General features: G+C 65.1%; 50 protein-coding genes and 1 riboswitch (1 of these 51 running past the window's edge). Of the genes, 24 read left to right on the forward strand and 26 right to left on the reverse strand.

The genetic code is table 11. The annotated features are described in order from the left end of the window. Positions 1-188: 188 nt before the first annotated feature. Positions 189-1,343, reverse strand: a complete 1,155-nt coding sequence (gene lldD / locus RSO41_RS00005) for an FMN-dependent L-lactate dehydrogenase LldD (RefSeq protein WP_315616518.1) — start codon at positions 1,341-1,343, stop codon at positions 189-191. A gap of 294 nt (positions 1,344-1,637) precedes the next feature. Between lldD and RSO41_RS00010 the strand changes: the two genes are divergently transcribed. The 3 genes from RSO41_RS00010 to RSO41_RS00020 are packed head-to-tail and all read left to right on the forward strand — an operon-like array spanning position 1,638 to position 5,709. Then, positions 1,638-2,411: a GntR family transcriptional regulator gene (locus RSO41_RS00010; RefSeq protein WP_315616520.1), complete on the forward strand. Its 774-nt coding sequence runs from the start codon at positions 1,638-1,640 to the stop codon at positions 2,409-2,411. 3 nt (positions 2,412-2,414) lie between these two features. Then, on the forward strand, positions 2,415-4,334 hold the full coding sequence (locus RSO41_RS00015; RefSeq protein WP_410000302.1) for an ATP-binding protein: 1,920 nt from the start codon (positions 2,415-2,417) through the stop codon (positions 4,332-4,334). Next, the gene (locus RSO41_RS00020) at positions 4,327-5,709 is read left to right on the forward strand and encodes a sigma-54 dependent transcriptional regulator (protein ID WP_315616522.1); all 1,383 of its coding nucleotides are present in this window, start codon (positions 4,327-4,329) and stop codon (positions 5,707-5,709) included. The genes RSO41_RS00015 and RSO41_RS00020 overlap by 8 nt, the downstream gene beginning before the upstream one ends. A 110-nt stretch (positions 5,710-5,819) precedes the next feature. Here RSO41_RS00020 and RSO41_RS00025 read toward each other — a convergent pair whose 3' ends face one another. The 4 genes from RSO41_RS00025 to RSO41_RS00040 form a co-directional block, all read right to left on the reverse strand. Continuing rightward, on the reverse strand, positions 5,820-6,392 hold the full coding sequence (locus RSO41_RS00025) for an exopolysaccharide biosynthesis protein (RefSeq protein ID WP_315616524.1): 573 nt from the start codon (positions 6,390-6,392) through the stop codon (positions 5,820-5,822). A 105-nt stretch (positions 6,393-6,497) separates the two neighbouring features. Then, positions 6,498-7,166, reverse strand: coding sequence for a metal-dependent hydrolase (locus RSO41_RS00030; protein WP_315616527.1), 669 nt, complete (start codon positions 7,164-7,166; stop codon positions 6,498-6,500). Between the two features lie 86 nt (positions 7,167-7,252). After that, positions 7,253-7,804, reverse strand: coding sequence for a gamma carbonic anhydrase family protein (locus RSO41_RS00035; RefSeq protein WP_315616529.1), 552 nt, complete (start codon positions 7,802-7,804; stop codon positions 7,253-7,255). Positions 7,805-7,820: 16 nt separating this feature from the next. Beyond that, positions 7,821-9,161, reverse strand: a complete 1,341-nt coding sequence (locus tag RSO41_RS00040; protein WP_315616531.1) for a sodium-dependent transporter — start codon at positions 9,159-9,161, stop codon at positions 7,821-7,823. A gap of 104 nt (positions 9,162-9,265) precedes the next feature. Here RSO41_RS00040 and prlC point away from each other — a divergent pair, with 104 nt between their 5' ends. From prlC to RSO41_RS00060, 4 genes are all read left to right on the forward strand, one after another. After that, the gene (gene prlC / locus RSO41_RS00045; protein ID WP_315616533.1) at positions 9,266-11,314 is read left to right on the forward strand and encodes an oligopeptidase A; all 2,049 of its coding nucleotides are present in this window, start codon (positions 9,266-9,268) and stop codon (positions 11,312-11,314) included. A gap of 66 nt (positions 11,315-11,380) precedes the next feature. Next, positions 11,381-11,635 carry a YheV family putative zinc ribbon protein gene (locus tag RSO41_RS00050; RefSeq protein WP_315616535.1) on the forward strand — a complete coding sequence of 85 codons (255 nt, stop codon included), beginning with the start codon at positions 11,381-11,383 and terminating at the stop codon, positions 11,633-11,635. Positions 11,636-11,864: 229 nt separating this feature from the next. Then, positions 11,865-12,842: a TAXI family TRAP transporter solute-binding subunit gene (locus RSO41_RS00055; protein WP_315616537.1), complete on the forward strand. Its 978-nt coding sequence runs from the start codon at positions 11,865-11,867 to the stop codon at positions 12,840-12,842. Positions 12,843-12,929: 87 nt separating this feature from the next. After that, positions 12,930-15,113 carry a TRAP transporter permease gene (locus RSO41_RS00060; protein WP_315616539.1) on the forward strand — a complete coding sequence of 728 codons (2,184 nt, stop codon included), beginning with the start codon at positions 12,930-12,932 and terminating at the stop codon, positions 15,111-15,113. Positions 15,114-15,248: 135 nt separating this feature from the next. On the opposite strand, the gene metF is transcribed toward RSO41_RS00060, so the two are convergent. Further along, positions 15,249-16,091 carry a methylenetetrahydrofolate reductase [NAD(P)H] gene (gene metF / locus RSO41_RS00065; protein ID WP_315616541.1) on the reverse strand — a complete coding sequence of 281 codons (843 nt, stop codon included), beginning with the start codon at positions 16,089-16,091 and terminating at the stop codon, positions 15,249-15,251. Positions 16,092-16,307: 216 nt separating this feature from the next. Here metF and RSO41_RS00070 point away from each other — a divergent pair, with 216 nt between their 5' ends. Continuing rightward, positions 16,308-17,240: an AEC family transporter gene (locus RSO41_RS00070; RefSeq protein WP_315616543.1), complete on the forward strand. Its 933-nt coding sequence runs from the start codon at positions 16,308-16,310 to the stop codon at positions 17,238-17,240. Here RSO41_RS00070 and RSO41_RS00075 read toward each other — a convergent pair. Then, positions 17,237-17,896, reverse strand: a complete 660-nt coding sequence (locus RSO41_RS00075) for a glutathione S-transferase family protein (protein ID WP_315616545.1) — start codon at positions 17,894-17,896, stop codon at positions 17,237-17,239. The genes RSO41_RS00070 and RSO41_RS00075 overlap by 4 nt on opposite strands. A gap of 107 nt (positions 17,897-18,003) precedes the next feature. On the opposite strand from RSO41_RS00075, the gene RSO41_RS00080 reads away from it, so the two are divergent. After that, on the forward strand, positions 18,004-18,552 hold the full coding sequence (locus RSO41_RS00080) for a TetR/AcrR family transcriptional regulator (protein WP_315616547.1): 549 nt from the start codon (positions 18,004-18,006) through the stop codon (positions 18,550-18,552). Between the two features lie 13 nt (positions 18,553-18,565). Here RSO41_RS00080 and RSO41_RS00085 read toward each other — a convergent pair whose 3' ends face one another. The 4 genes from RSO41_RS00085 to metK all read right to left on the reverse strand — a co-directional run bounded on the left by RSO41_RS00085 (position 18,566) and on the right by metK (position 24,099). After that, positions 18,566-19,396, reverse strand: coding sequence for a UDP-2,3-diacylglucosamine diphosphatase (locus tag RSO41_RS00085; protein WP_315616549.1), 831 nt, complete (start codon positions 19,394-19,396; stop codon positions 18,566-18,568). Between the two features lie 166 nt (positions 19,397-19,562). Beyond that, positions 19,563-20,972 (reverse strand): adenosylhomocysteinase, encoded by a 1,410-nt coding sequence (gene ahcY, locus RSO41_RS00090; protein WP_315616551.1) that lies wholly within the window; start codon positions 20,970-20,972, stop codon positions 19,563-19,565. Between the two features lie 76 nt (positions 20,973-21,048). After that, positions 21,049-22,734, reverse strand: coding sequence for an NAD-dependent DNA ligase LigB (ligB, locus tag RSO41_RS00095; RefSeq protein WP_315616553.1), 1,686 nt, complete (start codon positions 22,732-22,734; stop codon positions 21,049-21,051). 144 nt (positions 22,735-22,878) lie between these two features. Then, positions 22,879-24,099 carry a methionine adenosyltransferase gene (metK, locus tag RSO41_RS00100; RefSeq protein ID WP_315616555.1) on the reverse strand — a complete coding sequence of 407 codons (1,221 nt, stop codon included), beginning with the start codon at positions 24,097-24,099 and terminating at the stop codon, positions 22,879-22,881. Between the two features lie 341 nt (positions 24,100-24,440). On the opposite strand from metK, the gene tkt (RSO41_RS00105) reads away from it, so the two are divergent. Continuing rightward, positions 24,441-26,459 (forward strand): transketolase, encoded by a 2,019-nt coding sequence (gene tkt / locus RSO41_RS00105; RefSeq protein WP_315616557.1) that lies wholly within the window; start codon positions 24,441-24,443, stop codon positions 26,457-26,459. Between the two features lie 178 nt (positions 26,460-26,637). After that, positions 26,638-26,821, forward strand: a riboswitch (FMN riboswitch). A gap of 109 nt (positions 26,822-26,930) precedes the next feature. Further along, complete coding sequence (locus RSO41_RS00110) at positions 26,931-27,413, forward strand: 6,7-dimethyl-8-ribityllumazine synthase (protein WP_410000303.1); 483 nt, start codon at positions 26,931-26,933, stop codon at positions 27,411-27,413. A 95-nt stretch (positions 27,414-27,508) separates the two neighbouring features. Here RSO41_RS00110 and RSO41_RS00115 read toward each other — a convergent pair whose 3' ends face one another. The 7 genes from RSO41_RS00115 to rpiB all read right to left on the reverse strand — a co-directional run bounded on the left by RSO41_RS00115 (position 27,509) and on the right by rpiB (position 34,865). Continuing rightward, positions 27,509-28,465 (reverse strand): D-ribose ABC transporter substrate-binding protein, encoded by a 957-nt coding sequence (locus tag RSO41_RS00115; protein WP_315616561.1) that lies wholly within the window; start codon positions 28,463-28,465, stop codon positions 27,509-27,511. Positions 28,466-28,483: 18 nt separating this feature from the next. Further along, the gene (locus tag RSO41_RS00120; RefSeq protein ID WP_315616562.1) at positions 28,484-29,623 is read right to left on the reverse strand and encodes an ABC transporter permease; all 1,140 of its coding nucleotides are present in this window, start codon (positions 29,621-29,623) and stop codon (positions 28,484-28,486) included. A 33-nt stretch (positions 29,624-29,656) separates the two neighbouring features. Then, positions 29,657-31,204 (reverse strand): sugar ABC transporter ATP-binding protein, encoded by a 1,548-nt coding sequence (locus tag RSO41_RS00125; RefSeq protein ID WP_315616564.1) that lies wholly within the window; start codon positions 31,202-31,204, stop codon positions 29,657-29,659. Between the two features lie 31 nt (positions 31,205-31,235). Continuing rightward, complete coding sequence (locus RSO41_RS00130; RefSeq protein ID WP_315616566.1) at positions 31,236-31,817, reverse strand: DUF2291 domain-containing protein; 582 nt, start codon at positions 31,815-31,817, stop codon at positions 31,236-31,238. 128 nt (positions 31,818-31,945) lie between these two features. Continuing rightward, positions 31,946-33,058, reverse strand: a complete 1,113-nt coding sequence (locus RSO41_RS00135) for an MDR/zinc-dependent alcohol dehydrogenase-like family protein (RefSeq protein WP_315616568.1) — start codon at positions 33,056-33,058, stop codon at positions 31,946-31,948. 246 nt (positions 33,059-33,304) lie between these two features. Further along, the gene (locus tag RSO41_RS00140) at positions 33,305-34,294 is read right to left on the reverse strand and encodes a sugar-binding transcriptional regulator (RefSeq protein ID WP_315616570.1); all 990 of its coding nucleotides are present in this window, start codon (positions 34,292-34,294) and stop codon (positions 33,305-33,307) included. 73 nt (positions 34,295-34,367) lie between these two features. After that, positions 34,368-34,865, reverse strand: a complete 498-nt coding sequence (gene rpiB / locus RSO41_RS00145; RefSeq protein WP_315616572.1) for a ribose 5-phosphate isomerase B — start codon at positions 34,863-34,865, stop codon at positions 34,368-34,370. Between the two features lie 415 nt (positions 34,866-35,280). Between rpiB and RSO41_RS00150 the strand changes: the two genes are divergently transcribed. From RSO41_RS00150 to tkt (RSO41_RS00165), 4 genes are all read left to right on the forward strand, one after another. Beyond that, the gene (locus RSO41_RS00150) at positions 35,281-36,270 is read left to right on the forward strand and encodes a dihydroxyacetone kinase subunit DhaK (protein WP_315616574.1); all 990 of its coding nucleotides are present in this window, start codon (positions 35,281-35,283) and stop codon (positions 36,268-36,270) included. Positions 36,271-36,295: 25 nt separating this feature from the next. After that, a complete protein-coding gene (gene dhaL / locus RSO41_RS00155; protein WP_315616576.1) occupies positions 36,296-36,949 on the forward strand; it encodes a dihydroxyacetone kinase subunit DhaL in 654 nt (217 codons plus the stop codon). A gap of 89 nt (positions 36,950-37,038) precedes the next feature. Continuing rightward, positions 37,039-37,986 (forward strand): transaldolase, encoded by a 948-nt coding sequence (gene tal / locus RSO41_RS00160; RefSeq protein ID WP_315616578.1) that lies wholly within the window; start codon positions 37,039-37,041, stop codon positions 37,984-37,986. A gap of 15 nt (positions 37,987-38,001) precedes the next feature. Next, entirely contained in the window at positions 38,002-40,020 is a 2,019-nt protein-coding gene (gene tkt, locus RSO41_RS00165) for a transketolase (protein WP_315616580.1), read from the forward strand. 270 nt (positions 40,021-40,290) lie between these two features. Here tkt (RSO41_RS00165) and RSO41_RS00170 read toward each other — a convergent pair whose 3' ends face one another. Further along, the gene (locus RSO41_RS00170) at positions 40,291-41,343 is read right to left on the reverse strand and encodes a class I fructose-bisphosphate aldolase (RefSeq protein ID WP_275289358.1); all 1,053 of its coding nucleotides are present in this window, start codon (positions 41,341-41,343) and stop codon (positions 40,291-40,293) included. 209 nt (positions 41,344-41,552) lie between these two features. On the opposite strand from RSO41_RS00170, the gene RSO41_RS00175 reads away from it, so the two are divergent. The 3 genes from RSO41_RS00175 (at position 41,553) to fba (ending at position 44,970) form a co-directional block, all read left to right on the forward strand. Next, positions 41,553-42,587, forward strand: coding sequence for a type I glyceraldehyde-3-phosphate dehydrogenase (locus tag RSO41_RS00175; RefSeq protein WP_315616584.1), 1,035 nt, complete (start codon positions 41,553-41,555; stop codon positions 42,585-42,587). Between the two features lie 37 nt (positions 42,588-42,624). Then, positions 42,625-43,794 carry a phosphoglycerate kinase gene (locus tag RSO41_RS00180; RefSeq protein ID WP_315616586.1) on the forward strand — a complete coding sequence of 390 codons (1,170 nt, stop codon included), beginning with the start codon at positions 42,625-42,627 and terminating at the stop codon, positions 43,792-43,794. A 111-nt stretch (positions 43,795-43,905) separates the two neighbouring features. Then, positions 43,906-44,970, forward strand: coding sequence for a class II fructose-bisphosphate aldolase (gene fba / locus RSO41_RS00185; RefSeq protein ID WP_315616588.1), 1,065 nt, complete (start codon positions 43,906-43,908; stop codon positions 44,968-44,970). A gap of 64 nt (positions 44,971-45,034) precedes the next feature. Here the strand turns inward: fba and RSO41_RS00190 are convergent, their stop codons facing one another. Together RSO41_RS00190 and RSO41_RS00195 are read right to left on the reverse strand one after the other, a co-directional pair. Continuing rightward, positions 45,035-45,484, reverse strand: a complete 450-nt coding sequence (locus RSO41_RS00190) for a GNAT family N-acetyltransferase (protein ID WP_315616590.1) — start codon at positions 45,482-45,484, stop codon at positions 45,035-45,037. A gap of 71 nt (positions 45,485-45,555) precedes the next feature. Further along, on the reverse strand, positions 45,556-46,752 hold the full coding sequence (locus tag RSO41_RS00195) for an MFS transporter (RefSeq protein ID WP_315616592.1): 1,197 nt from the start codon (positions 46,750-46,752) through the stop codon (positions 45,556-45,558). Between the two features lie 111 nt (positions 46,753-46,863). Here RSO41_RS00195 and RSO41_RS00200 point away from each other — a divergent pair, with 111 nt between their 5' ends. The 6 genes from RSO41_RS00200 (at position 46,864) to RSO41_RS00225 (ending at position 52,569) form a co-directional block, all read left to right on the forward strand. Continuing rightward, positions 46,864-47,724 carry a helix-turn-helix transcriptional regulator gene (locus RSO41_RS00200; protein WP_315616594.1) on the forward strand — a complete coding sequence of 287 codons (861 nt, stop codon included), beginning with the start codon at positions 46,864-46,866 and terminating at the stop codon, positions 47,722-47,724. A 157-nt stretch (positions 47,725-47,881) separates the two neighbouring features. Further along, complete coding sequence (locus RSO41_RS00205) at positions 47,882-48,556, forward strand: HAD-IA family hydrolase (RefSeq protein ID WP_315617577.1); 675 nt, start codon at positions 47,882-47,884, stop codon at positions 48,554-48,556. A 185-nt stretch (positions 48,557-48,741) separates the two neighbouring features. Beyond that, on the forward strand, positions 48,742-49,803 hold the full coding sequence (locus RSO41_RS00210; protein ID WP_315616596.1) for a LacI family DNA-binding transcriptional regulator: 1,062 nt from the start codon (positions 48,742-48,744) through the stop codon (positions 49,801-49,803). Continuing rightward, positions 49,800-50,795: a sugar kinase gene (locus tag RSO41_RS00215; protein ID WP_315616598.1), complete on the forward strand. Its 996-nt coding sequence runs from the start codon at positions 49,800-49,802 to the stop codon at positions 50,793-50,795. The genes RSO41_RS00210 and RSO41_RS00215 overlap by 4 nt, the downstream gene beginning before the upstream one ends. After that, positions 50,792-51,754: a D-glycerate dehydrogenase gene (locus RSO41_RS00220; protein WP_315616600.1), complete on the forward strand. Its 963-nt coding sequence runs from the start codon at positions 50,792-50,794 to the stop codon at positions 51,752-51,754. Before RSO41_RS00215 ends, RSO41_RS00220 begins: the two co-directional genes overlap by 4 nt. A gap of 107 nt (positions 51,755-51,861) precedes the next feature. Continuing rightward, on the forward strand, positions 51,862-52,569 hold the full coding sequence (locus RSO41_RS00225) for an HAD-IA family hydrolase (protein ID WP_315616602.1): 708 nt from the start codon (positions 51,862-51,864) through the stop codon (positions 52,567-52,569). Positions 52,570-52,656: 87 nt separating this feature from the next. Here the strand turns inward: RSO41_RS00225 and uxuA are convergent, their stop codons facing one another. The 5 genes from uxuA to RSO41_RS00250 form a co-directional block, all read right to left on the reverse strand. Then, positions 52,657-53,835, reverse strand: coding sequence for a mannonate dehydratase (gene uxuA, locus RSO41_RS00230; protein WP_315616604.1), 1,179 nt, complete (start codon positions 53,833-53,835; stop codon positions 52,657-52,659). Positions 53,836-53,851: 16 nt separating this feature from the next. After that, positions 53,852-55,342, reverse strand: a complete 1,491-nt coding sequence (locus tag RSO41_RS00235; RefSeq protein ID WP_315616606.1) for a mannitol dehydrogenase family protein — start codon at positions 55,340-55,342, stop codon at positions 53,852-53,854. Between the two features lie 31 nt (positions 55,343-55,373). Beyond that, positions 55,374-56,654, reverse strand: a complete 1,281-nt coding sequence (locus tag RSO41_RS00240) for a TRAP transporter large permease (RefSeq protein WP_315616608.1) — start codon at positions 56,652-56,654, stop codon at positions 55,374-55,376. Then, entirely contained in the window at positions 56,654-57,238 is a 585-nt protein-coding gene (locus RSO41_RS00245; RefSeq protein ID WP_315616610.1) for a TRAP transporter small permease, read from the reverse strand. Before RSO41_RS00245 ends, RSO41_RS00240 begins: the two co-directional genes overlap by 1 nt. A 76-nt stretch (positions 57,239-57,314) precedes the next feature. Then, positions 57,315-57,671 carry the end of a TRAP transporter substrate-binding protein gene (locus RSO41_RS00250; RefSeq protein WP_315616612.1) on the reverse strand. The gene runs 612 nt beyond the window's last position, so 357 of the gene's 969 nt are visible here — the last part of the coding sequence; the start codon falls outside the window, past its right edge; it ends in the stop codon at positions 57,315-57,317.

The raw sequence follows: 57,671 nt of genomic DNA on the forward strand, positions 1-57,671 counted from the left end.
AGGTGCTTTTGCCACCTTTCACCGCCTGCAACGTTGCCCGTCGCCGGCAGCGGATGCGTACTTTACGGATCACGAGCGGATAGCGCAAGGACTTTTTGCAGGATCATCTTGTCGTTCACCGAAACCGGCTCGACCCCCTCAACCCTCGAGACAATGCCCAAGGTGGCGCTGCAGCACGACACATAGGCTCAACGCCCATCGCGACTCGCGCCCGGCACCAGCGAGTCCGGCCCGAGGTCGGAGATCGTACGCGCCCCGGTGAGCGTCATCGCGACGCGCATTTCCTTTTCGAACAGCTCGAGAAGGTGGGCTACGCCCGCTTCCCCGGCAGCGGCAAGGGCATAGATGAAGGCACGCCCCAGCAATACGGTATCGGCGCCCATGGCGACCATTCGCACGACATCAAGACCACTTCGCACACCGGAATCAGCCAGTATGGCGAGGTCACCCTTGACCGCGTCAACGATGGCGGGCAAGGCCTGCGCGGTGGAGGGAACGCCATCAAGCTGGCGGCCACCATGGTTGGAGACGACGATGCCATCCGCCCCGAAGCGCACGGCATCACGCGCATCCTCGGGATCGAGGATGCCCTTGATGATCATCGGGCCATCCCAGAACTCGCGAATCCACTCCAGGTCCTTCCATGAGATAGAAGGGTCGAAGTTATCGCCCAGCCAGGCGATATAGTCCTCGAGCTCCGTCGGCTGACCGCGATAATCCGACACATTGCCCAGATCATGGGGGCGCCCATGAATCCCCACGTCCCAGGCCCAGGACGGGTGCGTCGCGGCCTGCAGCATTCGCCGGACCGACGCGTGCCTGCCGCTCATGCCTGAATGGGCATCACGATAGCGCGCGCCCGGCACGGGCATGTCGACCGTGAAGACGAGCGTCCTGACGCCCGCCGCCTTGGCCTGCTCCAGAACATGCTTCATGAACCCCCGGTCCTTCAGCACATAGAGCTGGAACCAGAGGGGGCGATCCACCGCCGAGGCGACCTCGCCGATGGGGCATACCGATACCGTGGACAACGTGAACGGCACCCCTTTGCTGGCAGCAGCCCTGGCCGCCTGGACTTCGCCTCGCCGAGCATACATGCCAGCCAATCCCACCGGAGCCAGGGCGACGGGCATCGACAGGGGCTCGTCAAACAGCTTCGTCTCCAGCGACAGACTGGACATATCCTTGAGCACACGCTGACGCAAGGCGATGTCGGCAAGGTCCTCGACATTGCTTCGCAGCGTGTGCTCTGCGTAGGCACCCCCATCGGCGTAATGAAAGAGAAAGGGAGGCACGCGTCGCCTGGCGGCTTGGCGGTAGTCCGTGGCAGCTGAAATGATCATGGCAAGTCCGGTTTTGACGCTGATGACAAAGGCAATATAAATTGGTTTTACCAATTTATATTGCACCATTATCGCACGTTATGGTGCGGCGAAATGCCTGTCAAACCCCATTTTGCTGCCAGTCATTGGCTATAGCCGGCCACCCCGTCCACGGCACGCTAGCGATGATGTCCGACCCACCTCTCCCGCAGTAAATTGGTATGACCAAAAAAGACGACGAGACAGCTATTGGTAATACCAATTCCACGTCAGTATCATGCCCACAGAGATCCGCTCCGCAGCGAAGGCCACGCCATGTCTTACCAGCCCGTCCGTCAACCCCGCCTCGCCGATGTCATTACCGAGCAGCTCGAAGGCCTCATCCTGGAGGGTAGCCTGAAGCCCGGCCAGCGACTGCCGGCAGAACGTGAACTCGCCGAACGTTTTGGCGTGTCACGCCCCTCCGTGCGCGAGGCGATACAGAAGCTCGCTGCTCGTGGCCTGCTGACCAGCCGCCAGGGTGGCGGCACCTTCATTACCGAGGAGCTTCACAACGGCTACGCAGACCCCCTGCTCGACATGCTCTCCCGCCATGGTGAGTTCCACCTGGACTTGCTGGAATTCCGCGATGCCATGGAAAGCCTGTCGGCCTACTATGCCGCCTTGCGCTCCACGCCCACGGACAGGGCCGTGCTACTCGAGCGTTTCGAGGAACTCGAGGCATGCTTCGCCAGTCGCGACCCGGCAAGCGAGGCCAGAGCCGATGCGGCTTTCCACCTGGCCATTGCCGAGGCCGCTCACAACGTCATGCTGCTGCACACCATCCGCGGCATCTTCCACCAGCTCGAACGCAGCATCGTCGACAATCTGGGCCATCTTCTCGACAAGCCTGACGCCCGACAGCAGTTGATGGCGCAGCACCGTGCCTTGCTGGATGCCATCCTCGAGGGGCGCGCCGAGGATGCCCGCGACCGCTCCCATGAGCACTTGGTCTACGTCGAAGAAGGCTTGCTGGAAGTGGCACGCGCCGAGACCCGAGCCCAGCGCTCACTGCGCCGGGCCCAGGCCATGCCGACGGCGTCGTCCTGATTCATGGTTGGGGGCCACCGCCTGACACGTCGGCAGCGTTCCTTGCGCGGCCTGCTCGCGGGTCTCGGGCTGGCCGGCCTTGCCCTGTGCATGTGGCAGACCGCTCAGGTTGCCCGAGAACAAGCGCTGCTGGACCTTCGCCATGACGCCGACAACGAACTACGGCTATCGGCGGCCAGCCTGGTGGGACATCTGTCACGCCATGATTACCTGCCGGAACTGCTGGCCTCTCGAGAAATGGTCACGCGCTTCCTATCCTCGCCGGATGCCCAGAACCCCATGCCACTCAACCTGATGCTGGATCGTTTCCGTGCCACCGCGGGGGTCTCCGACATCTATCTGCTCGACCATCACGCCGACACCCTGGCCGCCAGTAACTGGCACCGGCCCGACACCTTCATCGGCGAGAACTATGACTACCGACGTTATTACCAGGAAGCCATCCAGGGTCGCAATGGCCGCTTCTATGGTCTGGGCACACAGTCTGGGGATCGCGGCTACTATTTCTCGGCACCGGTCTGGCTGGAGGAATCGACGCCCTCCCCCGGCCCGGCAGGCGTCATGGTGCTCAAGATCAAGCTCGATGCCGTGGAACAGAGCTGGAGCGAGCAGGATGCCGAGCTGCTGATCACCGACCGCGACGGCATCATCTTCATGGCCAGCCAGCCAGCATTGCGGCTGACTGCCATGACCCCTCTCAGCGACGCCGAGCGCGAGGCTCTTCATGACTCGCGTCGATATGCGGACGAACCTCTGCCGCACGCCGGCATTCAGGAAATCGAGACTCTCGACCCCCGCACCCGCCTGGTCGACTTTGCCTCCGGCCCTCTCCAGGACCAGCGCTACCTCAGCCTCACCCGGGCCATGCCCGACTTCGAATGGGACATGCACATCCTCAAACCGCTGACGCCCGTCGTGAATGCGCAGTGGGTTTCCTCCCTGCTCGCCGGCGGCCTCTACGGCCTGATCGCGCTGGGCGGAGGCATCGGCTGGCAACGTCTGCGCCTGCGCCGAGAACGTGAACGTTTCGCGGAACGCGAACGACAGACACTGGCTCGGGTCAGGGACGAGCTCGAGCGCAACGTGGCCAAACGGACCCACGACCTGGTGACGACCAACCAGCGGCTGTCAGATGAAATCGAAGAGCGCCGTCGCGCCGAAGACAGTCTGCGCGAGACTCGCGACGAATTGGTCCAGGCCGCCAAGCTCGCCGTTCTCGGCCAACTGGCTGCCGGCATCAACCATGAACTCAACCAGCCCCTGTCGGCGATCCGCGCCTATGCCGAGAACGCCCGCGCCTTCATCGAGCGCGGTCGTACCGAGACGGCCGATGCCAACCTCGACCAGATCATCGAGCTCACCGACCGTATGTCCGAGATCAGCGCCCAGCTTCGGCAGTTCTCGCGCAAGAGCGGCGACACTCTCACCGCCGTTTCGGTCCCATCCTGCTTCGACTACGCCTTGCGGCTTTTCCAGGCACGCCTCAACGAACTCGGTGTCACGGTGGAACGACGCTGGCAAACAGAAGACATCTGGGTCCGTGCCGACCCGGTACGCCTTGAGCAGGTCCTGGTCAACCTCATCGGCAACGCGCTCCAGGCCATGGCGGACACCACGATGCCGCACCTGGCACTGACCATCGAGTCGACGCCGGATCTGGTATACATTAGCGTGGCCGATAGCGGCCCCGGCATTGCCAAATCGCAATTGGCACGGGTCTTCGAGCCCTTCTTCACCACCAAGTCCACGGGCAGTGGCCTCGGACTGGGCCTCTCCATCTCGGGCCGCATCATCGATGACCTGGGCGGCCGGATCGAGGCCGACAACATCCCTGGCGGCGGCGCCCTGTTCACCATTACCCTGCCACGCGATCCTGGGCCGGCGGACCATCGAACGAGCGAGGAGCCATCGACTCATGCATGACAACGTGGATGTCCCGGTGATGATCATCGACGACGAGGCTCATTTGCGTATTACCGCCGGCCAGACACTCGAGCTGGCCGGCTATACGCCCCGCCCGTTCGAGAGCGCCGAGGCAGCCCTGGCGGAGCTCGAGACCGACTTCGCCGGTGTCGTGGTCAGCGATATTCGCATGCCGGGCATGGATGGCATGACGCTACTCCGCGAAGTACGTCGCCGTGACCCGGACCTTCCGGTGATCCTGATTACCGGCCACGGCGACATTTCCACCGCAGTGGAGGCCATGCGCGAGGGAGCCTGGGATTTCCTGGAAAAACCCTTCGCCGGGGAGCGCTTGGTCGAAGTGGTGCGACGCGGCAGCGAAAAGCGCCGCCTGAGCCTGGAAAACCGCGCCCTCAAGGCCGAGCTCGAAGCGCAACAGTCGGCACCCGGCCCTCGGCTCGTCGGCCGCACGCCAGTGATCCAGCGTCTGGCCGCCATGGTACAGCGCATCAGCCGCGTCGAGGCCGATGTCCTGCTGTTCGGCGAGACCGGTACGGGCAAGGACCTCGTGGCCCGCGCCATTCACGAGCGCAGCCCCCGTGGCGGACGTCCCTTCGTCGCCATCAACTGTGGTGCGGTCCCCGAAAGCACCATCGAGTCGGAACTGTTCGGTCACGAGAAAGGCGCCTTTACCGGTGCACTGGAACGCCGCATCGGCAAGTTCGAACACGCCGCCGGCGGCACCGTCTTTCTCGACGAAATCGAATCCATGCCTCTGGCCCTGCAGGTCAAGCTGCTCCGTGTCCTGCAGGAGCGCACCGTCGAGCGCCTGGGCTCCAACCAGCCAGTATCGCTGGACATACGGATCATCGCCGCCACCAAGATCGACCTCAAGGCCGCCGCCGAAGCCGGCGAGTTTCGTGAGGACCTCTACTACCGGCTCAATGTGGTGACCCTGCCGATTCCACCGCTACGCGAACGCCGCGAAGATATCCCGCTGCTGTTCCAGCACTTCGCCGCCGTGGCCGCCAGCCGTAGCAGCATGGAGGCGCCCCCTCTCGATGCGACCGGCATCTCGGCACTGCTTGCCCATGACTGGCCCGGCAATGCCCGAGAGCTGCGCAACCTCGCCGAGCGTTACGTGCTGCTCGGCGTGACCTGCGACTACCGTCTCGACATGCTGATGGAAGGCGTAGGCAATGATGGTGCCGAGTTGTCGCTGCCCGAGCAGGTCGAGCTCTTCGAGAAGCAACTGATCAGCCAGGCCCTGGCTCGTCACCATGGACATGTCATCGAAGTCTGCGAACACCTGGGGCTACCCCGCAAGACCCTCTACGACAAGCTGAGACGTCACAACCTCAAGGCCGAGCACTATCGCCACGGCACCGAGCCCTGACCCGCATGACAACCACGAGACCCACGACACGCGGCAAGGCAAAATGCAAAAAGGGGAAGCAAGGCGAGCCGACGGCAACGTCGACAGCCACCGCTGTCAGCCGCCGGCCATCACAGCAGGATCAGCAAGCTCGTGCCGCCCGCGATGGCCAGGCCAGCCAATATCACCATGGCACCATCCCGCATGCTCATGCCAATGGCTACCAGTGTCACGGCCAAGGCCGGAATCCCGCTGGCGAAAGGCACCAGCTCCAGCGGAATCATCGCCAGGCCTGACACCGCACAGACCAGGGCTACCACCTGACTGAACGGCGCCCGGACCAACCCCTCAAGCCGCGGCCGAAACCAGCGATCCAGGCGGCACGTCACCGGCTTGGCGCGCTCGGCCATTGACGTCAGCGCCTCTTGTCTCACCATCAGACGGCGCAGACGTTGCGGTACCCAGGGCGACCGCTGGCCGAAGCTCCCTTGAATGGCAATGAGGAAAATCAGCACCCCACAGACACTCGGCACCCCCGGAATGCCGCCGGTCGGCAGCAGCGCAATCAGCGCCGGCGCCAGCAACAAGGGGCCAAAGCCGCGTGAGTTCAGTGCGTCGACCAACGCGCCAACCGTCACATTGCCCGCCTCGGCTTCTTCCTGCAGGCGCTGCAGCACATCACTCACACTCATGGCGTCGCTCATGGGGCACCGGCTCCTGGCTGAAAAACGAAAGCAGGCTGCCATCATGCCACACGTCTCTGCTGACAGCGTCATGACCCTGGCGTGACACGCGGCCGGCCGACGGGGTTACCAGACCGCCAGCCATTGATGCCACACGCCCAGCAGACTCGTCCAGCTCGGCAACCATGGCAGCATGACCAGCATCAGCAACAGCAAGGCGACAGCGCGCAGAGGTCTGGCATAATCGAAGAGCTTGAGGGCCGTGCCGAACGACCGCTTCAGACGAGCACCCTCCAGATCGACGCTGTAAAGCTCATCCAGCATCAAATGCACGAGGCAGCCCGCCAGCAATGCCAGCCCCTGGGCCCAGGCCAGCTCAGGCGGTTGGCCGAGCACGCCATGACTCAGCGCACTGCCCGCGCAGCCAAAGAACATCGCCGCCAACAGCGAGTGCCAGATGCCACGATGCACGGAGAAACGCTTGAAGGCCGGCGCGAGCAAATAGCGCACCCCGATGTAGATACCCGCGCAGGCCAACAGCCAGTGGCCGAAGGCCAGTCGGGACTGCAGGACCCAAGCCCCGGCCGCGGCGGCCATGAAGGCCAGCAGGCCAAATACCAGGCGCACCGAATGCGAGTGATCCGAGTCGATATCCGGCAGAATACCGCCAAGCGTCGTCAGCAGCATCAGCGGCCAGGCTTGCCATGGCGTCCAGAGACCGACGTGCCAGCCCCCCAGCGCCAGCAGGCAGCCACTGCCTGCTGCCACGCTGACATGGGTGCCAAAGTTTGCCATGCCCGGAGCCCCCGACAACTGGATAAACATCCATTATCGCGCAGAACCGGCATGCAGAACAATCGGTTACCGACGCCCCGGTGCCATTATTCGTCGGCAGCGGCCAGGTACTCATCCTTGAGCTTGACGTAATTGCCGGCGGTGTACGGGAAGAAGGCACGCTCCTTGTCCTTGAGCGGCCGCAGCGCCTTGGCAGGATTGCCGGCATAGACATGACCACCGGCCAGGTGCTTGCCCGGCGGCACCACGGCCCCGGCAGCGATGATCACCTCATCCTCGACCACGGCGCCATCCATGACGATGGCTCCCATGCCCACCAGAATACGATCGCCCAGGGTGCAACCATGCAGGATCGCCTTGTGGCCGATGGTTACCTCATTGCCGATGGTCAGTGGAAAACCATCGGGATTGAAGTCACTGGCGTGGGTGATATGCAGCACACTGCCATCCTGCACGCTGGTCCGTGATCCGATACGGATGCGGTGCATATCACCACGAATCACCGTCATGGGCCATACCGAGCAGTCATCACCCAGTTCGACATCCCCCAGCACCATGCACTGGGGGTCGATGTAGACCCGCTCACCCAGTGTCGGCGTTACACCGTGCCAGGGCCGAAGCGTCGTCGCCTTGCTCATCATTCACCTCCCGTCATCACAATAACCCTGACGCCAATACTACCAGTGTCAGTGGAATCGACACCCAGCGCACGAGCAAGCGCCAGACACGGAACCCGAGCGGACCGGCGCCCAGGGCACGCAAGGCAACCGACTCGGGCATTATCCAGGCGGCAAAGATCGCGATCAGCAGCCCGCCCACCGGCAGGAAGATTTCCGGCGGAATGGTGCTGACCAGGGCGAAGACATTCATTCCGAACAGGATCTCGAAGTCGGCCAGCGTCGAGAAGGAGAGGACCGACAGCAGACCCAGCGACCAGACCGACAGCCCGACCACCGCCGTCGCCTTGCCACGACCGAGCCCCCAGCCCTGGAGGGTCGAGACCATGGGCTCGGCGAGGTTGATCGACGAGGTCCAGGTCGCCAGCAGCAGCAACAGGAAGAACAGTGACAGCCAGAAGGCACCAAAGGGCAACTCGGCGAAGGCCACCGGCAGAGTCACGAACATCAACCCGGGCCCCTCTCCGGGGTCCATGCCCTGGGAGAACACCACCGAGAAAATGGCGATACCCGCCAGCAACGCCACCGTCACATCCAATACTGCCACCGAGGCCGCCGCGCGGGACAGGCTCTGACGATCCGGCATATAGGCGCCATAGGCCATCAGCGCACAGGCTCCCACTGCCAGCGTAAAGAAGGCATGCCCCATGGCATGTACCATGACCATCGGCGTTACCGCCGACATGTCCGGCGTGAACAGCCAGGCCAGCGCCGTCCCGAAACCACTGGTAGTCGCCGCGTGCCCCGCCAGCACCAGCAACAGAAGATAGAGCAACGGCATCAGGACATTGTTGAGTTTCTCCAACCCCTTGGACACCCCGGCCGCGACCACCAGCATGGTCATCACGAGAAACAGGGTGTGATTGAACGCCATCCTCGCCGGGTCGGCGAGGAAGGCATCGAAACCGGCGCCGACGTCGGCGGCACTGCGCCCGACGAAATCGCCATTGACCGCGTCGACGAGAAACTCGATGGACCAGCCTGACACCACCGAATAGAACGACAGGATGCAGAATACCGTGAAGGCGCCGAACAAGCCCAGCCAGCGCCAATGCCCGCTGGCTCCCGCCTCGGCGGCGAGGTGGCCAAGCGATTGCATCGGGCTGCGGCGCCCGGCGCGACCGACCAGTATTTCGGCCATCATCACCGGAACGCCCAGCAGCACCACGAAAGCCACATAAAGCAGCAGGAAAGCGGCCCCACCGTTCTCGCCGGTGATATAGGGAAACCGCCAGATATTCCCCAGCCCGACAGCGGCTCCGGTCACCGCCAGAATGAAAGCGCGGCGGCTGCTCCAGCGCTCCAGGGTCTCGTTCATCGTCTGTCTCCGGCCGGGGGTGAAAAGCCGCCAAGCCTAGCACATTGAAACCGGCCCCGGTCGCCCGCATCTAACGAGCATTCCCATCACCAACCGAGGTGCGCATGTCCACGAATCCACTGCTCGACGCCCACTCGCTGCCCCCTTTCGCCGAGATCAAGCCCGAGCACGTGGTGCCGGCCATCGAGACCCTGCTCGCGGAGAACCGCGAGGCCATCGACACCCTGGTCGCTCAGGCCGAACACGCCCCCCCCACCTGGGAGACCCTGGCCGCCCCCCTGGAGGCGCTGAACGACCGCCTTTCTCGCGCCTGGTCTCCGGTGTCACACCTCAACGGCACCATGAACAACGAGGCGCTGCGTGACGCCTATGAACAGAGCCTGACCATGCTCTCCGACTACACCACCTGGCTGGGCCAGCACGAAGGCCTGTTTCGCGCCTGGCAGGCGCTCAAGGATGGGCCGGCCTGGGCATCACTCGACGAGGGGCAGCGTCGCACCGTGGCCAATGCCCTGCGCGATTTCCGCCTGGCCGGCGTCGATCTCCCGGCCGACAAGAAGCAACGCTATGGCGAGATCCAGTCCCGGCTGTCGAGCCTGGCCAACACCTTCTCCAACCAGCTGCTCGATGCCACCCAGGCCTGGCACCTGGTGCTGGACGACGACAGCCGTCTGGCCGGCCTGCCGGAGAGTGCGCTGGCGACCCTGGCGGCCAACGCCGAGGCCAAGGGGCGAAAGGGCTATCGCATCACCCTGGACTTTCCCAGCTTCTTTCCGGTCATGACCCACGCCGACGACCGCGAGCTGCGCCGCGAGGTCTATACCGCCTTCGTCACCCGCGCCTCCGAGACCGGCCCCAACGCTGGCGAGTTCGACAACGCGCCGATCATGGAAGAAACCCTGGCATTGCGCCGCGAGCTGGCCGAGCTGCTGGGCTTCGCGACCTATGCCGACTATTCGCTGGCCACCAAGATGGCCGAATCCCCGCAGGGCGTGATCGGATTCCTGAATGACCTCGCCGAGCGCGCCGTACCCCAGGCACGGGAAGAGTATGCCGAACTGGCGACCTTCGCCCGAGAACACCTGGGCCTGCCCGACCTGGCGCCCTGGGACGTGGGCTATGTCGGGGAAAAACTGCGCGAAGCGCGTTACGCCATCTCCGACGAACAACTGCGCCCCTACTTCCCTGCACCTCAGGTGGTCAACGGGCTCTTCAAGGTCGTCGAAAAGCTTTACGGCGTGACCTTCGAGGAAGACAGCGAAGCACCGCGTTACCATCCCGACGTGCGTTTCTTCCACATCATGGAAAAAGGCACGCCGATCGCGGGCTTCTACCTGGATCTCTATGCCCGCGAAGGCAAGCGTGGCGGCGCCTGGATGGACGAATGCCGCGTACGCAGAGAAGAAGATGGCACGCTGCAACTGCCGGTGGCCTACCTGACCTGCAACTTCACGCGTCCCGTGGGCGAAGCACCGGCCCTGCTGACCCATGACGAGGTCACCACCTTGTTTCATGAATTCGGCCATGGCCTGCACCACATGCTGACCCGCCAGACCATCGCTGACATCTCCGGCATCAACGGCGTGGCCTGGGACGCGGTGGAACTGCCCAGCCAGTTCATGGAGAACTACTGCTGGGAGCGCGAAGGCCTGGACCTGATCGCCGGCCACGTGGAGACCGGTGAGCCGCTGCCCGACGAGCTGTTCAACAAGCTGTTGGCGGCCAAGAACTTCCAGTCCGCCATGGGCATGGTGCGCCAGCTGGAATTCTCCCTGTTCGACTTCCGCCTGCACCTCGAGGCCAGCGCGCCCAGCGCCGCCGACATCCAGGCACTGCTCGACGAGGTGCGGGACGGCGTCTCGGTGGTGCCGCGCGTCGAATTCAACCGTTTCCAGAACGGTTTCGGCCACATCTTCGCCGGCGGCTATGCGGCGGGCTACTACAGTTACAAGTGGGCCGAAGTCCTGTCCGCCGACGCCTGGAGCGCCTTCGAGGAGGCCGGCATCTTCGACCCGGAAACCGGGCGGCGTTTTCGCACCGAGATCCTCGAGCGCGGCGGCTCCCGCGATGCTGCCGAGCTGTTCCGCGCCTTCCGGGGCCGCGAACCGAGCGTCGAACCGCTATTGCGCCACAGCGGCATTCGCGCCGCCTGACACATCGCTTCATCGTTTCATCACGCGCCGGGGCACCTCCCCGGCGTCGCACCATCAGGAGGCCTCATGGCCACTCAGAAACGCTTCATCGCCGGCGCCATCTGCCCCCGCTGCGCCGAGATGGATCGAATCCGCAGCTGGGAACAGAACGGCGTGCGCTACCGGGATTGTGTCAGCTGCGATTTTTTCGAGCAGCTGCCCATCGAGGAAGAGACACCGCCCGAGCTCGAGACCCGACTCAGCCAGCCCCGTGAAGCGCAGACATCGCAGCCCGATGACCTGCAGACCGTGCGGATCCTCGACCCCTATCAATCCAGGTGATGTGTCTCTGTGCGGAATTCCACACAGAGAGACAGCCCTATTGTGTGAAACTCCGGCCCCATCGCCCCTTAAGCTCTTAGACCTTGGTCGCAAAGAAAAACCATAACTTATTGATAAAGAAGTTTTCCCACATTTCTGGAACGTTCCCTGCTATAGGTTAGGAGCGTAAACCCAAGCCGGCCCAGCACCGGACCGGTACCCACAACCAGAATGTAGCGGGAGACACGCCATGACCCTCAAGACTCGCCTGATCACCGGCACCCTGACCAGCGCCATGCTGATCGCCGGCACCGCCCAGGCCGATCGCGCCGACTGGCCGGACAACTTCACCGTGGGCACCGCCAGCCAGGGTGGCACCTACTTCGTCTACGGCTCCGGCTGGGCCAATCTGATCGCCGACCAACTCGGCCTTTCCGGCGGCGGCGAAGTCACCGGCGGCCCCAACCAGAACCTTGCCCTGGTACATAGTGGCGATGTGGCCCTGGGGCTGACCACCATGGGCCCGGCCGCTGATGCCGTCGCCGGTGAAAGCTCGCTGGCCCCGGGCGTGCCGATGGACAACGTCTGCGCACTCTTCCCGATGTACGAGACGCCCTTCTCGATCACCACCCTCGCCGACAGCGGTATCGAGTCAATTTCCGACATTCCGGACGGCGCCAGCATCGGCTTCGGACCGGCAGCTTCCACCTCCGACACCTACTTCCCGGCCATGCTCGAGACCCTGGGCGTCGAGTTCGACCGCCGTAATGGCGGCTGGAACGACCTGGGCGGCCAACTGCAGGATGGCCTCATCGACGTCATCGCCTTCGCCGCGGGCATCCCGATTCCCGCCGTCAGCCAGCTCGAGGTCCAGACCGACGTGAACATCATCGAGTTCACCGAGGAAGAGCAGGCCAAGGTGATGGAAGAGTTCCCGGTCTCCGCCTTCGAGATTCCGGCCAGTACCTACGAAACGCTCGACGAGGATGCCCGTGCCGTCTCCATGTGGAACTTCACCATCGCCGGCTGTGACTTGCCCGAAGACCTGGTCTACGAGATCACCAAGCTGAGCATGGAAAACAACGACAAGATGCTCGATATCCACCGCAGCGCTAAATTCAGCGTGCCCGAGAACCTCAAGTACAACACCGTGCTGCCCTTCCATCCCGGTGCCGTACGCTGGTACGAAGAAAATGGCTACGAAATTCCCGATGACCTGACGTTGTAACCCCGCTCCTGCCCTGCTGCCTCGCGCCGGCCTCACCGGTGCGGGGCCATCTGCCTGCTCCTCGGTTCCACACCCAAGGGTGTTCTCATGTCACATACTCCTGAGTCGCGTGACGAAACCGTCACCGATGCCGTACAACCAATCAATGCCGAAGGCGTTGATGATGTGGCCGTAGAAGCCAATCGCCGCCTCTACAGTGGTTGGCAATGGCTTCTGTTCGGCGGCCTTGCCATTGCCTACACGCTCTTCCACCTGGTTTCGCTCAACGTCTACCCGCTCGAGACCTGGTCATTCCGTATTCTGCACATCGCCGGTGCCCTGATTCTCGGCTATGGTCTGTATGCCGGTACCCAGTTTGCCGACGATGACCATCAGCGCTCCGCCAACTGGATGCGCTGGTTGAGTTATCTCCTGCTGATACCTGCGACCTATGCCCTGATCCGGGTCATATTGATGCAGCAGGAAATGAGTGCCGGTGCCATGCGCATCGCCCCCGAGATCGAAGCCTGGCACTTCGGCTACCCACTGATTCTGGCCAGCGTCGCGGGCATCCTGCTGTCCTGGGGGTATCGGCAAGTCCGCGACCGTCTTTCGCCCGCCGACCTGGTACTGATGGTCTGCGCCATGGCCGTGGCAGGCTACCTGCTGGTGATGTTCAACAGCCAACTGCGTGCCTCGACCGGCACCTCCTTCGCGCCCATGGGCATGTCCTATGCGGCCATTGCCGGCTCATTGTTGATTCTCGAGCTGACCCGCCGCGTCGCCGGCCTGGCTCTGGTCGCCATCTCGGCCATTTTCCTCGGCTATGTCTTCGTCGGCCCCTATCTGCCGGGCTTCCTCGGTTACCCGGGGCTCTCGGTAGGCCGCTTCTTCAGCCAGGTCTACACCGACGCCGGCATCCTCGGGCCGACCACCGCGGTCTCGTCCACCTACATCATCCTGTTCATCATCTTCGCCGCCTTCCTGCAGGCCTCGAAGGTCGGCGACTACTTCGTCAACTTTGCCTTTGCCGCCGCCGGCCGTGCGCGTGGCGGCCCGGCCAAGGTATCGATCTTTGCATCCGGCCTGATGGGCATGATCAACGGCACGTCGGCCGGTAACGTGGTATCCACCGGCTCGCTGACCATCCCGCTGATGAAGAAGGTCGGTTACCCGGCGCGCAGCGCCGGAGCCATCGAGGCCGCCGCCTCCACCGGTGGACAGATCATGCCGCCGATCATGGGTGCCGGGGCCTTCATCATGGCCGAGGTGACCGGTATCCCCTATACCGAAATCGCCGTAGCGGCGGTGATTCCGGCCATCCTCTACTTTCTCTCGATCTACTGCATGGTGGATTTCGAAGCGGCGCGCAAGGGCATGCGCGGCATGCGCAAGGAAGAGATCCCGCAGTTCCGCCGCCTGGTCAAACAGGTCTACCTGTTCGCACCGATCATCATTCTGATCGTAGCGCTCTTCATGGGCTACTCGGTGATCCGTGCCGGCACCCTGGCGACCGCCTCGGCGGCGGTGGTGAGCTGGCTGTCACCGCACAAGATGGGCCCGCGCGATATCCTCAAGGCATTGCAGCTGGCCGGTAACATGTCGATTCAGATCATCGCGGTATGCGCCTGCGCCGGCCTGATCGTCGGCGTGATCGCCCTGACCGGCGTCGGTGCACGCTTCTCTTCGCTGCTGCTGGGCCTGGCCGGGTTCAGCCAACTACTGGCACTGTTCTTCGCCATGTGTATCTCGATTCTGCTGGGCATGGGCATGCCCACCACGGCCGCCTATGCGGTAGCGGCCTCGGTGGTCGCCCCGGGCCTGATCGAGATCGGCATCCAGCCGCTGGTAGCGCACTTCTTCGTGTTCTACTTCGCGGTGGTCTCGGCGATCACCCCGCCGGTGGCACTCGCCTCCTATGCGGCGGCCGGTATCTCCGGCGACAGGGCCATGAGCACCTCGGTGGCGTCGTTCAAGATCGGCCTGGCGGCCTTCATCGTACCCTTCATGTTCTTCTACAGCCCGGCGATGCTGATGGAGGGTTCCTGGCTGCAGATCCTGCGAGTCGGGCTGACGGCCACGCTGGGTATCGTGTTGCTCTCGGCTACCGTGCAGGCCTGGTTCTTCGGCCCGGTGAAGACCTGGCAACGTATCGTCATGCTGGTCGGGGCGCTGTGCATGATCTACGGCGGCCTCGTCACCGACGTGGCCGGCCTGGCCATCGGCATCGCGCTCTTCCTGATACAGCGCGGTCGTGGCGATGGCGGCACGCGGGCCGCTGCCACGGGCTGAGACAATCAACCACTGTGATGGACAAGGGCCCCGCCGAGTGATTCGGCGGGGCCCTTCTATGCCAGCCCGTTCGGCGGCATGCGCCTCACCCCTGGCTTCAACCCGGGTTGTGCATGCTCTCTCGTCCAGCGCGGCTCAATACCGCAGATTATCCAGCACCTTCAGGGTCGGCTGGGCCTGGTTCAGTGTATAGAAGTGCAATCCCGGGGCGCCGCCGTCGAGCAGTTGCTGGCACAATCGCGAGATCACTTCCTCACCGAAGCCCGCGATGGCCTCGCTGTCATCGCCGTAGGTCTCGAGCTGCTTGCGGATCCAGCGCGGGATCTCGGCGCCGCAGGCATCGGAGAAGCGCGCCAGCTTGGTGTAGTTGGTGATTGGCATGATACCCGGCACGATAGGCGCTTCGACGCCCAGGGCCCTGACCCTCTCGACGAAATGGAAGTAGGCCTCGGCAGTGAAGAAGTACTGGGTAATGGCGATATCGGCCCCGGCCCGCATCTTGCGGGCGAAGTTTTCCACATCGTGATCGAAACTGGGGGCCTGTGGATGGGACTCCGGATAGGCGGCCACGGCGATCTCGAAATGGTCGCCGGTCTCCTCACGAATGAACTCGACCAGCTCGTTGGCATAGCGAAGCTCGCCCACCCCACCCATGCCGGACGGTAGATCGCCCCGCAGGGCCACCAGTCGCTTGATGCCATCCTCACGGAAGCGTGTAAGCAGATCGCGCAACTGGGCCTTCTCGCTACCGACGCACGACAGATGCGGTGCCGTATCGATGCCGCACTCGCGCACCGCCTTGACGGCATCCAGAGTACGATGCTGAGTGGAACCACCGGCACCATAGGTGACGGAAAAGAAGCGCGGATCCCGTGTCGCCAGAGCATCCCTGGCACGCATCAGCTTGTCGCGCCCGGCATCGGTATTGGGCGGAAAGAACTCGAAGCTGATATCCAGCGGGGTCTGTCGCGCGCTCATCGGTGATTCCTCGTCTGTATCGGTGACGCGGCCATTGTGACGACTCCTGAACATCGGGACCAATGAAAGTTTCGCCGGACACCATCAATGTATTTCATATAAAAGAAGCCTCAACTATAACCTTTCGCTCTAAACGAGTCGATAACCTCCCCCCACTGACAGCCCCATGCCGTCCAGGCATGATATGCATCCGCTTCGACTCAAGGAGGAGGCATCATGACCCTGGACCCCGGCACGCTGATGGGCCCGCTATGGACACTTCTGGCCTTCGTCGGGCTCGGGTGGCTGGCCGCACGCCGACTCTCCGTCGACCCACGTCCCATCGCGACCCTGCTGATCTATCTGATCGCGCCCCTGACCTTCTTTCGTGGTCTGGTACTTGGCGGCCCGACTCCCGCCTATCTACTGGTGACCGGTGCACTCTTTCTATGCGCCAGCCTGGTCGCCCTGGTGATCAACCGCCTGGCACGCCATGCACTGCCCGGCGAAGAGAGCGCCGTGCTGGCCTTCTCGGCCGGGACCGGCAATACCGGCTACTTCGGCCTGCCGGTGGCACTGGTGCTGTTGCCGCCGACGGGGGTGACGCTTTACCTGTTCGGCGTGCTGGGGGTGACGCTCTACGAGTTCACTCTGGGATTCTACCTGAGCGCCCGTGGTCGCTTCTCGGCCCGCCAGAGCCTGCTCAAGATCCTGCGCCTGCCGCTGGTCTACGCGTTCCTGGCCGCCCTGCTGGTCGAAGCGCTGGGCATCGGCGTGCCCGATGCCATCATGGAGGGACTCGAGGTCTTTCCGCCCACCTATACCCTGCTCGGCATGATGATTATCGGCATGACGCTTGGCCGTGTGACGCTGCGGCAATTCGACTGGCGCTTCCTCGGGGCCTGCGTGGCAGTCCGCTATCTGCTGTGGCCACTCCTGGCACTGGGCGTCGTGCTCGGCCTGCAGGCCATGGTCGGGATCCCGGCGGAATTCGCCATGGCACTGCTGTTGATCGGCGTGGTCCCCATGGCCGCCAATGTGGTGGTGGTGGCCATGGAGCTGGGCATTGCCCCGGAGAAGGGCGCACTGGCCGTGCTGATCACCACCCTGGCCGCGCCGTTGCTGATTCCGCTGTACCTGGGATGGATGGCGCCACTGGTCGGCGGCTAGCCCCGTCCCAGGTCTGGCGCCACCAGTACCCGACTCGCCGCAGGCCGACCCCGCACCCGCTCGATATAGGCCATCAGGCGCGGGGTCCCGGCGAACAAGTCCTCAGCGCCGGGCAAACCAGCAAGGTAATCAAGCATGGGAGCAGCGATCGCGTCGGCGATGGTGAAGTCACCTCCCACCAGATACTTTCCTTCGGCCAACTGCTCTTCCAGCAACGTCAGTACCTTGACGACCCCTGGCCGGGCGTCGTCCACCGCGTCCTCACGCACGGTTCCACCTTCGCCCTTGGGGAACACGAACTCCAGCAAATAGCGCCGCACCAGAGCCTGATCCACATAACCGGCCAGAATGCCGGTCCACTGATCGGTCTGTGCCCGAGCCCAGGTTTCCGCCGGCTGCAGGGCCGGCCCATCGAAGGCGGCATCCAGATAGCGGCAAATGCTGGGGGTCTCGATCAGGCGCCGTTCGCCATGCAACAGGATCGGCACCTTGCCGAAGGGATGCAGCGCATAGTGCTCCGGCGAATGTATCGCCAGGGGCCGCCCTCCGACCTCGGTGCCCAGCGTGTAAGGGATCGACTTCTCCTCGCAGCACAGCTGAACGCTGCGCACGAAGTTGCTGAACTGGGGGCCGACGATATGCACGGGTTGGGTCATGTCAGGACTCCTGTCGCGGGAAACTGCTAACAGGCTAGACCGACGCACTATATGTTCAAGAACATATAGTCATCATGACATACTCGCCACGATGCCAAGGAGGTCCCATGCCCTGGAGAGACGATCACAAGCCCCGCACCCGCCACCAGATTCTGGACGCCGCTGCGACCCTGTTCACACGCCACGGATTCAAGGACACGACCATCGATGACGTCATGCGTCAGGCCGGCCTGACTCGTGGAGCCTTCTACGCCCACTTCGCCTCCAAGGGCGAACTCTATGCCGCAGCACTGCGACACGCCGCCCGAAACAACGCGACACGCCTGCAGAACGCTGACCCACAGGAACGCGTGCTTGGTTATCTGAGCGAGGCCCACCGGCGCGGAGAGGACGTGAACTGTCCGCTAGCCTGCCTGGTCAGCGACGTCGCCCAGCAGGACGACCAGGTGCGCGAAGCCTATACGCGCCTGTTCAGCGGATTCGTGGCCCACTGCCAAACCGCCGGAGAGCAAGCGCTGGAGAATCGTCGGCGCGCCTTGCAGCAGGCCGTCACGATGATCGGCGGGATGGCGATCGCCCGCACCCTCAATGACGACGCCCTGGCCGAGGAAGTTCTCGACGCTTGCCGCGCACTGGCGAACGTCGAGAACGAATAAGGCTCACCATGTCTCAGGCACCACGGGTCGCCGCCCCGACCGCATCCGGCAAGGCCTCACCGGACTTGAGCCCGTTGACCATGACGGGCTCTCGGGCGATCACCTCACCACGCCAGTCGATCAGTTGTAGACGACCGCACGGCGCTTCCATCAGCGCCGTGCAATGCTCCACCCAGTCGCCATCGTTGCAATACAGCACGCCGTCCCGGGCGCGGAATCCGGCCTTGTGGATATGGCCACCGACGTAGCCATCGAGCCCCTCCCGAGCGGCCTGGTACAAGGCAGCCTGCTCGAACTGGTCGACATAACGCCGAGCGGCACCACTTCGCTGCTTGAGCGCGGCGGCAAGCGACCAGTACGGCATCCCCAGCAGTCGGCGTCCCCGATTGCACCAGCGATTGAGCGCCAGCACGAACTGGTGCATGCCATCGCCCAAGGCCAGCATCCAGGGCGCGATGCGTACATGGGTGTCGAACTCGTCGCCATGGCTGACCAGGAGCCGTCGACCGTCGGCGGTGACATGGATGGCCTGCCGCTCGATGCGCACCCGATGAACACGCAGACCACATAAGCGGCGCATGGCAGCATCGTGATTGCCGGGAATGTAGATGATCTCGCAACCGGCACGAGCCAGGCGCAATAGCCGCGCCGCCAGGCGCTGCTGATCAGGCGGCAGCACCGCCCGCTTCTGCATGGCGATCAGGTCGACGATATCACCGACAAGATACAGGCGCTCGGGCCGCACACGACGCAACAGGCTGACCAGCAGTTTCGCCTGGCAGTCCCGGGTTCCCAGGTGGATATCGGAAACGAACAGGGTTCGCACGGACATGGGATTCGGCATGGGGCATTCTCCTGACGATGCCCCGCCAGGCTGCCCCCTGGCCATGAACGTGCCATGGCGGCCGGATGACGATCTCGTGTCCGTAAGCCGCGAGCAGCGAGTCACGAGTTACGAGCAGCTCCTAGGCACCGCGCTGCTCGTATCTCGTAGTCCGTGGCTCGAGCCTTCAATATCGATAACTGTCGGGCTTGTAGGGCCCTTCGGCCGGCACGCCGGTATAGTCGGCCTGGGCTTGGGTCATGCGCGTGATCACGCCGCCGAAGCCTTCGACCATGTACCGTGCGACTTCCTCGTCCAGGTGACGCGGCAGCACGCGGACCCCCAGCACTTCACGCCTGTCGGTTTCAGGCAGCCCAGCATAGCCTGCCTCGAAAAGGTGCATCTGGGCCAGCACCTGGTTGGCGAAGGAACCGTCCATCACTCGGGAAGGATGCCCCGTGGCATTGCCGAGATTCACCAGGCGTCCCTCGGAGAGCAGGATCAGGTAATCGCGGCTTTCCGGATCGTACTCGCCGGGGTCGCTGTCGCGGTACACCTTGTGCACCTGTGGCTTGACCTCCTCCCAGTGCCACTGCCGGCGCATGTAGGCGGTATCGATCTCGCTGTCGAAATGCCCGATGTTGCAGACCACGGCCCCGGGCTTGAGCGAGCGCAGCACCGGCGCATCACAGGCACCGATATTGCCGGTGGCGGTTACCACCAGGTCGATGCGTGACAGCAACGACCGGTCGACGCTCTCCATGCCCAGGTTGTGACCGTCGCGATAAGGCGATACCACTTCGAAACCGTCCATGCAGGCCTGCATGGCACACAAGGGGTCGATCTCGGCGACCTTGACGATCATGCCTTCCTGGCGCAACGACGCCGCCGATCCCTTGCCGACATCGCCATACCCCATGACCAGCGCCTGCTTGCCGGCCAGCAGGTGGTCCACACCACGCTTGATCGCGTCGTTGAGCGAATGACGACAACCATACTTGTTGTCGTTCTTGGACTTGGTCACGGCATCATTGACGTTGATCGCCGGGACCTTGAGCGATCCCTCTTGCCACATCTCGAGCAGGCGATGCACCCCAGTGGTGGTCTCTTCGCTGATGCCATGGATGGCGTCGAGCAGTTCGGGACGCTTGTCGTGCAGCAGGGCGGTCAGGTCCCCTCCATCGTCCAGTACCAGATTCGGCGTCCAGTCGTCGGGCCCCGCTACCGTCTGTTCGATGCACCACCAGAAGGCCTCCTCGGTTTCGCCTTTCCAGGCGAAGACCGGAATACCGGCGGCGGCGATGGCAGCGGCGGCATGATCCTGGGTCGAGAAGATATTGCATGACGACCAGCGTACCGAAGCGCCGAGGTCGATCAGCGTCTCGATCAGTACCGCCGTCTGGATCGTCATGTGGATACAACCGGCGATGCGTGCGCCGGCCAGCGGCTGACTGTCACGATAACGCGCGCGAATCGCCATCAAGGCAGGCATTTCGGTCTCGGCGATGCGGATCTCGCGGCGTCCCCAGTCGGCCAGGGCGATGTCGGCGACCTTGTAGTCCAGATGCGTGGCGGCGGATACGGCAGGCTGGTTCATGCGTCACCTCTTTCCCAGGGAAAAACGTGACCTTCACTATAGGCAGCCGCATGAAAAGCGGACAAGCCGAAATGCGCTATCGGGATGCCTGGAACCCGGCAATACCCGCCTCTCCCAGACGCTCGGCCAGTCCTCGAACCTCGGGGGCGGCAAAGAAGTCTCGCAGGGCTTCGGCCCGCGTCTCGCCCACTCCGGGCAAGGCACGCCACTGGCTCAGGTCCCGCGATACCAGTCCCTTCCAGTCATCCGCATCACCGGCCAACGCGCCGGGAGGCGCACTCAATGCCTCCACCCAGACATCGAAGGGACGCTGGCGAGCGGTGCCGAACGTCTTCGCCAGTTGCCGGCTCCGCACCTCGCCGATGCCCGACGCCGCCTCCAGCGCCTCGGCGGAGAGCGACATCCAGTCGAGCAAGCCCGTCACCAGGCCCGCCTCGACCAGGGAGCGCCAGGTACCGTCTCCCACGCCGGTCAGATCCAGCGCCTCCGGGCTTCCCAACCATGCCAGGCGTTCGAGGAACTGGCCCTCGCAACCCGGCGAAGGCTGCCAACAGCTCAGGGCGTGGTAATCGGATGTCGACGGCGGCGTTACCTCAGGACGCGAGACGGCCCGCCAGGCCACACTGTCCAGACGCGGGATGGTCTGGCCAGCCAGACTGATGGTCACGGCATCCCCGGGCCGAATGTCCAGAGTCCGCCAGCGACCGAGCGAACCAACGGTCACGCGTCGAATAGTCCGACCCGCCAGGCTGACCGGCACCAGGTGCAGCAGCGGTGTAATACGGCCGGTGCGGCCGACACGAAACTCGACGCCACGCACTCTGGCCAGGACCGAGCGGGGTGGATATTTCCAGGCCACCGCCCAGTCCGGCGGCGCCTCGGTTCGCGCTTTTCCTGCGGGACGCCGCCCCTGCTTGAGTACCACACCGTCAGTGGCGAACGGCAACGGTGCGTTGTACCACGTATCCCGCTGGGTCAGCACCGTCTGTAGCGACTCGACCGGCAGAGTCCAGTCGGTCGTATCGGGAAACCCCAGTTCGGATAGCCGTTCGAGGCGCTCCGGCAACGCCTCCGGTCCATCGGGCCAATCCCAGACAAACAGCCCGATACGGCTTGCCTCGTCGCGGCCGAGTGCCTCACGTGCCAACCAGCCGGCGACTTCACTACGGGCACCGGCAGAGCCTCGTTCGGCTTGAACATGTCCGTCGAGTCGGCGATAGAGCTCACCACGCAAGACAATCCGCCGCTTTGTCGACAGATGCTCCGGCACATCGGGAATAAAACGTACCTTGGCCGTCCAATCCTGACCCGAGCGCCCATCCCCACGGCTGATGGCCTGGTGAAGTTGGCCCTGCTCGTACACCAGGGTAATCGCCACGCCATCCACCTTGGGTTGCACCCAGACATGCTCGCGCCTCGCCAACCAAGCGCCCGCCTCGACGGCATCGTCGAGTTTGGCGAGACCGGACTGGGGAACGGGATGAACCCGTTCGCCGGACGTGATGCCAGCGGTCGGCGCAGGGCCAGGAGCAACGTCGGGAAAGCAGGTACGCCAGGCATCGAGGCGCGCCCGTGCCTGATCGTAGATGTCATCATCGACCGGAGAGCTTCCATCTCGGCGATAGGCCCGGTCCCAGACGGACAGCCGGCCGTGAAGTGCCTCGAATTCCCGTTCTGCGCGGTCCGAAGACCAGTCCGGGCAGGCGGCGAGAAGCGTCGTCGGCCAGAACAAGCACAACGCCAGGACGACGAGTCGAAGCATGGCATGCACCTCCCAGGCGCTGCGATCCTGCTTCGACCCTAGCAAGGAGACACGAAGGCCGCCACTGGAAACGCGACGGCACAATGTACGAGATCAGCGACAAACCCTGTGAGCAACAGCATTCATCGCTCACTTCCCGTCGGATTACAGACCGGCGGCGGCCCGCAGGGTATCGGCCCGATCGAGTTTCTCCCAGGGAAAGGCCGTGAAGGTCTCGACATGCTCCTCGCCCTGGGTATCGGTCCAGGTGTAGCGGTGTTCGAACGGTTCGCGACCGAAATGGCCATAGGCCGCCGTCAACTGATACATCGGATGCTGCAGATCGAGCATGCGGGTGATGGCATTGGGCCGCAGGTCGAAATGCTCGCGTACCAGCTCGACGATGCGCTCATCGCTGACTCGTCCGGTGCCGAAGGTATTGACCGACACCGACGTTGGCTCGGCTACCCCGATGGCGTAGGACACCTGTATTTCGCAGCGCTCGGCCAGGCCGGCAGCGACCAGATTCTTGGCCACGTAACGACCGGCATAGGCGGCACTGCGATCGACCTTGGAAGGATCCTTGCCGGAGAAGGCGCCGCCCCCGTGGCGCGCCATGCCGCCATAGGTATCGACGATGATCTTGCGGCCCGTCAGCCCGCAATCGCCCACCGGGCCACCGATGACGAATTTGCCGGTCGGGTTGATATGGTACTGAGTGGTCTCGGTCAGCCATTCGGCCGGAATCACCTGCTCGATGATCTCGCGACGGACCATCCTGCGCAGCTGCTCCTGGTCGATGTCCGGATCATGCTGGGTCGACAGCACCACGGCATCCACGGCGCAGGGCTTGCCACGCTCGTCGTAGCGGAACGTCAGCTGGCTCTTGGCATCCGGGCGCAGCCAGGGCAGCAGGCCCTGCCGGCGAAGCTCCGACTGACGCTCCACCAGGCGATGCGAATAGTGAATCGGCGCTGGCATATAGGAGTCGGTCTCGTCGGTGGCATAGCCGAACATCAGGCCCTGGTCACCGGCGCCCTGATCCTCGGGCTTGGCCCGGTCGACGCCCTGAGCGATATCCACGCTCTGCTTGCCGATCAGGTTGAGCACCCCGCAGGTCTCGCCGTCGAAGCCCACATCCGAAGAGGTATAGCCGATATCCAGGATCACCCGGCGGACCAGGTCTTCCAGGTCGACCCAGGCGGACGTGGTGATTTCGCCGGCCACGATGGCCACGCCGGTCTTGACCATGGTCTCGCACGCCACCCGCGCGTTCTTGTCGCGGGCAATGATGGCGTCGAGCACCGCATCGGAAATCTGGTCGGCGATCTTGTCCGGATGCCCTTCGGACACGGATTCGGAGGTGAACAGGGAGTATTCGCTCATGGCGTCCTCGACCCTCTGCTTGATGGGATGACGGCGGCAGGGGCAAGCCGCCGGGACAGGCGGTGACGCAGGCCTCAGGCGGCGATGCTCGCCATGGCCCAGGCAGACCGATAGGCTGCGAATTCTACACGCTCACCGCCGACCTTCCTAGCGACACCGCCGCGGCCGCCGAGAAGCGTATCGTCCCGCATTTGAAGGCAGTCCGCATCTCGGCGACAATAAGCGACCGAATTCGGCCGCGCCGCCCGCGTCTCGCGGCGCATCCAGCCAGATACATGCCCGGCCCAGTCCCCGGCCGGAAGGTGTTCTCAGACTACCGCCGCAGGCGAGGAGCAACCCCAATGCCATCCCGTTTCGAACTGGCCAACGCCATTCGCGCCCTCTCCATGGATGCCGTTCAGAAGGCCAACTCCGGCCACCCCGGCGCCCCCATGGGCATGGCCGATATCGCCGAGGTGCTGTGGAACGATTTCCTCCAGCACAACCCGGCCGATCCGCACTGGCCCGACCGTGACCGCTTCGTGCTCTCCAACGGCCACGGCTCCATGCTCCTCTATTCCCTGCTGCACCTCTCCGGCTACGAGCTCGGCCTCGAGCAGCTGCAGAACTTCCGCCAGCTGCACGCCAAGACCGCCGGCCACCCCGAGTACGGCTACGCCCCGGGCATCGAGACCACCACCGGCCCGCTCGGCCAGGGCCTGGCCAACGCCGTCGGCATGGCCATCGCCGAGCGCACCCAAGCCGCCCAGTTCAACCGCCCCGGCCACACCATCGTCGACCATCACACCTACTGCTTCGTCGGCGACGGCTGCCTGATGGAAGGCATCTCCCACGAGGTCGCCTCATTCGCCGGTACCCAGCAGCTCGGCAAGCTGGTCGCCTTCTACGACGACAACGGCATCTCCATCGACGGCGAGGTCGAGGGCTGGTTCACCGACGACACCGCCAAGCGCTTCGAGGCCTACGGCTGGCACGTGGTACCCAACATCGATGGCCACAAGCCCGAGGAGGTCAAGGCTGCCATCGAGCTGGCCCGCCAGCACGACGACAAGCCCAGCCTGATCATCTGCAAGACGGTGATCGGCTTCGGCGCCCCCAACAAGCAGGGCAAGGAGTCCTGTCACGGCGCGGCGCTCGGCGAGGACGAAGTCGCCGCCGCCCGCGAGCAGCTCGACTGGCCCCACGCGCCCTTCCATGTGCCGGAGACCATCTACCAGGGCTGGGATGCCACCGAGGCCGGCCAGCAGCGCCAGGCCGACTGGCAGACTCGCTTCGAGCGCTATGCCGAGGCCCATCCCGAGCTGGCCCGCGAGTTCCTGCGCCGCCAGAAGGGCGAACTGCCCGCCGAACTGACCAGCGAGGCGCTGGTCGAGCAGGCCCAGGCAAAGGCCGAGACCACTGCCTCGCGCAAGGCCTCGCTGGCCTGCCTCAATGAGCTCGGCCCGCAGTTGCCCGAGCTGCTCGGCGGCAGCGCCGACCTGGCGCCTTCCAACCTGACGGTCTGGAACGGCGCCAAGGTGATCGGCCCCGAGGGCTCGACGGAAGGCGCCCCCGACGGCAACTACCTGCATTATGGCGTGCGCGAATTCGGCATGGCCGCCATCGCCAACGGCATCGCCCTGCATGGCGGCTTCGTGCCCTATGCCGCGACCTTCCTGATCTTCATGGACTACATGCGCAACGCCGTGCGCATGTCGGCCCTGATGGGCGTGCGCAGCGTCTACGTGTTCACCCACGACTCCATCGGCCTGGGCGAGGACGGCCCCACCCACCAGCCGATCGAGCAGCTGACCAGCCTGCGCACCACGCCCAACATGTCGACCTGGCGCCCCTGCGACGCCGTGGAGACCGCCGCCGCCTGGAACGCCGCCCTCAAGCGCCAGGCCGGGCCCACCGCCCTGGTGCTGTCGCGTCAGAACCTGCCCCATCAGGAACGCGACAAGCAGCAGCTCGCCGATATCCAGCGAGGTGGCTACATTCTCAAGGACAGCGCCGGCACGCCCGAGCTGATCCTCATCGCCACCGGCTCCGAGGTCGGCCTGGCCATGGACGCCGCCACCGCCCTCGCCGACAAGGGCCGCGCGGTGCGCGTGGTCTCCATGCCGTCCACCGACGTCTTCGACGCCCAGGACGCCGCCTACCGTCAGGCCGTGCTGCCCGCCGAGGTCGGCAACCGCCTGGTCATCGAGGCCGCTCACCCGGACCTGTGGCACAAGTACGTCGGCCTCGAGGGCCGCGTCATCGGCATGACCACCTTCGGCGAGTCCGCCCCGGCCGGCGACCTGTTCAAGCACTTCGGCTTCACCGTCGACAACGTCGTCGAGGAAGCCGAACAGCTGCTGGACGACGCCGAGGACTGAAGCAACAGAGGGGCGCCGGCGACAGGTCGAAGAGGGGGTCCGATGCCATGAATGGCATCGGTAGCGCCCAGGGAAGGGTTCACAGCGCCCCCTCGGAGACCTGTCGACGGATCAGCCCCGGGTGACATCTGGCGCCCGCTCGCTGGCATACGTAGAATAGAGCACGGCCACATATGGCCACTGTTCTCAGGGCGGGGTGAAAGTCCCCACCGGCGGTGATGGCGCCCTTCCCTTCAGTGACAGAGAAGGCGCGCACAAGCCCGCGAGCGCCCGATATCGCTGCAGCGCAACGAACATCGGGGTCAGCAGATTCGGTGAAACGCCGAAGCCGACGGTGACAGTCCGGATGAAAGAGAACGGCACCTTGGACGAGGCGACCCGTACTTGCGATGCTTTCGTGTCGCCAGTCACCACCGTCAGCCCGGCGAGGGTTCCGCATGCCCTGATTCTGGTAACGTAATGAGGCAGACCATGAATCAGTCGAATACCGATCACTCCCCCCGCATCGCCTTTATCCAGGCCAGCTGGCACAGCGACATCGTGGGCCAGGCTCGAGAGGCCTTCATCGCCACCCTCGCCGAGCAGCATGGAATCGAGCACGAGCACGTCGAGACCTTCAGCGTCGCGGGCGCCTACGAAATCCCGTTGCAAGCCAAGCTGCTGGCCAGAAGCGGTCGCTTCGACGCCATCGTCGGCGCCGGCTTCGTGGTCGACGGCGGCATCTATCGCCACGACTTCGTCGCCCAGGCGGTCGTCGACGGCATGATGAGAGTCCAGCTCGACACCGAGGTACCGGTGCTGTCGGTGGTGCTCACCCCGCACCACTTCCACGAGCACGCCACTCACACGGCGTTCTTCCATGAGCACTTCGTGACCAAGGGCCGCGAGGCCGCCGAAGCCTGTGCCCAGACGCTGGAAAACCTGCGTCAGACACGCAAGCTGATCGACGCCTGACAAGGCGTATCGTCAAAAAACGCCGCCAGAAACCCTGGCGGCGCCTGAGGCTCGACATGCCAGAAGCGGATACTCCGTCCTGGCAATCGTCCGAGTTATTGCTCGAGCACGAAGGGGTCGGTGTACTGATCCACGTTCTCTTTGGTGATCAGCATGCAATCGAAAAGTTTTTTCTCGCTCTCGAGACCGGTCTCACCGGTACGAATGAACTTGTCGGCCATGCGCACTGACGCCTCGGCGAAGATGGCGACCGGCTGCAGCACCGTATAGGCCATCTCTCCGGCCCTGACCGCCTCCACGGCGTCCGGCGAGCCGTCGAAACCACCGACCACCACGCCTTCGAGCTTGCCGGCCTCCTTCAGTGCCGCGATGGCACCCAGGGCCATTTCGTCGTTGCCGCTGATCACGCCATCGATATCGGGATTGGCCTGCAGCATGCTCTGCGTCTTGCTATAGCCTTGGGTACGGTCCCAGTTGGCCACGTCCGAGGCAGCCAGCTCCAGGCTCGGATACTGGCTGAGCACGGTGTCATAGCCATTCGAGCGGGTGGCGGCATTGTTGTCGGAAGGTGCCCCCTTCAGTTCCACATACGCCGCCTCGTCGCCGACGCTCTGTACCCATTGCTGGGCCCCCAGGGCCGCCCCCTGGGCATTGTTGGAAACCAGCTGCGCCTTGGCCAGACCCTGCTGGTTGATCTCGGCATTGACGATGAACACCGGTATGCCGGCATCGACTGCCTTGCGCACCGCACCGATCGAGCCATCCGCATTGGCGGGGTCGAGGATGATGGCCTTGGCCTGGTTGGTGATCGCAGTATCGACCTGGTTGCTTTCGGTATTGGTATCGCCGGTGTGGGAACTCACGTTGGCCTCGTAACCGAGCTCCTCGGCGGTGGCCTCGGCGATCTTGCCTTCGGTGAACCAGTAGGGGTTCGAGGTATCGTTGACGATGATCGAAATGAGCCCTTTGTCCTGGGCCGCGGCGACACCGGCCACCAATGGCGCGGTCACGGCGAGGGCGGCGATCAGCAGGCGTTTTCCTTTCATGAGCATAGTGGTCACCCTTGGGTCTTATGATTGTGATGCCGGGTTCACGGCAGTGCTTTCCGCGGCGGGTTCCGCCCCGCGGGACTTGGCCTCTCGTTGCGGAGAGGAGGCTGTGCCGTCGGAAGACGTCGAGCGCTTCTTCCGACCGCTGTACTGGATGCTGTTGAGCAGCACGGCGAGGACAATGACGGCGCCGGTGAACACGGTTTGCCAGTAGGATGAGACGCCGATGATCACCAGGCCATCCGAAAGGAAGCCGATCACGAAGGCCCCGAGCAGGGTGCCCCGCACGTTGCCACGTCCGCCGGTCAATGCCGCCCCGCCGATGACCACCCCGGCGATGGCGGTCAATTCGTAGGTGGTCCCTGCCGTCGGTCCGGCAGAGGTCAGCTGTGACGACAGCACCAGCCCGGCGATGGCGGCGCAGATGCCCGACAGCACATAGACGGACACCTGTACGCGCTTGACCGGCACCCCCGACAGCTCCGCCGCCCGGGCATTGCCGCCGGTCGAGTAGACCCAACGCCCGAACGGCGTCCGGGTCAACGCCAGCAGAGCGACGATCGCCACGGCTGCCAGAACCAGTACGCCGACGGGAATGCCGAACAAGCGGTTGAAACCGAGCCAATCGAAGCCGGTATTGCCGAGCTCGGGACTACCGCCGAGGTTGTTGTAGGTGAGGCCATCGGTCATCAGCAGGGCGACGCCGCGGGCCACATAGAGCATGCCCAGGGTCGCGACGAACGCCGGCACCTTGAAGTAGGCGATGAGCACGCCGTTGATCGCACCGACGAAGGCCCCCATGGCGCAGGTCAGGATGACCACCGCCCATACCGGCGGATAGACCACCACCCCGAAGATCTCGAACGACACTCCCTGCATCAGAAAGCCGGCGAAGACGCCCGCGAACCCCAGCGTCGAGCCCACGGACAGATCGATGCCCCCCGTGAGGATGACCAGCAGCATGCCGATCGACAGCAGGCCGAAGATGGCCACGTGAGACGACATGGTCAGGAAGTTGTCCACCGAGAAGTAGACCGGCGACAGGATCGAGAAAATGACGATGATCGCGATCAGGGCGAAGAAGGCGCGGCCCTCGAGCAGCAGGCGCCCCAGGTCGAGGCCCTCTCTGCGGGAGCCGGCAGTTTGGCTGGTATCCGTCATTATCATGCACTCCGCTATTACTATTTATAAGGTTTACGCGGCCACGGATTCGCCCGAGGCGGCCATGATCTCAGCCTTGGTGACACCGGCCCCGAACTCCGCCACGATCCGCCCTCGGCTCATGACCACGACCCGGTGGGCAATGCTCAGACATTCGCCGACCTCGGACGTCGAGAAGACGACGGCGAGACCCTGGCGGGCGCCTTCACTGAGCAGCCCGAAGACCTCGGCCTTGGCGCCGATATCGATGCCTCGGCTCGGCTCGTCGAGCAGCACGACCCGGGGGTTGGTGGCCAGCATCTTGCCGATGACGACCTTCTGCTGATTCCCGCCCGACAGAGAGCCGATGCCGGCCTCCCCGCCGTCGGTCTTGATATGTACATTGCGGATGGATGACGCGACGACGTCGCTCTCCCGCCGCCGCGACGTGAACAGCCCACGGGTGAAGGCTCCGATACTGGCCAGCGACAGGTTCTCGCCGACCGACATCGTCTGCACCAGTCCGTCGCGCTGCCGGTCCTCGGGCACCAGCACCAGGCCCTGATCGATCCGCTCGGCGATGCTCAGGCGCGAGACGTCATGGCCGTCGAGCATGACCTCACCTTCCGTCAGCGGGATGCGCCCGGCGACACTCTCGAGCAGCTCGGTGCGCCCCGCCCCCATCAAGCCATAGATACAGACGATCTCGCCCGCACGGACATCGAGGGACAGGTGATCGACCGCCGAACGTCCCGGTACCGTGGCATCCGGCACCGACACCTCGCGCAGCGACAGTGCGACGTCGCCCATCTCGTAGCCGGTGGGCGGCGAACCGAGATCGAAGCCCTCACCGACCATGTTGCGCACGATCCATTCCAGATCGATGTCCCGACGCGGGGCATAGGCCGTCATGATGCCATCGCGCAGCACCACCGCGTGGTCGGTGATCGTGAGCGCTTCCTCGAGATGGTGAGAGATGTAGACGATCGAGACCCCGCGCTGCTTGAGGTCGCGGATGACCCGGAACAACACTTCCACCTCCGTGGCGGAGAGTGCCGAGGTCGGCTCGTCCATGATCAGGATGCGCGAATTCGCCGACAGCGCCCGGGCAATCTCGACGATCTGCTGCTGCCCCAGGCGCAGCTCCTCCACGGGGGTCAGCGGATCGATGGGCTCGTCGAGCTCCTCCATCAGCAGGCGCGTCTGGCGTTCTTCCTCGGTGTAATCGACACCGGTCGACCCGCCCAACTCGCGCCCCATGAAGATGTTGTCGCGAACGCTGAGATTCGGCGCCAGGCTCAGTTCCTGGTGAATGATCGAGATGCCGAGCCGCTGCGCTTCGCTCGTCGAGGCGAAGCTCACCGCCCGGCCCTCGAGCAGAATCTCGCCGGACGTGGGTCGAATCACCCCCGACAGGATCTTCATCAGCGTCGACTTGCCGGCGCCATTCTCGCCGAACAGGGTCGTGACCTGACCGCGGTGCACATCGAAGTTCACCGCTTTCAGGGCGTGGACATTACCGAAGGACTTGGCGACATGGCGCGCCGATAGAATGGCCTCGCCGGCGACGTCCTCCCGGGGCGTATCATCGTTGTGGCTCATGGCAGATTCGTCCGTCATGGATAGGGCTCGCTCACTGCACGCTCAAGCTGACAGGCGTCACGAGCCAGTTATTCGGATTGATCAACTTGAAGACCCCGGTGACCGAAACCGTCTCGCCGACCAGGGCATCGGTATCGAGCGCCGAGAGCACCTGTGCCTTCATCGCGTCGTTGATCGCCGCGCCGGCATTCTGATATTCGATCTGGTTGGTGAACTGGCCGAACTCGATGTCGCCGGTGGCATCCCGCAGGTCGGAGCCATTGATGGCCGGGCCGGTCTGCACGCGGATCGTCAGGTCATCGGGAACGCCTTCGACGTCGACCGAATAGACCCCGGCCTTGCCCTCACCGACCACCCCGGTGAAGGTCACGGGCACCACCGGCCCGATGCCCGCCGGTACACCATAGCGCTCCCCGGCCGCGGCCTTGTCCTCGGCAACGGCGGCCGACAGCTCAGCGGCTTCCACGGCCCGTTCTTCGACGCTTTCACGTATGACAGGAAATTGCTTGGTGCCGTAACGCTCGGCGGAAAACCCGTCTTCCTGCTGCGAGCCAATCGGTACCACCGTCGTGTCCAGTACCATGGCCGCCAGCACGACGACCGCAACGGCCATGACAGCGACACGTCCTCGTCTCTTTCCGGCGCGAGGCACCGACCCGGCATCGACTGGTGAACTCATGATGAAGCGACCTCTTGTTGTTCACTGGCTATCCCGGCTCCATCGGCGCCGGGCAACGTGCCTCACTCGCCCGGGATCAGGACGACCTTGAGAGCCTGCTTGTCGTGTCTCATCAACTCGATGCCATCGTGGAAACGCGCCAGCGGCAGTGTGTGGGTCACCACGTCCTCGGTCGGGCAATCGCCATTCTCGAGCCCCTCGATCACCAGCGGATAACAATAAGGCCCCAGGTGGGCTCCCAGCACATCGAGCTCCTTGCGGTCACTGATGATGCTCCAGTCCACCGTCACCGGATCCTTGAAGACGCTGAACTCCACGAACCGTCCGAGCTTGCGCAGCATCGACAGCCCCTGCTCCACCGACTTGGGCGCGCCGGTAGCCTCGATATAGATGTCGCAACCGTAGCCGCCGGTCATCTCCTTGATGATCGACACCACATCGTCCTCGGCGGGATTGAGCACCACATCGGCTCCGAACCGTTTTGCCAGTTCCAATCGTTCGGGGTTCAGGTCCAGCACTACCAGCCGAGAGGGGCCGGACTTCTTGATCGGGCCGATCATGCCGAGCCCTAGGGTGCCGGAACCGGACAGCACGACGACGTCGCCCAGCTCGATCTGGGCACGCTTCACGGCGTGCATGGAACAAGCATACGGCTCGGCGAGCACGGCCTTCTCCATGGGCAGGTCGTCCGGCAGCCTGTGATTGATCGCCTCGGCGGGGAACTTCATGTACTCGGCCATGCCGCCATTGACGTTGTGCTGGAAGCCATAGACATCATGTCGCTCGCACATCCAGTACTGGCCACGATGGCAAAAACGGCAGTCCCAGCACGGTACGATCTGTTCGGAGATGATGCGGTCACCGACCTCGAAGCCCTGAGCCCCGGGCCCCATCTTGACCACATGCCCGATGAACTCGTGCCCGGGAATCATCGGCGCCTTGATATAGGCCGGCTGCTCCTCGTCACCCCAGAAGCTGGGCGCGCCTTCGAAGGCCTTGAGGTCGCCGGCGCAGATCCCACAGGCCTCCACCTTGATCAGGATTTCCTTCTCGCCGACTTCCGGCACCGCCACTTGTTCCAGCCGGTAGTCACCCGGGGCATAGGCCACGATGGCGCTCATGGTGTCGGGGATGGTGGCATCCGCGGTCGTGGTTTGGGGGAGAGTGTCGTTCATGAGGGCCTCCACTGAGCTCGCGCTGGCTTATCATTTGATCTTGTGTTGCTCAAATGAATTAACGCTTTTCAGTATAGCCGGGTCAACGAACTCACTGGATTTTTTGCCTAATACTTTAGGGGTACTTTTTAATATATTGTTTTTATTGGTTTTAATGGAGAGGGAGAAACAACGATCAAGAGTGGAGCACGAATGGCAGCCAAAAAATAGGTGTTCACTGGATCATCAATGTGAACATATGATCATTCAAGATTCGCCGGTTGCTGCGGCAGGCGTCGCCTCATCGAGGCGCAGGATGGTATGCGCATTGGTGACACTGGTGGCCAGGGTATCGATCACACCGGTCCGCAGCGCCCCCAGGATGCCGGCGGCCTTGGTGTTTTCACTGGCAATGGCGACGACATCGGGAATCCGTGCCAGATCCCCGATGGTCAGGCCGATCACCCGTCCCTGCATCGGCGTGCGCGCAGGCTGGCCGTGCAAGTCGATGAAGTCATACCCCATCATGTCGCCCACTGTGCCCGACAGCCGAGCCTCGGCGATTTCCTGCGGCGAAAACCACCCCATGCGCACCATGTTACTGTCCTCACTGAGATCCCCCACCCCGATCAGCGCCGTGTCGGCGCGCCGCGCACGATCCAGCGTCTGTCGCACGGTGGAGTTCTCGTACATGGCATCACGCAGCTCGGGATTCTGCACCAGGGCCGGCGCATAGAGCGTCTCGCTGTCGCCGCCAAACTTCATCGCCAGGCGTCGACAGATATGATCAGGGTTCATGTACTCGCCGGCCCGCAACGAACCTCCGATCGCGCAGACGAACGAGCATTTGCGCTCACCCTGGTCGAAGACATTGTCCGCCACGGCACCGACATTGCGCCCCATACCCACGGCGACGATGGAACCATCGTGCAACGTCCGCGACAGATGATCGGCGACCAGGCTGGCCACCCCCGAGCGCTGCACATCCGGGTCCGCATGATCCAGCGCCACCAGGGCACGCTTGACGCCGAAGCGGCGTATCAATTCCTGCTCGATTTCGGCGCTCACCGAGGGGTGCTGGCGTACCCGCACATCGACGATGCCCTCGGCGTGCGCCCGCTTGAGCAGGCGACCCGCCTTGACCCGCGAGATGCCCAGGCGATTGGCAATGACTTCCTGCGTCTCGCCCTCCACGTAATAGAGAGTGGCGATCTCGGTCATCAACGCGATGTCGGCGTTTTCGACGCGCTCGTTCATAGCGGTGGCCTCATGCGATCCGTGGCTGGCGACCGGCACAAGATACCACAGCGATCAGTCGAACCCTCAGTGATCAAGCGCTCGGCGAACCGCGCGAGAACTCCCGCTCGTAGTCGGCGATACGCGCCACCTTCTCACTGGAGGCGCCCCCGCCGAAATCGGCGCCGAGAAAAGCGGTGACGATGCTCTTGGCCAGCTCCACCCCGACGACCCGAGACCCCAGGGCCACGATCTGGGCATCATTGCTCGAGCGCGCCTTGATCGCCGAATAGGTGTCATGCGCCTGAGCCGCACGAATGCCCGGCACCTTGTTGGCCGAGATCGCGACCCCGATACCGGTACCGCACACCAGCACCCCTCGGTCGACCTCTCCCACCGCGACGGCCCGCGCCACACGCACCGCGATATCGGGGTAGAGCACCGGCTCGGCATTATAGGTACCGAAATCCACTGCCTCGAACCCCAAGGAGCGAACGTGCTCGACCAACGCCGCCTTGAGCTCGAATGCCGCCTCGTCTCCCCCCAGGGCGATGCGCACTGCCGCCCGCGCGGCCATGGTTGAATCAGACATGGATAGCACTCCTGGTAGCCGGCCATCGACCCAGCGCCGACGGCCTTTCGCGTTCAAAGTATCAGCTACCGATCATTTGTAAACCCCAAAAATCATCTGAACACAAGGGCGGCAACCGCATGACAAACACCGGGAGATATCAAAGACCTTTAAAAAATCAAACAATATCAAACATATAAACGATCAATCGGGCGTCGGACAAAAGTGGTGACGACCAAAGTCGCACCCGCCCACACTCCCTTGGCCTTGACACATCTCGATGACAAGCCTAAACATTTGATCATCGATCGAACATTTATGGGTTTAACTCGTCATCGCCCTGCCGCTGGCCGGGCCGACGCAACGACAGCATGATGTTCACCCGGGGATCCAGGCATGCCCCGATGACAACAATCCACAACCTGAGGAATACGCCATGCAGCGCATCATCAACGACCCCGACAACGTGGTGGATGACGCGGTCCGCGGCTATCTGAGAGCGTCCCCCTCGCTCTATGCCGCCACCGATCATCCCCGGGTGCTCAAGTACGCCGGCGAGACACCCGAGAAGGTCGGCGTGGTCACCGGCGGCGGTTCCGGGCACGAGCCCGCCTTCCTGGGCTACGTCGGCGAAGGGCTGTGCGATGCCGTGGCGATCGGCGAAATTTTCTCCTCACCCACCGCGGATGCCTTTCTCGATGCCTTTCGAGCCGCCGACCGGGGGCGCGGCGTCGCCTGCCTGTATGGCAACTACGCCGGCGACAACATGAACGTGAAGATGGCGCGCCAGATGGCGGAAATGGAAGGCATCGACGTCAAGACGGTCGTCGCCAGGGACGATGTCGCCTCAGCCCCCGCCGATCAGCGCGACAAGCGGCGAGGGGTGGCCGGCGAGATCATGATGTGGAAAGTGGGAGGTGCCGCCGCCGCTCGCGGCGACGATCTGGCCGAAGTGATTCGCCTGGCCCAGAAGGCCGTCGACGCCTGCTCGAGCATCGGCATCGGCTTGAGTAGCTGCACCATCCCTGCCAACGGCAAGCCCAACTTCTCGATCGAACCCGGCCACATGGAGCTCGGCATCGGTCACCATGGCGAGCCGGGGATCGAAGTGGCTCCGCTCACCGATGCCACCTCGATGGCCAGATCGATGTGCGACCCGGTACTCGCCGACCAGGACTTCGCCGGCGGCGACGTGGCTGTCCTGGTCTCGGGGCTCGGCGCCACGCCGAACATGGAACTCAACCTGCTCTACGCCCACATTGCCGACCGCCTCGAGGCCGAGAACATTACCGTGCACCGCGCCGATATCGGCAATTATTTCACCTCGCTGGAGATGATGGGCGCCACCCTGACGGTGATGAAGCTCGACGACGAGCTCAAGCCCCTCGTCGACGCGCCGGCCCGTTCGCTGGCGATCACGCGCTGAGCGCCTCTACACCCGGGAGCCTCCCATGCAATATCTGGACACATCTCACGGCACCGACATCCTCGAGGCGCTCGTCGATGTCATTGTCGAAAACCGCAATTACCTGAGCGAGGTCGATGGCGCCATCGGCGACGGCGACCACGGCATCAACATGGCCAAGGGCTTTCGCCTGTGCGGCGAATCGATCCAGGGCCAGTCGCTGGGCTTCTCGAAGGCACTGGGCACCCTCGCCACCACTCTGATGGGATCGATCGGCGGCTCCATGGGCCCGCTCTACGGCAGCCTCTTTCTCGGCATGAGCAACGCCATCAAGGAGCGCGATGCCCTCGATGCCAGGGCCTTCGGCGATATGCTGACCGGCGGCCTGACCGCCCTCCAGGGCATCAGCGACGCCCAGGTGGGCGACAAGTGCCTGCTCGACACCCTGGTCCCCGCAGTCGACGACTACCGTCGCGCCGCCGAAAGCGGCGAGGACTTTCCGGCCGCCCTGGAGGGTCTGCGTCAGGGGGCCGAGCGCGGCTGCGAGTCCACCCGAGAACTGGAGGCCCGCATCGGCCGCGCCGCCCGGCTCGGGGAACGCTCCAGGGGTCACCTCGACGCCGGTGCCGTATCCTGCCGACTGCTGCTGGTCCGGCTCGCCGACAGCGCCGAGCGACATCTCGAAAAAGCCGCCGCCTGACGTCTCGCGGCCCCGTTCCCAGACCCTCCGCCCGGACGGTGCCCGCCACCGTCCGGGCGTCCCTCGCCCATTGATCCGGTGGAGAACCCATGGCTTCACGACTCGATGCCCTCAAGCAACACTCCCTGGTCGTCGCCGACACCGGCGACCTGGATGCCATCCGGCGCTACCAGCCCCAGGATGCCACCACCAATCCGTCCCTGATCCTCAAGGCCTTCGACATGCCCGGCTACCAGCCGCTGATCGAGCAGGAACTGGCCGAGCTGCCTGCGCAGGGTGACAAGCCGGCGCTGGCCGCCCGGGCCGTCGATCGACTGGCCGTGGCCATGGGCGGCGAGATCGCCAAGGTCGTGCCGGGCCGGGTGTCCACCGAGGTCGCCGCCCGGCTGTCCTTCGACACCCGAGCCAGTATCGACAAGGCGCACGAATTGATCGCGCTCTACGAACAGCGCGGCATTGGCCGCGAGCGGGTGCTGATCAAGCTGGCCGCGACCTGGGAAGGCATCCGTGCCGCCGAGGTGCTGGAGAAGGAAGGCATCAACTGCAACCTGACGCTACTGTTCAGCGACGCCCAGGCCCAGGCCTGCTTCGATGCCGGTGTCTTTCTCGTTTCGCCCTTCGTCGGCCGGGTCACCGACTGGTACAAGCAGGCCACCGGGCGCGACTACACACCGGACGAGGATCCCGGCGTGCGTTTCGTCCGCAACGTCTGTCAGCGCGCCGGACGAGGCGGCTATGACACCGTGGTGATGGGTGCCAGCTTCCGCACCGTCGGCCAGGTGCTGGCGCTGGCCGGCTGCCCACGGCTGACCATCTCGCCGGCACTGCTCGAGGAGCTGGCCGCCAGCGACGACGAGGTGACACCTGGCGTCACGATGGAAAGAGCCGGCGGCCAACGGCCGACGCCACTCGATGAAACGGCGTTCCGCTGGGGCCATAACCAGGATGCCATGGCCAACGACAAGCTCGCCGAGGGTATTCGCCGCTTCGCCGACGACCAGGCAAGCCTCGAACAGCGCATCGCCGACCGCCTTTGATCCAGGAGCCACCTAATGCCATCCCGTTTCGAACTGGCCAACGCCATTCGCGCCCTCTCCATGGATGCCGTCCAGAAGGCCAACTCCGGGCACCCCGGTGCCCCCATGGGCATGGCCGACATCGCCGAGGTGTTGTGGAACGATTTCCTTCAGCACAACCCGGCCGATCCGCACTGGCCCGACCGTGACCGCTTCGTGCTGTCCAACGGCCACGGCTCCATGCTGCTCTATTCGCTGCTGCACCTCACCGGCTACGAGCTCGGCCTCGAGCAGCTGCAGAACTTCCGTCAACTGCATTCGAAGACCGCCGGTCATCCCGAGTACGGCTATGCGCCGGGCATCGAGACCACCACCGGTCCCCTCGGCCAGGGCCTGGCCAATGCCGTCGGCCTGGCCATCGCCGAGCGTACCCTGGCCGCCCAGTGCAACCGCCCCGGCCACACCATCGTCGACCATCACACCTACTGCTTCGTCGGCGACGGCTGCCTGATGGAAGGCATCTCCCATGAGGTCGCCTCATTGGCCGGCACTCAGCAGCTCGGCAAGCTGGTCGCCTTCTATGACGACAACGGCATCTCCATCGACGGCGAGGTCAAGGGCTGGTTCACCGATGACACCGCCAAGCGCTTCGAGGCCTACGGCTGGCACGTGGTGCCCAACGTCGACGGCCACAAGCCCGAGGAGGTCAAGGCCGCCATCGAGCTCGCCCGCAGCCATGACGACAAGCCCAGCCTGATCATCTGCAAGACGGTGATCGGCTTCGGCGCGCCCAACAAGCAGGGCAAGGAGTCCTGCCACGGCGCGGCACTCGGCGAGGACGAGGTCGCCGCGGCTCGCGAGCAGTTGGATTGGCCGCATGCGCCCTTCCATGTGCCGGAGGCGCTCTACCAGGGTTGGGATGCCACCGAGGTCGGCCAGCAACGCCAGGCCGACTGGCAGGCCCGCTTCGAGCGCTATGCCGAGGAACACCCGGAGCTGGCCCGCGAGTTCCTGCGCCGCCAGCAGGGCGAGCTGCCCGCCGAGCTGAGCAGCGAAGCGCTGATCGAGCAGGCCCAGGACAAGGCCGAGACCACCGCCTCGCGCAAGGCCTCGCTGGCCTGCCTCAACGAGCTCGGCCCGCAGCTGCCCGAGCTGCTCGGCGGCAGCGCCGACCTGGCGCCCTCCAACCTGACCGTGTGGAACGGTGCCAAGGTGATCGGCCCCGAGGGCTCGCAGGAAGGCGCCCCCGACGGCAACTACCTGCACTATGGCGTGCGCGAGTTCGGCATGGCCGCCATCGCCAACGGCATCGCCCTGCATGGCGGCTTCGTGCCCTATGCCGCGACCTTCCTGATCTTCATGGACTACATGCGCAACGCCGTGCGCATGTCGGCCCTGATGGGCGTGCGCAGCGTCTACGTGTTCACCCACGACTCCATCGGCCTGGGCGAGGACGGCCCCACCCACCAGCCGATCGAGCAGCTGACCAGCCTGCGCACCACGCCCAACATGTCGACCTGGCGCCCCTGCGACGCCGTGGAGACCGCCGCCGCCTGGAACGCCGCCCTCAAGCGCCAGGCCGGGCCCACCGCCCTGGTGCTGTCGCGTCAGAACCTGCCCCATCAGGAACGCGACAAGCAGCAGCTCGCCGATATCCAGCGAGGTGGCTACATTCTCAAGGACAGCGCTGGCACGCCCGAGCTGATCCTCATCGCCACCGGCTCCGAGGTCGGCCTGGCCATGGACGCCGCCACCGCCCTCGCCGGCAAAGGCCGCCAGGTGCGCGTGGTCTCCATGCCGTCCACCGATGTCTTCGACGCCCAGGACGCCGCCTACCGTCAGGCCGTGCTGCCCGCCGAGGTCGGCAACCGCCTGGTCATCGAGGCCGCTCACCCGGACCTGTGGCACAAGTACGTCGGCCTCGAGGGCCGCGTCATCGGCATGACCACCTTCGGCGAGTCCGCCCCCGCCGGCGACCTGTTCAAGCACTTCGGCTTCACCGCCGACAACGTCGTCGAGGAAGCCGAACAGCTGCTGGACGACGCCGAGGACTGAAGCAACAGAGGGGCGCCGTCGACAGGTCGAAGAGGGGGTCCGATGCCATGAATGGCATCGGTAGCGCCCAGGGAAGGGTTCACAGCGCCCCCTCGGAGACCTGTCGACGGATCAGCCCCGGGCGACATCTCTGATCTGCGGGGCTTCAGAAGAAGCTATAAGGCCATCGACCCGGCAACCTTCATGAACTCATCAAAACAAAGGGCGCGGCCAACTGGCCGCGCCCTTTCGCGTCACCGAGACTTACACCTCAGAAGCTCTGATCTTCTATCAGGCGATCGTGATGCCGTCGTCCAGATACACATCCTGAATGGCATTGAGCAACTCGACGCCTTCGGCCATGGGCTTCTGGAACGCCTTGCGACCGGAGATCAACCCCATGCCACCGGCACGCTTGTTGATCACCGCGGTGCGCACCGCCTCGCCCAGGTCGGAATGCCCCTTGGAACCACCGCCCGAGTTGATCAGGCCGATACGCCCCATGTAGCAGTTGGCCACCTGATAGCGCGCCAGATCGATGGGATTGTCGGAGGTCAGTTCGTCGTAGACCTTGTCATGGGTATGGCCGAACCCGACCGCCCGGTAGCCGCCGTTGTTTTCGGCCAGCTTCTGCTTGACGATGTCGGCCTTGATCGTCGCCGCCATGTGGATAGCCTGACCGGTAAGATCGGACGCGACATGATAGTCGCTGCCATCCTTCTTGAACGCCGGGTTGCGCAGATAGGCCCACAGCACCGTGACCATGCCCAGCTGGTGGGCCCGCTCGAAGGCCTCGCTGATCTCGGTGATCTGGCGGCGACTCTCGGGCGAGCCGAAATAGATGGTCGCACCCACCGCCACGCAGCCCATGGCATGCGCCTGCTCGACCTGACCGAACAGGGTCTGGTCGTAGACCGCCGGGTAGGTCAGCGTCTCGTTGTGGTTGAGCTTCACCATCATCGGGATCTTGTGGGCGTAGCGGCGCGCCACCGAGGCCAGGCCACCGAGCGTCGAGGCCACGCAGTTGCAGCCGCCCTCGATGGCCAGCTCGACGATGTTGGCAGGATCGAAGTAGAGCGGATTGGGCGCGAACGAGGCACTGGCCGAGTGCTCGATACCCTGGTCGACCGGCAGGATGCTGACGTAGCCGGTGCCACCCAGGCGGCCATGATCATAGATGGCCTGCAGATTGCGCAGCACCTGGGGGCTGCGATCGCTATCGGCCATCACGCGGTCGATGAAGTCCGGCCCCGGCTGGTGGATCGACCCGGCCGGGACACCCCGACACTCATGGTTCAACAGGCTGTCCGCCTCATCGCCGAGCAGCCGTGTGATATCGGTCATTGTGCGTTTCCTCTCCTTGGTGGTTCGACGGATAACGGGGATGCACCATCTAGCCTAGTGTCCTAGCTCTGGCCCGGCCATCGAATGCGGGTCGCCCGCCACAGACTGCCGAAGCCGGAAGATCGCGTCCAGCCCCGGGACGCGAGGATGGATTTGCGCTAGAATCGCGAGCTCGAGTTTCCCGGCGTCAGCTTGTTTCGAGGCACCTCATGGCTCACCGCATCGCCATCAACGGTTACGGCCGCATCGGCCAGTGCGTACTGCGCGCGCTCATCGAGCGTCGCGAGCCCGATCTCGAAGTGGTGGCCATCAATGAGCTGTCAGGGCTGGACACCATCGCCTATCTGACGCGTTACGATACCACCCATGGCCGCTTTCCCGGCCACGTCGAGGCCGACGGCGATCATCTGGTGATCGACGGCCGTCCGATCCGGGTGCTTTCCGAGCCTGACCCGAGCCGGTTGCCCTGGGACGAACTCGGCATCGATCTGGTGCTGGAATGCTCCGGCAGCTTCAAGGATCGCGCCACCGCCGAACGCCACCTGGCCGCCGGCGCCGGGCGCCTGCTGTTTTCCCAGCCCGCCGAGAGCGATGTCGACGCCACCATCGTCACTGGCATCAACGATGCCGACCTGACCCCGGGCTGCCGGGTGATCTCCGCGGCCTCCTGCACCACCAACTGCCTGGTACCGGTGCTGACGGTGCTCGACGAGGCCCTGGGCCTGGAGCACGGCGTGACCACCACCATCCACTCGGCGATGAACGACCAGCCGGTGATCGACGCCTACCACCAGACCGACCTGCGCCTGACCCGCTCGGCGATGCACTCCATCGTGCCCGTGGATACCGGCCTGGCCCGGGGCATCAATCGCCTGATGCCGCACTTGGCCGAGCGTTTCGAGTGCCTGCACATGCGCGTGCCGACCATCAACGTCTCGGCCATGGACCTGTCGCTGTGCGTGCGCACCGACACCGACGCCGAGACCGTCAACGCCCTGCTGCGCGAGGCCAGCGCCAGCCGGCTTTCCGGGCTGCTCGGCTACACCGAGGAGCCCATGGCCTCGGTCGACTTCAACCACGATCCGCGCTCCGGTATCGTGGACGCCACCCAGACCCGGGTGGCCGGCGGCCGCCTGATCAAAATGCTGTGCTGGTTCGACAACGAGTGGGGCTTCGCCAACCGCATGCTCGACGTCACCGGCCGCATCGCCCGACTGGGGCCGGTGCCGCCCTCCGACGCTTGATTTCCCTTCGGCTTTCCCAGACGAGGAACCTGCTTCCATGAACGTGCGCAAGATGACCGACCTCGACCTCCGCGGCAAGCGCGTGCTGATCCGCGAGGACCTGAACGTGCCCGTCAAGCACGGCAAGGTGACCAGCGATGCCCGCCTGCGGGCGGCCCTGCCGACCATCCAGGCGGCGCTCGAGGCAGGCGCCCGGGTGATGCTGATGAGCCACCTGGGCCGCCCCACCGAAGGCGAACCCGCCGAGGAATTCTCCCTGGCCCCGGTGGCCGACCACCTCGGTGAACTGCTCGAGCGCCGGGTGGGCCTGGTCAAGGACTACCTCGACGGCCAGATCGAACTCGTCGAGGGCGAGGTCGCGCTGCTCGAAAACGTGCGCTTCAACCGCGGCGAGAAGAAGGACGACGAGGCGCTGGCCAGGCAGTACGCCGCGCTGTGTGACGTCTACGTGATGGACGCCTTCGGCACGGCTCACCGCGCCCAGGCCTCCACCCATGGCGTGGCCCGCTTCGCCCCCGAGGCCTGTGCTGGCCCGCTGCTGGCGCAGGAACTCGAGGCCCTGGAAAAGGCCCTGGCCACCCCGGCCCGCCCGATGACCGCCATCGTCGGCGGCTCCAAGGTGTCCACCAAGCTCGAGGTGCTCACCGCACTATCCGAGAAATGCGACCGGATCATCGTTGGCGGCGGCATCGCCAACACCTTCATCGCCGCAGCCGGTTACAACGTCGGCAAGTCACTGCACGAGGCCGACCTGATCGACCAGGCCAAGGCGCTGATGGCCAAGGTCGAGATCCCGCTGCCCAGCGACGTGGTGGTCGCCACCGAGTTCTCGGAAAGCGCCACCGCCGTGACCAAGCCGGTCGACCAGGTGGGCGATGACGAGATGATCCTCGACATCGGCCCCGACACCGCCGGACGCCTCGCTGCACAACTCAAGGCCGACGGCACCATCCTGTGGAACGGTCCGGTGGGCGTGTTCGAAATCGACCAGTTCGGCCACGGCACCGAGGCGCTGTCGCAGGCCATCGCCGAGAGCGAGGCCTTCTCCATCGCCGGCGGCGGCGACACCCTGGCGGCCATCGACAAGTACGGCATCGCCGAGCGGGTCTCCTATATCTCCACCGGCGGCGGCGCCTTCCTCGAATACGTCGAGGGCAAGACCCTGCCGGCCGTATCCGCTCTGGAAGCGGCAGCCGACAAGGCCTGATAGACTACGCGGCCCCCGCTCGCCCGGCCACGTCTTCGGACGCCGTCGAGCCACACTCAAAGGAAGCGCCGCCCCCGAGGGCGGCGCCATCACGCTAGACAGGTACGAAACATGGCACTGATCAGCATGCGCCAGATGCTGGACCACGCCGCCGAACACGGCTACGGCGTCCCGGCCTTCAACGTCAACAACCTCGAACAGATGCGCGCCATCATGGAGGCCGCCGACGAGACCGACTCCCCGGTGATCGTCCAGGCCTCCGCCGGCGCCCGCAAGTACGCCGGCGCGCCCTTCCTGCGGCACCTGATCCTGGCTGCCGTCGAGGAGTTCCCGCACATCCCGGTGGCCATGCACCAGGATCACGGCACCAGCCCCGCCGTTTGCCAGCGCTCCATCCAGCTCGGCTTCTCCTCGGTAATGATGGACGGCTCGCTGGGCGAGGATGGCAAGACCCCGGCCAGCTACGACTATAACGTCGACGTCACCCGGCGTACCGTCGAGATGGCCCACGCCTGCGGCGTGTCCGTCGAGGGCGAGCTGGGCTGCCTGGGCAGCCTGGAAACCGGCATGGCCGGCGAGGAAGACGGCGTGGGCGCCGAGGGCAAGCTCGACCATGACCAGCTGCTCACCGATCCCGAAGAAGCCGCCGAATTCGTCAAGGCCACCCACGTGGACGCCCTGGCCATCGCCATCGGCACTAGCCACGGCGCCTACAAGTTCACCCGTCCGCCCACCGGTGACACCCTCTCCATCCAGCGCATCAAGGAGATCCATGCCCGCATCCCGGAGACTCATCTGGTGATGCACGGCTCCTCCTCGGTGCCTCAGGAGTGGCTCGAAGTGATCAACGAGTTCGGCGGGCAGATCCCCGAAACCTACGGTGTACCGGTCGAGGAGATCGTCGAGGGCATCAAGCACGGCGTGCGCAAGGTCAACATCGACACCGACCTGCGCCTGGCCTCCACCGGCGCGGTGCGTCGCTTCCTGGCCGAGAACCCGGCCGAGTTCGACCCGCGCAAATTCCTCAAGGTCAGCACCGCGGCCATGAAGGAGGTCTGCAAGGCCCGCTACGAAGCCTTCGGCACCGCCGGCAACGCCTCGAAGATCAAACCGATCAACCTCGAAGAGATGTTCCTGCGCTACGAGCGCGGCGAACTGGACCCGCGGGTGAAGTAAGCCAGCCGATGTGACCGGCACACAAAGAGGGACGGCCTTGGCGCCGTCCCTCTTTGTCTCGATGCTACAGCGTCAACCCCAGACGCAGCATGTCCTTGTGTTGAATGCCCTGTTCATGGATCGGTTCGTCGTAGTGGTCAAGAAAGTGATCCTTGATCACCGCCTCGACCCGGAAGCCGACACGCTGGTAGAAGGCCAGTTGATGTCCGAAGGTGCCGGTACCGAGTTCGATGCGCTCATAGCCCTGCGCCCGGACATCGGCAATGACGTGTTCGAGCAGCGCCGTGCCAAGGCCCTTTGCCTGTACCTCGGTCGCCACGGCGATGTTGAACAGCTCCAGCACGCCCGTGCAATTGATGTTGAGGGCGCAAGCGCCAACCGCCAGCCCCTCATCCTTGGCCAGATAGCACAGGGCTCCCTCGAGGTAGGTGACAATGTGAGCCTCGGACGGATCCGCCAGTAGCAACAACGGCATGGGCACCGCATCCGGGGCAACACGGGAGAACGTCGACATATCGAGCTCCACTCGGAGGAAAAATCCGACAGTGCCAACCACTCGTCACGCCGGCAAGTCGCGGGGCCGGCTCAGGCGATGGGCGTGTCGACCTCCCCGTCACACCGTCCTTCCTGAATCACCAGGACGCCTTGCAACACCGCCCCGAGTGCCGCGACGGCGGCGGCTCCGGCGGCCAGTCCCCAGACCGGCCACTGCATGGCGAGCATCAACCCACCGGCGGCCGAGCCGATGGCACTGCCCAGGTACAGAGCCGACTCGTTCAGCGCGATCGCCAGGTGGCCGTCGCCGGCCGTGCGTCGCGCCTTGAACAGCTCATCGTTCTGCGGCACTTGAAGCGCCCAGCCGACGGCGCCCCAGACGACAAGCGGCAGCATCGTCAGCGCCAGCCGATACGGTGCCAGCAACGGCAGCAGAAGCAGCGATAACGTCAGCAGCAGCATGATGCCAAGCGTGACCCTGGGCCCCCTCACTCGATCCACGACGGTACCGACCAGAAAGCTACCGGCCACCCCACCGATGCCCCAGACCCAGAGATAGGGAGTGACCGAGACCGCTTCCCCCTCGGCATAGGCCGCGACGAAGGGGGCAATGAAGGTGTACATCCCCAGACTCGCGATGGCGGCGAGCAGCGAAACACCCAATATGGCGACGACACGCCTCTCCGCCATGACCGCCAGCTTGCTTCGCATGGAGACCGCCGGTGTCTCGGGCAGCGGCGGCAGGCGCCACAACATGCCGAGCAGGGTCAGCCCACCCAGCATGGCGATCAGCCAGAAAGCGGCCTGCCAGCCCAGGCGCTCCGCCAACAACAGGCTCACCGGCACCCCCAGCACGGTCCCGCTGGCCATGCCCCCCATGACGATGGCAATGGCTTGGCCCCGCCGCTGCTCTCCGACCAGACTCGCCGACGCCGCAATGCCCAAGGCCAGATAGACACCGGCGCCAACGCCAGCCACGGCCCGCAACGCGACCAGGGTCACGATTCCTCCCGCCAGCGCACTGGCGACATTGGCGGTCACGAATACCGCCAAGGCGCCAAGCAGCCCGGCGCGTTGTCGATGGGCCGGCAAGACCGCCACCAGGAGCGGCGACCCCAGTCCGTAGGCCAGGGTGAAGGCCGTTACCAGCTGGGCCGCCAACGACACGGAAACCGACAATTCGGTCGCGATCATGGGAAGCAAGCCCGCCGTGGCGTAGGACGCCATCCCCAGGGCAAAGGCGCCGACGGCGACCAGCACGGCCGTCGATAGTTCTCGGTGCAGCATGTATCACTCCTCCTTGGTTCCGAGGCTCTTGGCCTCATGGGAGGAGCTATGGTCCGAGCTTGTTTATAGGGTTACAATTTAACCAATTATTCTATTACTTCGAGTACCCGAATGGGCGCATCACGCAGCTTGGCACGCACCCGCCCCGAACTGTCAGACTTCCTGAAGAGTCGCCGGGAACGCCTGTCACCGGAAACACTGGGGCTGCCACGCGGCAGCCGCCGTCGCACTCCAGGCCTGAGACGAGAAGAAGTCGCGGCGTTGGCCGGCGTCGGGGTGACCTGGTACACCTGGCTGGAACAAGGGCGCGACATCGGTGTTTCCACGGGCTTTCTGGATAGCCTCGCCCGCGTATTGCGACTGGACGCCGCCGAACGCCGCCACCTGTACCTGCTCGTCCACCAACGCCCACCGACCGAGAGCAAGCGGACCTGGTGCAGCATGCCCGACCTGGCTCAACGGCTGCTCGACGACCTGTCGCACCGTCCCGCCTATGTGCTCAATCTTCGGTGGGATGTGCTGGCCTGGAACGCTGCCGCCGATCGTGTATTCGCCTTCTCGGCTCAGCCACTGGAACGACGTAACCTGCTCTGGATGCTGTTCGTCGACGACGCCACCCGCCGACTCTTCGATGCCTGGGAGCAGCAAGCCCCACGCCTGGTGTCCAGCTTTCGTCAAGACTACGCCAGTGCCCCCGAGGACAGTGATATCGAGCAACTGGTCCAGGAGCTGGAAGACGTCGCGCCGGACTTCAAGACATGGTGGCGACAGCAGGATATCCACGGCCCTTGTCTCGGCCGCCGCTCATTGTTCATCCCGGACATCGGCACGCTCGATTTCGAACACATGACTCTCACCCTGGATGAGGATCGCCATCTGCGCCTGGTCTACTACGCGGCCTGCGAGTCGCCTCCCGGACACGAGAGATTCCATGATTGGCTGAAAATACCGCGCGCCAACGAAGGGCATTAACGTTTCGCGAACCGGCGACACCCAGTGCAACGATGATGAACAGTTGAAAAACACTGTTCACAAAGCGCGCCGGATGGTCTTTAATAAAGGGTGAGCATCGCCTTATCCTGTAAGACAGCATGTTCACTTTCCAACACCCCAATGAGGCTCGGTGACAATGCGCCCTCTCTGCCTGCTCTTCGATTGCGATGGCACCCTGGTCGACAGCGAACCCCTGTTGGCCGACGAGATGGCGACCAGCCTCAACGCCGTGGGCCTGCCCTTCCAGGCCAGTGACTACATCGGCGAGTTTCGCGGCGCACGCTTCCGACACATCGTCGCCGAGCTCGAGCGGCGCCACGGCACCGTGGATGCGCACCGCCTGGAGCCACTCGAACGCGAAATGCGCGCCAACCTCAACCGGCGCCTGGCCACCGACCTCACCTCGATCGAGGGCGCCACCGAAGCCCTGGCGACACTCTCCGGCATTCCCATGGGCGTGGTCTCCAACGGGCCGGAGAGCAAGATCCGCACTTCCCTGCAAGCCACCGGGCTGGACGAACTCTTCGGCGACCACCTGTTCAGCGCCTACGATGCGCAATGCTGGAAGCCCGACCCCTGCCTCTATCTCCACGCCGCCAGCCTGATGGGCTTCGCCGCGGCGGATTGCGTGGCCATCGACGACTCCATCGTCGGCGTCCAGGCAGCGCTGGCCGCCGGCATGACGGTGATCCACCTGAATCGTTTCCCGGACGTCGAGGAAACGCCCGAGGGCGCCATCGCCATCACCAGCATGTTCCAGCTGCCCACCGTCATCTCACGCCTGACCCAGGCGCAGGCCATGGCGAACTGACCGGCCCGGGACCAGACCACCGAAGATAGCCCGCATCGCACCACGCCTGCTCGCTGGAAGCGCCATATTTCCTCCTTGATCAACGGGTTGGCTCGCCTTTCGACCTTTGTCTATCCCCGATGTCCTTGCGGTGCGAGAAGCGTGCTGCCTACGATGGGAACGTTCCCATTCGATATGGAAGCGCCATGCCCGTGACGTCTCGCCCCGCCACCATTCTGGAAGTCGCCCGCGACGCCGGCGTCTCGAAGACCAGCGTCTCCCGCTACTACAGCGGTGAGCGTGAGCGTCTCTCCGCCAGCATGCAGCAGCGGATTGTCCAGGCTGCCGAGCGCCTCGGCTACCAGCCCAACCCCATGGCCCGAGGCCTCAAGGGTGGCCCTTCGGGCCTGGTCGGCATGCTGGTCGCCGATATCCGCAATCCCTTTTCGGTGGCAGTGATGCACGGTGTCGAGCAGGCCTGTCGGCGACAAGGATTGTCATTGATGGTCTGCAACACCGACAACGACCCGACGCTGGAGCGCCGAAACCTGTCGCTGCTGACGTCCTACCGGATCGAGGGGCTGATCGTGAACGCCGCCGGCCGCCACGGCGATGCCCTCGCCGAACTCGCCGGCGATGGCCTGCCCCTGGTGCTGCTCGACCGCTCCCTCGAAGGCATCGACGCCGACGAGGTCGGGCTCGACAACGACCGGGCCATCGACATGGCCCTCGATCACCTGACCGAGCGGGGCTACCGCCGAGTACTGTTCGTCACCGAACCCCCGGCCAGGGCCAGTTCACGCCAGGCGCGGATGGCACGCTTCGAGGCGAACCACGCATCGCATGGACTCGAGGGCGAGGTCCTGAGCCTCGAGCTCGACGACACGACCGGCCTCGATCATGGGGTAAGCGCCTTTCTCGATACCTCGGACGGGCATCCCGCCGCCATTCTGTGCGGCAACGGCCAGGTCACCCTGGCGGTAACCCGTGCCCTCCAGGCTCGCCGGGTACCGCTCGGCGACATCGGCCTGATGGGAATCGACGAGCTCGACTGGTGCCAGCTGGTCACCCCCGGCATCACCACACTGGCCCAGCCGACCGACGCCATCGGCCAGGCGGCCGTCGATCGACTGCGCGCCCGTCAGGCCGAACGGGCCACGCCTGAGCCACGCCATGAGCGCTTCACGCCGACCCTGATGCCTCGAGCCTCGACCTGCCGCTCCGGCACCGAAGGCCTCGATACCACTTCCGACGAGACACGACCATGACCACAGCACCCTCCCCAGCGCTTCTCTCCTTCGGCGAGGCCATGACCCTGTTCGTGGCCGAGACGACCGGTGACCTGGCCGAGGTGGAGCGATTTCGGCGACGCATTGCCGGCGCCGACACCAACGTCGCCATCGGCCTGGCCCGCCTGGGCTTTCATGTCGGCTGGCTGAGTCGCGTCGGTGACGACAGCTTCGGTCGTTATCTGCGAGCCACCCTCGAGCACGAGGGGCTGGACTGCCGCCATCTGTTCACCGATACCGACCACGCCACCGGCCTGGTCTTCAAGGAACGTGCGCAGGATGGCGCCGATCCGCGCGTCGAATATCGTCGGCTGGGCAGCGCTGCCAGCCAGCTTTCTCCGGCCGATGCCGACGATGTCGACTTCTCGGCCTTGCAACACCTCCACGCCACCGGCATCCCGCCGGCGCTCTCGACGAGTTGCCGCGAGCTCTCCCGGCACCTGCTCGGCGAGGCACGCCGACATGGCGCCAGCCTGTCCTTCGATCCCAATCTGCGCCCCAGCCTCTGGTCCAGCGAACGCGAGATGCGCGAGACCCTCAACGACCTGGCCGCCCACACCGACTGGGTCATGCCGGGGCTCGCCGAGGGCCAGTTGCTGACGGGCCAGGAAACGCCCCACGACATCGCCGGTTTCTATCTCGACCGGGGCGCCGAGGCGGTCTTTCTCAAGCTCGGCCCGGAAGGCGGCTACTATCGCGGCCGCCTCGGCGGCGAGGAGCAGGCCTTCAGCGTGCCCGGCATTGCGGTGGCCGAGGTGGTCGATACCGTCGGCGCCGGCGACGGCTTCGCGGTCGGCGTGATCAGCGCCCTGCTGGATGGCGTTTCGCCACGTCGGGCCTTGCAGCGCGGCTGCCTGATCGGTGCCGAGGCCGTGCAGGTCTCCGGCGACATGGAAGGCCTGCCCCATCGCGACCGACTCGAACGCCTCGAGGCCGCTCTCGACGACACCGCCCGGAGGAACTCCCCATGACCAAGCGTATCCTGGTATACCGCTCCCTCGACGAGGATCAGCTCGCACGACTGGAGCGCGACTTTCATGTCGACTATCTGCCGGAGGTCACCAGCACCGAGGACCCGGCCTTCCTTGACGCCTTGGCCCAGGCGCATGGCCTGGTCGGCGCCAGCCTGCCGATCACCCCGACGCTGCTCGACCAGGCACCACATCTCGAGGCCATCGCCAGCATCTCGGTGGGCTACGACAACTACCCGGTGGACGAGCTGACCCGGCGCAGCATCCTGCTGTGCAATACCCCCGACGTGCTGACCGAGACCACCGCCGACACCGGCTTTCTGCTGATCATGGCCACAGCGCGCCGGGCCGTGGAGCTGGCCGGGATGGTGCAGCGCGGCGAATGGCGCGAAAGCATCGGCAAGGAATGGTTCGGCACCGACGTGCACGGCAAGACACTCGGCATGGTCGGCTTCGGTCGCATCGGCGCCGCCATCGCGCGACGCGGCGCCCTGGGCTTCGGCATGCCCATTCTCTACTCCAACGCTTCACCCAAGCCGGCGCTGGAAGACGAACTGGGCGCGCAGCGCCGCGACCTCGATGAGCTGCTCGCCGAGGCCGACATCGTCTGCGTCACCGTGCCCCTCACCGCTGACACACAGCACCTGTTCGGCGCCCGCGAGTTCGCCCTGATGAAACCCTCGGCGATCTTCGTCAACGTCGCTCGCGGCAAGGTGGTCGATGAGACGGCGCTGATCGAGGCCCTCCGCACGGGCACCCCGCACGCCGCCGGCCTCGACGTCTTCGAGCGGGAACCGCTGCCGACGGACTCGCCGCTGCCGCACATGGCCAACGTCGTGGCCCTGCCCCACATCGGCTCGGCGACCCACGAGACGCGCACCGCCATGGCCGACCGCGCGGTCGCCAATATTCTCGCCGCCCTGAACGGCGAGCGACCGCCCAGCCCGGTCAATGAATGATGTGGCATATCTGAGGGGCGAACGGCACTGATGGCACCTGCATCGCGCCGCCCGGCCGGGTAGACTAGGCGGCGGCGCTCCATCCACGACCGACCCACGAGGCCCCAATGTCCGCGTCCTCGCCTTCCGCTCCCTCCCCTTCGGCTCCTCTCTGCCTGCTGTTCGACTCCGACGGCACCCTGGTCGACAGCGAGATCCTGCTGGCCGAGGTCATGGGCGACGTCCTGCCCGAGCACGGGCTCCCCTTCACCGCCCGTCAGTACATGGAGGCCTTCCGGGGCGTTCGCTTCCACGATATCGTCGCCACCCAGCAGCATCGCCACGGCCGCCTCAGCGAAGACAGCCTGGCACGCCTGGAGACCTGCATGCGCACCCGCATGCAGTCACGCATGAGCGAAGAGCTCATCGCCATCGACGGCATCCCCGAGGCCCTCGACGCCCTGGCCGACCACCCCAGGGCCGTCGTCTCCAACGGGCCCGACAGCAAGATCCGCTGCGCCATGGCCAGTACCGGCCTGGCACATCACTTTGGCGAGCACCTGTTCAGCGCCTATACCCTGGGAGTCTGGAAACCCGACCCGGGCCTCTACCTCAAGGCGGCCGAAGCCATGGGGTATCCACCCGAGCGCTGCGTGGTGATCGACGATGCCGCGGTAGGCGTGGAAGCCGGGCTGGCCGCCGGCATGCGGGTCATCCACCTCAACCACTTCCCCGACGAGGAAGCCACCCCCGAGGGCGCCATCGCCATCGGCCACGCCAGCGAGCTGCCGGCGGTGATCGCCGAGCTGGCCACCAAGGTGCCGCAGCCAGTCTGAGCGGGCTGCCCTCCCTACCCCGCCAATCGACGACGCCCCCGCCGGTCGCACCGGCGGGGGCGTCGTGCCTCGGTAGTGCCTACCGGCTCAGGTGGTCAGCGCGCGCACTGCCCGCTCCACGCCGCGCAGCTCGGCCAGTCCCTTGAGCCGACCGTAGAGCGGGTACCCCGGGGCGGTGTCGCGGTGCTGGTCGTCGAGGATGTGGTGGCCGTGGTCGGGACGCAGCGGCAGCCGGGGACCACCTTCGCGCTCGCGGCGGCGCTCCTCGGCGACCAGCGCCTGGACGACACCGACCATGTCCACATCACCGTCCAGATGATGGGCCTCGTGGAAGGAGCGCAGGTCCGAGGCCTCGCGCCGGGTCGAACGTAGATGAGCGAAGTGGATGTGCGGACCGAAGCGTTCGGCCATCGCCACCAGATCGATATCGGCACTGACACCGTAGGAACCGGTGCACAGCGTCAGGCCGTTGGCCGGGCTGGGCACGGCATCGAGGATCCACCGGGCATCCTCGGGGCCGGACACCACCCGCGGCAGGCCGAGCAGCGGACGGGGCGGGTCGTCGGGATGGATCGCCAGGCGCACGCCCACCTCCTCGGCCACCGGGACGATGGCGGCCAGGAAATCCCCCAGGTGCTCGCGCAGCCGCTCGGCGTCGATCTTGGCATAGTCGGCGATCACCTCGCGGAACCGCGCCAGGGTGTAGTGCTCCTCGGCGCCGGGCAGTCCGGCGATGACGGTATTCACCAGCCGCTCGCGACCGGCGTCATCGAGGCCATCGAGATAGTCCCGGGCCTTGGCCTTGTCAGCGTCGCTGTACTCGGCCTCGGCGCCGGGGCGCGCCAGCAGGTAGAGGTCGAAGGCGGCGAAGGCGGTCTGGTCGAAGCGCAGCGCCAGGCCGCCGTCCGGCAGGCGCCAGGCCAGGTCGGTGCGCGTCCAGTCGAGCACCGGCATGAAGTTGTAGCAGACGGTGTCGATGCCGCAGGCCGCCAGGTGGCGCAGCGTCTGCTGATAGGCGGCGATATAGGCGTCGCGTCCCGGCAGGCCCTGCTTGATGGCCTCGTGCACCGGCACGCTCTCCACCACCGACCATGAGAGGCCGGCCGCCTCGATCATGCGCTTGCGCGCGCCGATGGCCTCGACCGGCCAGACCTCGCCATTGGGAATCTCGTGCAGCGCGGTGACGATGCCGGTGGCCCCGGTCTGGCGGATCTCGTCGAGGGTGATGGGGTCGGCGGGGCCGAACCAGCGCCAGGTATGTTCCATGGGAGGATCCTCTCGGTCAGGCCCGCGCGAGGGCGGCCAGCGCCCCGGCGAGCCCCTGTCGTGTCAGGGTGGTGTAGGCAGTGGCGACCGCCTCGGCGAAGCGCGGCTCGGCCGCCAGCGCCCGCGGGAAGACATCGTCGACGGCCAGGAAAGCTCGCACCAGGGCGTCGACATCGTCGCCGTGGCGCGCGTGGAGGCCCGCCAGGTGACTGGCCAGCGGATCGTCCACCGGATGGGATCGGCCGGCCAGGTCGTCGCCGGCCGTGTAGCGAATCCAGGCCGCCACGCCGAGCGCGGTGCAGGGCACCTTGCCGCCGGCCGCCAGGCATGCCTGGGCGCCGTGAAGCCAGCGCTGGGGCAGCTTCTGTGAACCATCCATGGCGATCTGCTGCAGTCGATGACGCAGGCTGTCGTTGGCGAAGCGCTCGAGCAACTGCTCGGCATAGGCGGCGAGGTCGGTATCCTCGGGCATGGCCAGGGTCGGGGCGGCCTCCTCGAGCATGTAGCGACGCAACAGGGCCACCAGGTCATTGCGGCTGACCGCCTCGAACACCGTCTCGATGCCGTCCAGGGCCCCCAGGTAGGCAAGCAGCGAGTGGCTGCCGTTGAGCATGCGCAGCTTCATGGTCTCGAAGGGCGCCACGTCGGCAACCATCTCCACGCCGTCCACCTCCCAGTCGGGACGCCCCAGGGGGAAGTCGTCCTCGACCACCCATTGGCTGAAGGCTTCACCGACCACGGCGTTGGCGTCCTCGATGCCGAGCTCGGCCAGGCGCGCAACGTCGGCCTCGGTCATGGCCGGCACGATGCGATCGACCATGCTGCACGGGAAGGCCACCTCCTGCTCGATCCAGGTCGCCAGCGCGGCGTTGCGTCGCTCGGCCAACTGAATCACGGCATTGCGGGTGCGCTTGCCGTTGTCGGGCATGTTGTCGCAGCTGAGCACCGTGAACGGCGCCAGCCCCGCCGCCCGGCGGCGCGCCAGACCCTCGACCAGCAGCCCCGGGGCCGTGCACGGGGACTCGGGATCGGCGATATCCGCGGCGATCAGCGGATCGTCGACAAGCAGCTCGCCACTAGCCGGGCTCAGGAAGTAGCCCTTCTCGGTCACCGTCAGGGTCACGATCCGCGTCTCGGGCGAGGCGAGACGCGCCAGCAGCGTCTCGCGGTCGCGTCCCCAGGAGCCCTGGCCGTCGCGGCCGTCGACCTGTTCCTTGCCGGTGAACAGCGTCTCCTCGATCACACCGATCTCGCGGACGGTGACATGCTCGCTGTCCGCGTACTCGGCCACATGGTAGCGATGGCCGGCCTCGTGCAGGGCATCCACCAACGCCACGTTGGCACGCAGGTTGGCGCTGCTCACGCCCCAGCCGGTGTCGCCCGTGCGCCGGCGATAACGCTCCAGGTAGACCGCCTGGTGGGCGCGGTGGAAGGCACCGAGGCCCAGATGAACGATGCCGATTCGGTCGCTGCCGGCGCTGGCCGGCAGCCGTGTGACGTCCTGCATCACGTTCTCCATATCGGTGGGTGTCACGGGCTCACTGGCCGAGTATCAGGTTGGGCAGCCACAGCGAGACCGCCGGCACATAGGACACCAGCAGCAGCACGGCGAGATTGCAGACCAGGAAGGGCAGGATGGCCCGCGCCACGGTCAGCATGGGCAGCTTGCCGATGCCCGAGACCACGAACAGGCAGACGCCCACCGGCGGGGTGGTCAGGCCGATCATCAGGTTGAGCACCGCCATGACGGCGAAGTTCACCGGATCCATGCCCACCCCGGTGGCCACGCCGAGCAGCGCCGGGAAGAGGATGATCAGCGCGGCGATGGTCTCCATGAAGGCGCCGACGAACAGCAGGATCAGGTTGAGGATCAGGATGACGACGAGCGGGTTCTCGCTGATCGTCAGGATCAGGCCGGCGATCATCTGGGGAATCTGCTCGCTGGTCAGGATCCAGCCGAAGAGGTTGGCCAGCCCCACCATCAGCAGCAGCGCCGCGGAGGTGAAGACGGTATCGGTGAGGATCGCCGGCAGCTTGCGCCAGGTGAGGCCCTTGTAGACGTACATGCCCACCACCAGGGCATAGAGGCTGGCGACGATGGAGGCCTCGGTGGGCGTGAAGAAGCCACCGATGATGCCGTAGAGGATGATCCCCGTCATCAGCAGCGCCCAGAAGGCAGTCCTGGCCTCGCGCAGCAGCTGCAGGAAGGGCACGCGGGCCTCCTTGGGGTAGCCACGCCGCACGGCGAGGATATACACCGTGACCATCATCGCCACGCCCAGCAGCAGGCCGGGGACGGCGCCGGCGAGGAACATGCGGCCCACCGAGACCCCGGAGAGCGAGCCGGCGATGATCATCGGCACGCTGGGCGGAATGATCGGCCCCACGGTGGAGGAGGCGGCGGTGACCGCCGCGGCGAACGGCTTGTCATAGCCGGACCTGGCCATGCCGGGGATCATCACCGAACCGATGCTGGCCGAGTCGGCCACGGCGGTGCCGGAGATGCCACCGAAGATCATCGAACCGCCGACGTTGGCCAGGCCCAGCCCGCCGCGGATATGGCCGAGCAGGGCGTTGGAGAAACGCACGATGTTCTCGGTGATGTTGCCAACGTTCATCAGGTTGCCGGCCAGCACGAAGCCGGGAATGCACAGCAGCACGAAGGTATCAATGCCCGCGTACAGGCGCTGCGGCACGACGGTCAGCGAGATGCCTTCCAGCAGCAGGTAGGCCAGCGAGGCGATGCCCAGGGAGAAGGCGATGGGCATGCCGATCAGCAACAGAACCAGGAAGGCGCTGAACAGGATGATGACTTCCATCACGGCTTCTCCGATGCGGGGCGCTCAGGCGAGCGAAAGATGGCGACGAGGCCCTCCAGGCATCCAATGGCGCCGTAGACCAGCAGCAGCGCGAACATCACCACCGTGGAGAAGAAGATGTAGAGCATGGGAACCTTCAGTGTCGGCGAGGTCTGCCAGGCGCCGTTCATGGCGTACTGCCAGGCGTAGGGCAGCACCATCAGGGCGAAGCCGGCGATCAGCAGGCAGATCAGTGTCTGAAGGGCGGCCCTGGCGCGGCGTCCCAGGGTGTGGTGGAAGAGTTCCACGCTGACGTTGCGGTGCTGGCGCAGCACCACCCCCGCCGACAGGGCCACCATGTAGATGAACAGGTAGCGCGACAGCTCCTCGGTCCAGGAGACGCTGAACGGCAGGAAGAGCCGTGCCGCGATCTGCAGCAGCACCGTGCCGGCAATGGCCACCAGGGCCGTGACGGCCAGCACGGTGAACAGGGTGTCGATCCCTCCGATCAGCCGCCCCAGGGCGCCCTGAAAGGTGGGAACCGAGGCGAGAGGGTCCAACTGCTCGAGCGCCTCCTGCTCGGCCGCCTTATGGTTGGGGTCCATAGGTCCTCCTCAAGATGCCTGGGCGGCACTCATCGGCGAGTGGGCGAACCCCGGCGGGGCTCGCCCGGTAGCGGCATCACAGCGCCTGGATGGCCTCGAACAGCTTGCGCTGCTCTTCATTGAGGGAATCGAGCACCGCGGGGCGGGCCTGCTCGGCGAAGGCGTCGGTATCCACCTCGACGAACTCCATGCCACGCTCCTCGAGATCCTGACGCAGGCGCTCCTCGTCCTCGGCGAAGAGGTCCGCCTCATGGGCCTGCATGGTATCGGCCGCCTCGAAGACCACCTGCTGCAGGTCCTCCGGCATGCTGTCGAGCTTGTCCTTGCCGATCACCACGTAGATCCAGCTACGCACATGGCCGGTGAGGTTCACGTAGTCCTGGACCTCATCGAAGCTGGCGCTCTCGATCAGGCTCAGCGGGTTCTCCTGCCC

Source organism: Halomonas sp. I1 (assembly GCF_032334135.1).
Lineage (GTDB): Bacteria > Pseudomonadota > Gammaproteobacteria > Pseudomonadales > Halomonadaceae > Halomonas.

Bases quoted from the DNA above. Each gene is read 5' to 3' on its own strand.
- RSO41_RS00140 (WP_315616570.1), bottom strand. From the start codon at position 34,294: ATGAACGAGCGCGTCGAAAACGCCGACATCGCGTTGATGACCGAGATC.
- RSO41_RS00245 (WP_315616610.1), bottom strand. From the start codon at position 57,238: ATGGACCCCAACCATAAGGCGGCCGAGCAGGAGGCGCTCGAGCAGTTG.
- RSO41_RS00180 (WP_315616586.1), top strand. From the start codon at position 42,625: ATGAACGTGCGCAAGATGACCGACCTCGACCTCCGCGGCAAGCGCGTG.
- RSO41_RS00225 (WP_315616602.1), top strand. From the start codon at position 51,862: ATGTCCGCGTCCTCGCCTTCCGCTCCCTCCCCTTCGGCTCCTCTCTGC.
- RSO41_RS00010 (WP_315616520.1), top strand. From the start codon at position 1,638: ATGTCTTACCAGCCCGTCCGTCAACCCCGCCTCGCCGATGTCATTACC.
- RSO41_RS00115 (WP_315616561.1), bottom strand. From the start codon at position 28,465: ATGCTCATGAAAGGAAAACGCCTGCTGATCGCCGCCCTCGCCGTGACC.
- RSO41_RS00020 (WP_315616522.1), top strand. From the start codon at position 4,327: ATGCATGACAACGTGGATGTCCCGGTGATGATCATCGACGACGAGGCT.
- RSO41_RS00040 (WP_315616531.1), bottom strand. From the start codon at position 9,161: ATGAACGAGACCCTGGAGCGCTGGAGCAGCCGCCGCGCTTTCATTCTG.
- RSO41_RS00085 (WP_315616549.1), bottom strand. From the start codon at position 19,396: ATGCCGAATCCCATGTCCGTGCGAACCCTGTTCGTTTCCGATATCCAC.
- RSO41_RS00060 (WP_315616539.1), top strand. From the start codon at position 12,930: ATGTCACATACTCCTGAGTCGCGTGACGAAACCGTCACCGATGCCGTA.
- RSO41_RS00070 (WP_315616543.1), top strand. From the start codon at position 16,308: ATGACCCTGGACCCCGGCACGCTGATGGGCCCGCTATGGACACTTCTG.
- RSO41_RS00240 (WP_315616608.1), bottom strand. From the start codon at position 56,654: ATGGAAGTCATCATCCTGTTCAGCGCCTTCCTGGTTCTGTTGCTGATC.
- RSO41_RS00135 (WP_315616568.1), bottom strand. From the start codon at position 33,058: ATGAACGACACTCTCCCCCAAACCACGACCGCGGATGCCACCATCCCC.
- RSO41_RS00050 (WP_315616535.1), top strand. From the start codon at position 11,381: ATGGCCACTCAGAAACGCTTCATCGCCGGCGCCATCTGCCCCCGCTGC.
- uxuA (WP_315616604.1), bottom strand. From the start codon at position 53,835: ATGGAACATACCTGGCGCTGGTTCGGCCCCGCCGACCCCATCACCCTC.
- dhaL (WP_315616576.1), top strand. From the start codon at position 36,296: ATGCAATATCTGGACACATCTCACGGCACCGACATCCTCGAGGCGCTC.
- RSO41_RS00110 (WP_410000303.1), top strand. From the start codon at position 26,931: ATGAATCAGTCGAATACCGATCACTCCCCCCGCATCGCCTTTATCCAG.
- RSO41_RS00055 (WP_315616537.1), top strand. From the start codon at position 11,865: ATGACCCTCAAGACTCGCCTGATCACCGGCACCCTGACCAGCGCCATG.
- rpiB (WP_315616572.1), bottom strand. From the start codon at position 34,865: ATGTCTGATTCAACCATGGCCGCGCGGGCGGCAGTGCGCATCGCCCTG.
- RSO41_RS00235 (WP_315616606.1), bottom strand. From the start codon at position 55,342: ATGCAGGACGTCACACGGCTGCCGGCCAGCGCCGGCAGCGACCGAATC.
- RSO41_RS00210 (WP_315616596.1), top strand. From the start codon at position 48,742: ATGCCCGTGACGTCTCGCCCCGCCACCATTCTGGAAGTCGCCCGCGAC.
- RSO41_RS00035 (WP_315616529.1), bottom strand. From the start codon at position 7,804: ATGAGCAAGGCGACGACGCTTCGGCCCTGGCACGGTGTAACGCCGACA.
- RSO41_RS00120 (WP_315616562.1), bottom strand. From the start codon at position 29,623: ATGACGGATACCAGCCAAACTGCCGGCTCCCGCAGAGAGGGCCTCGAC.
- prlC (WP_315616533.1), top strand. From the start codon at position 9,266: ATGTCCACGAATCCACTGCTCGACGCCCACTCGCTGCCCCCTTTCGCC.
- RSO41_RS00015 (WP_410000302.1), top strand. From the start codon at position 2,415: ATGGTTGGGGGCCACCGCCTGACACGTCGGCAGCGTTCCTTGCGCGGC.
- ahcY (WP_315616551.1), bottom strand. From the start codon at position 20,972: ATGAACCAGCCTGCCGTATCCGCCGCCACGCATCTGGACTACAAGGTC.
- RSO41_RS00150 (WP_315616574.1), top strand. From the start codon at position 35,281: ATGCAGCGCATCATCAACGACCCCGACAACGTGGTGGATGACGCGGTC.
- RSO41_RS00200 (WP_315616594.1), top strand. From the start codon at position 46,864: ATGGGCGCATCACGCAGCTTGGCACGCACCCGCCCCGAACTGTCAGAC.
- RSO41_RS00130 (WP_315616566.1), bottom strand. From the start codon at position 31,817: ATGGCCGTTGCGGTCGTCGTGCTGGCGGCCATGGTACTGGACACGACG.
- RSO41_RS00025 (WP_315616524.1), bottom strand. From the start codon at position 6,392: ATGAGCGACGCCATGAGTGTGAGTGATGTGCTGCAGCGCCTGCAGGAA.
- RSO41_RS00075 (WP_315616545.1), bottom strand. From the start codon at position 17,896: ATGACCCAACCCGTGCATATCGTCGGCCCCCAGTTCAGCAACTTCGTG.
- RSO41_RS00125 (WP_315616564.1), bottom strand. From the start codon at position 31,204: ATGAGCCACAACGATGATACGCCCCGGGAGGACGTCGCCGGCGAGGCC.
- metK (WP_315616555.1), bottom strand. From the start codon at position 24,099: ATGAGCGAATACTCCCTGTTCACCTCCGAATCCGTGTCCGAAGGGCAT.
- RSO41_RS00220 (WP_315616600.1), top strand. From the start codon at position 50,792: ATGACCAAGCGTATCCTGGTATACCGCTCCCTCGACGAGGATCAGCTC.
- metF (WP_315616541.1), bottom strand. From the start codon at position 16,091: ATGAGCGCGCGACAGACCCCGCTGGATATCAGCTTCGAGTTCTTTCCG.
- lldD (WP_315616518.1), bottom strand. From the start codon at position 1,343: ATGATCATTTCAGCTGCCACGGACTACCGCCAAGCCGCCAGGCGACGC.
- tkt (WP_315616580.1), top strand. From the start codon at position 38,002: ATGCCATCCCGTTTCGAACTGGCCAACGCCATTCGCGCCCTCTCCATG.
- fba (WP_315616588.1), top strand. From the start codon at position 43,906: ATGGCACTGATCAGCATGCGCCAGATGCTGGACCACGCCGCCGAACAC.
- ligB (WP_315616553.1), bottom strand. From the start codon at position 22,734: ATGCTTCGACTCGTCGTCCTGGCGTTGTGCTTGTTCTGGCCGACGACG.
- tal (WP_315616578.1), top strand. From the start codon at position 37,039: ATGGCTTCACGACTCGATGCCCTCAAGCAACACTCCCTGGTCGTCGCC.
- RSO41_RS00190 (WP_315616590.1), bottom strand. From the start codon at position 45,484: ATGTCGACGTTCTCCCGTGTTGCCCCGGATGCGGTGCCCATGCCGTTG.
- RSO41_RS00030 (WP_315616527.1), bottom strand. From the start codon at position 7,166: ATGGCAAACTTTGGCACCCATGTCAGCGTGGCAGCAGGCAGTGGCTGC.
- RSO41_RS00215 (WP_315616598.1), top strand. From the start codon at position 49,800: ATGACCACAGCACCCTCCCCAGCGCTTCTCTCCTTCGGCGAGGCCATG.
- tkt (WP_315616557.1), top strand. From the start codon at position 24,441: ATGCCATCCCGTTTCGAACTGGCCAACGCCATTCGCGCCCTCTCCATG.
- RSO41_RS00080 (WP_315616547.1), top strand. From the start codon at position 18,004: ATGCCCTGGAGAGACGATCACAAGCCCCGCACCCGCCACCAGATTCTG.
- RSO41_RS00195 (WP_315616592.1), bottom strand. From the start codon at position 46,752: ATGCTGCACCGAGAACTATCGACGGCCGTGCTGGTCGCCGTCGGCGCC.
- RSO41_RS00170 (WP_275289358.1), bottom strand. From the start codon at position 41,343: ATGACCGATATCACACGGCTGCTCGGCGATGAGGCGGACAGCCTGTTG.
- RSO41_RS00205 (WP_315617577.1), top strand. From the start codon at position 47,882: ATGCGCCCTCTCTGCCTGCTCTTCGATTGCGATGGCACCCTGGTCGAC.
- RSO41_RS00175 (WP_315616584.1), top strand. From the start codon at position 41,553: ATGGCTCACCGCATCGCCATCAACGGTTACGGCCGCATCGGCCAGTGC.